This is a genomic window from Streptomyces sp. A1136 (genome assembly GCF_004795055.1).
Classification (GTDB): Bacteria; Actinomycetota; Actinomycetes; order Streptomycetales; family Streptomycetaceae; genus Streptomyces.
Window position 1 is genome coordinate 1 of sequence record NZ_SSBJ01000036.1, and the last position, 57,671, is coordinate 57,671.

Sequence of the window (57,671 nt, forward strand, 5' to 3'; positions counted from 1 at the left end):
CGCCTATGACGCCGCCACCCCGATCCGGTCCAGCGCGGCCTCCGCCCCGTACGGCTCCAGGTACGGCATCCAGCGGGGATCGCGGTGGCCCGTTCCGATGATGCGCCAGGCCAGGCCGGACGGCGGGGCCGGCTGGTGGCGCAGCCGCCAACCGAGTTCCAGCAGGTGCCGGTCGGCCTTGACGTGGTTGCAGCGCCGGCAGGCGGCGACCACGTTGTCCCAGGCGTGCTGGCCGCCCCGGCTGCGCGGGACGACGTGGTCGACGCTCGTCGCGACGGCCCCGCAGTACATGCAGCGGCCGCCGTCACGGGCGAAGAGCGCGCGACGGGTGAGTGGAACGGGCCCCCGGTAGGGGACCCGCACGAAGCGCTTGAGCCTGACCACGCTGGGCGCGGGGACGGCTCTGGTCGCGCTGTGCAGAAAGGCGCCGGATTCCTCCAGGGAGACCGCTTTGTTCTCCAGGACGAGGACGAGCGCGCGGCGGAGCGGTACGACGCCGAGGGGCTCGTACGACGCGTTGAGGACCAGGACGTGCGGCACGGACTGCCTCCTTGTACGCCGGCGGCGCGTGGCTCGCGCCGGGACGATCTGCTCTCCAGTCTCCCCTTACGGCTGGTCGAAGCGCCACCACGCGCTCGTAACGGGTCGGAGGTGTTTTCCGCCACACCCGCTCCGTCCCCACGTGAGTCCGGTCTCTCCCCCCAACGTGGCAACGGGGTCCGGGCGGCTCCCCCGTTAGTGTGGTCGGGTCGCCCGTATTTCCCTTTCGGGCGGACCGCTATGCCTGGAGGTTCCCCGCCGTGCCCTCGCCCGCCACTCTGCTACCGCTGGCAGCGACAACCGACGACGCAACCGAGAGCGTGACGAACGCAGCGGACTTCATCGAGAAGAACTGGGCCGATTGGCTGGCGATGGGCCTGCGGATCCTGCTGATCCTGATCATCGCCTTCGCCATGCGCTCCGTCATCCGCAAGTCGCTGACGAAGCTGATCAGCCGGATGAACCGGGGCGCGGAGGCCGTCGAGGGGACGGCGCTGGGCGGGCTGCTCGTCAACGCGGAGCGGCGACGCCAGCGCTCCGAGGCGATCGGCTCGGTGCTGCGCTCCGTGGCGTCGTTCCTGATCCTCGGCACGGCCGTGTTGATGGTGCTCGCGCAGCTCCGGATCGACCTGGCGCCGCTGCTGGCGAGTGCGGGTGTGGCCGGTGTGGCGATCGGTTTCGGTGCCCGGAACCTCGTGACGGACTTCCTGTCCGGCGTCTTCATGATCCTTGAGGACCAGTACGGCGTCGGCGACAAGATCGACGCCGGGGTGGCCTCGGGCGAGGTCGTCGAGGTCGGGCTGCGCGTGACGAAGCTGCGCGGGGACAACGGCGAGATCTGGTACGTGCGCAACGGCGAGATCAAGCGCATCGGCAACCTCAGTCAGGGCTGGGCCACGGCGGCCGTCGACATCCAGGTCAAGCCGACGGAGAGCCTCTCGCGCCTGCGTGAGGTGGTCCAACAGGTCGCGGACGCCATGGCGAAGGAGTCGCCATGGGACGAGCGGCTGTGGGGTCCGGTCGAAGTGCTGGGTCTGGACGAGGTGCTGCTGGCCTCGATGACGGTGAAGGTGTCGGCCAAGACGATGCCCGGCAAGCAGTTCGCGGTGGAGCGGGAGCTGCGTTGGCGGATCAAGGAGGCCTTCGACGCCGCAGGCATCGGCATCATCGGCGGTCCGCCGGCCCCCGACGACGCCGAGGAGACCGCCGCCGACCCGGCGGCCGCCGTCGCGCCGCCTTCGGCGCTCGCCAACCCCTCCTCCGTCCAGTCCCTGGCGACCAACCCGATACCGCCCCAAACGGCTCAGGGCAACCCCCGCATCACCAAGTAGCCCCTCGTCCCCATCCGCTGCCCCGCAGGTCCCACCCTGCGGGGCAGCGGCATTGACACGACTCGGAGAGCAATAGGAAACTTACCTAACAGTTCGCTTCGGTGAGGGAGAGACCAGCCCCATGCCCGCCGCCACCCCCGGAACGCCCAGCCTGCTGCGCGCCATGAACGATCGCGCCGCGCTGGAGCTCCTGCTGACGCACGGGCCGCTGTCCCGGACCCGGATCGGGCACCTGACCGGGCTGTCCAAGCCCACCGCCTCCCAGCTCCTGGCCCGGCTGGAGGCCTGCGGACTGGTCGTCGCCACTGGCACCGACGGCGGCCGGCCCGGCCCCAACGCCCAGCTCTACGCCCTCAACACCCGCGCCGCCCACGTGGCCGGACTCGACGTGACGCCCGAACGGGTCACCGCGGCCGTCGCGGACATCACCGGTGAGGTGGTCGGCGGCTTCGAACTCCCCTACGCCGAAGGCAGCGACGCCGTCCGGCAGGTCACCGAGGCGCTCGACGAGGCGGTCAAGGACGCCCGACTGCGGCATTCGGACGTGCACCGGCTGGTCATCGCCACGCCGGGCGCCTTCGACCCGCAGACCGGCCGGCTCCGCTACGCAAGCCACCTGCCCGGCTGGCACTCCCCCACCCTCCTCGACGAGCTGGCGGCGGCCCTGCCGATGCCGGTCGAGTACGAGAACGACGTGAACCTCGCCGCGATCGCCGAGCAGCGGCTCGGCGCGGCGCGCGGCCACGAGGACTTCGTCCTGCTGTGGAACGAGGAGGGGCTGGGCGCCGCGCTCGTGCTGGGTGGCCGGCTGCACCGGGGGTGGACCGGCGGCGCGGGCGAGGTCGGCTTCCTGCCCGTGCCCGGCCACCCGCTCGTCCGGCAGGTCACCCGCGCCAACACCGGCGGCTACCAGGAGCTGGCGGGCGTGCAGGTGCTCCCCCGCCTGGCCCGGGAACTGGGGATCGAGGACCCCGACGGGAGCGGGGCCCCGGACGCGGTGCTGGGCCCGGACGGGCTCGCCGGCTCGCAGGTCGCCGTCGGGGTCGCGCTGCTTGAGCGGGCCGCCGCCCGGCCCGAGGGGCCGCACCTGCGCTTCCTCCAGTCGTACGCCACCGTCCTGGCGACCGGTCTGGCCTCCCTGGTCTCCGTACTCGACCCCGAGATCGTGGTGCTGTCCGGGGCCGCGATCGGCGCGGGCGGCGAACCCCTGCGCGCGCTGCTGGAGTCCGAGCTCGCCGAACTGGCGCCTTCCCGGCCGCGCCTGGTCCCCGGCGAGGTTCGCGAACGGCCCGTCCTGCGCGGCGCGCTGGAGAGCGCCCTGATCACCACCCGCGACGAGGTCTTCGACACCTCCCGCCGACGCTGACCACCGGACGCGATCCCGCACGCCCCCACTTCCCCGAGCCGTCACCTGCCCGCCCCCCACCTCCCCGGACCCCACGCCCGCACCGTCCACGGCACCCCCCACGGAAGTTCCTCACCCAGAGAGCGAGCCCCGCCATGCCCAGATCCGGACGACCGACCACCGCCCTCGCCCTCCTCGCGGCCACGGCCGCCCTCGCCACGGCCTGTACGGGCCAGAGCGGCGCCTTCGCCCACGACGACCCGAAGGCGCCGGTCACGCTCACCTTCTGGCACGGCTGGTCCGCGCCCGGAGAGGTCAAGGCGATCGAGGAGAACATCGCCCGGTTCGAGAAGGCCCACCCGAACATCACGGTCCGGATCACCGCCAACATGACCGACGACAAGATCAACCAGGCGTTGCGCGCGGGCGGCGACAAGGCCCCCGACGTGGTCTCCTCCTTCACCACCGACAGCGTCGGCAAGTTCTGCAACTCCGGCGCTTTCGCCGACCTCAACCCCTTCTTGAAGAAGTCCGGCGTCGACAAGGCGAAGGTGTTCCCCGGGACGCTGCTGGAGTACACGCAGTTCCACGGCGACCAGTGCACCCTGCCGCTGCTGAGCGACGCCTACGGCCTCGTCTACAACAAGACCGCCTTCGCGGAGGCCGGGATCACCGAACCGCCCAAGACGTGGAGCCAGTTCACCGAAGACGCCCAGAAGCTCACGGTGGCGCGCGGTGACTCCTACGACCGGCTCGGGGTGATGCCCACCTTCCACGGCTACGAGACGAAACCGACCCGGCTGGCCGCCCAGTGGGGCGGGACCTACTTCGACGCCCAGGGCAAGTCGAACCTGGCGAAAGACCCCGCCTTCGCGGACATGCTGGCCGCGCAGAAGGACCTCGTCGGAAAGCTCGGCGGCTACGAGAAGCTGGAGAGGTTCCGCACCACCTTCGGCGACGAGTGGAGCGCCGAACACCCCTTCCACACCGGCAAGGTCGCCATGCAGATCGACGGCGAGTGGCGGCCCGCGATGGCCAAGGAGGCCGGCGTCGCGTTCGAGATCGGCACGGCCCCGCTGCCCGTGCCGGACGCGCAGGTGGCCGACTACGGCAAGGGCTACGTCTCCGGCACGATCATGGGCATCTCCTCGGCGAGCCGCAAGCAGAACGCCGCCTGGGAGCTGGTGAAGTACATGACCACCGACACCGACGCGGTGGTGGCCTTCGCCAACGCCATCCACAACGTCCCCTCCACGCTGGAGGCGCTGGCATCGCCGCGGCTCCAGGTCACCCCGGAGTTCAAGACGTTCATCGACATCGCCCGGCACCCGAAGTCCGCCACCACGCCGGCCCAAGCGGACGGCGGCACCTACCAGCTGACCTTCGAGGACTTCGCCTACGGGGTCGAGAAGGGCGACGTGGCCGACATACCGGCCGGGCTCGCCCGCACCGCCCGGCAGATCGACACCGACATCGCGAAAGCCGAGTAGCCGCGATGACCGCCCCGTACACCGCGCGGGCGAAGCGGCGCCGTTCGGCGCTGCGCACCGCCGCCTTCATGTCACCCTGGCTGATCGGGTTCGGCCTCTTCTTCGCCTACCCGCTGCTGTCCACCGTGTATTTCTCCTTCACCAGGTACGACGGCTTCCGTCCGCCCGTCTTCAACGGCCTGCACAACTGGACGTACCTGTTCACCGACTATCCGCTGTTCTGGCCGGCGATGCGCAACACGCTGTGGCTGGTCGTGGTGATGGTCGGCTGCCGGGTCGTCTTCGGTCTGGGCACCGGGCTGCTCATCACGAGGATCAAGACGGCGCCCGGCCTCTTCCGGACCCTCTTCTACCTGCCCTACCTGGCCCCTCCGGTGGCCGCGACGCTGGCGTTCGTATTCCTGCTCAATCCGGGCACGGGACCGGTCGGGGTGCTGCTGGAGGGCGTGGGGCTGCGTTCGCCCGGCTGGTTCACGGACGCCGACTGGTCCAAGCCGGCGCTGACCGTGCTCGCGGTGTGGGGGGTGGGCGACCTGATGGTCATCTTCATGGCCGCGCTGCTGGACGTACCCAAGGAGCAGTACGAGGCCGCCGAGCTGGACGGGGCCGGGGCCTGGGCGCGGCTGCGGCACATCACCCTCCCGAACATCTCCCCGATCATCCTGTTCGCGGTGGTCACCGGGGTCATCCAGGCCATGCAGTACTACACGCAGCCCCTGGTCGCCGGGAAGGTGGCGGCCGGGGTGATCGGCGGCTCGGGCGAGCAGTTCGAGCCGGGCTATCCGGACAAGTCCACGCTGACCCTGCCGCAGGTCGTCTACAACCTGGGCTTCCAGCGCTTCGACTACGGCACCGCGTGCGCGGTCGCCCTCGTCCTCTTCGCCCTCTCCATGGCCTTCACCGCGCTGCTGATGCGGCGCCGAGGCGGACTGATCGGATCAGGTGACTGACATGACCGTGACCACGACGGCGTCGGGCGCCGCGGGCGCGCGGACCGCGCGCCCGCCGGCGGCCTCCGGGACGGGCTCACCGCGCCGGCGCGGCCGCGGGGGCCTTGTGCGCTGGGTGGCCGTGCACAGCCTGGGGGTGGCCGTCGCCCTGTTCTTCGTCCTGCCCTTCGTCTTCCTCTTCCTGACCTCCCTGATGGACGACCGGCAGGCGCTGACCCGCGACCTGTGGCCGCACACCTGGCAGTGGGGCAACTACGCCAGGGTGTGGCACACCCCCGGTTTCCTGACCTGGTGGCGCAACACGCTGCTGTACGCCGGACTCGGCACACTGCTGACCGTGGTCTCCTCGGTGCCCGTCGCCTACGCGCTCGCCAGGTTCCGCTTCCGCGGGCGACGGCTGTCGCTGCTGCTGGTGATCGCGATGATGCTGCTGCCGCCGCAGGTCGTGGTCATCCCCATGTACCTGTTCTGGGCCAAGCAACTGGACCTGTCCGGGACGCTGTGGCCGCTGATCGTCCCCATGGCGTTCGGCGACTCGTTCTCCATCTTCCTGCTCCGCCAGTTCCTCCTGACCATCCCCGGCGAGTACCTGGACGCGGCCCGCGTCGACGGCTGCGGCGAAGTCCGCACCCTCCTGCGGGTCGTGCTGCCGATGGCCAGGCCCGGGATCGCCGCCGTCGCGCTGTTCCAGTTCTTCTACGCCTGGAACGACTACTTCGGCCCGCAGATCTACGCCTCGGACAACCCGGCAGCCTGGACGCTCAGTTACGGGCTTGAGTCCTTCAAAGGGGCGCACCACACCAACTGGAACCTGACCATGGCGGCGACCGTGCTGGTCATGGCGCCCGTGATCGTCCTCTTCTTCTTCGCCCAGAAGGCGTTCGTCGAGGGAGTCACCCTGACCGGAGTGAAAGGCTAGCGACGATGAAACTCGCAGTGGTGGGCGGCGGTTCCACCTACACCCCCGAGCTGATCGACGGTTTCGCGCGGCTGCGCGACACCCTGCCCGTCGGCGAGCTGGTGCTGATCGATCCGGCCGCCGAGCGGCTGGAGCTGGTCGGCGGCCTGGCCCGGCGGATCTTCGCCAGGCAGGACCACCCCGGCAAGATCACCACGACCGCCGATCTGGACGCGGGCGTCGCCGGCGCCGACGCCGTCCTCCTCCAGTTGCGGATCGGCGGGCAGGCCGCCCGGCTCCAGGACGAGACGTGGCCGCTGGAGTGCGGCTGCGTCGGCCAGGAGACCACCGGGGCGGGCGGGCTCGCCAAGGCCCTGCGCACGGTCCCGGTCGTCCTGGACATCGCCGAACGGGTCCGCCGGGTGAGCCCCGACGCCTGGATCATCGACTTCACCAACCCCGTCGGGATCGTCACCCGGGCGCTGCTGGCGGCCGGACACAAGGCGGTCGGGCTGTGCAACGTCGCCATCGGCCTCCAGCGGAAGTTCGCGGCCCTGCTGGAAGTGGCCCCGTCCGGGATCCACCTCGACCACGTCGGCCTCAACCACCTGACATGGGAGCTGGGCGTGCGCGAGGGCGGCCCCGACGGCGCGGACCTGCTGCCCGGACTGCTCGCGGCGCACGGCGGGGCCGTCGCCGACGACCTCAGGCTGCCGCGGGCGGTGCTGGACCGGCTCGGCGTGGTGCCGTCGTACTACCTGCGCTACTTCTACGCGCACGACGAGGTGGTCCGGGAGCTCGGCGGGAAACCGGCGCGGGCCGCCGAAGTCGCCGCCATGGAGCGCGAGCTGCTCGCCCTGTACGCGGACCCCGCGCTGGACGAGAAGCCCGCCCTGCTGGCCGGGCGGGGCGGTGCCTTCTACTCGGAGGCGGCCGTGGACCTGGCGGCGGCCCTGCTGGGCGACGGCTCCGGCGCCTCCCCGGTCCAGGTGGTCAACACCCGCAACGCCGGGACCCTGCCGTTCCTCCCCGACGACGCCGTCATCGAGGTGCAGGCCCGCGTGCGGGACACCGGCGGCTCGGGTCCGGTGCCGCTGGCCGTCCCCCGGCTGGACCCCCTGTACGCCGGGTTGATCTCGCACGTGAGCGCCTACGAGGAACTCGCCCTGGACGCCGCGCTGCGCGGGGGCCGCGAACGGGTGTTCCGGGCGCTGCTGGCGCACCCGCTGGTCGGGCAGTTCGATCTCGCCGACGGGCTGACGGACCGGCTGCTCGCGCACAACAAGGAGCACCTGGCATGGGCCTGAACCGGGGGGCCGAGGCGCGCGCCACCCCGTTCCCCGCCGCCGTGCTCGCCGTCGACGCCGGGAACAGCAAGACGGACGCGGCGTTGATCGGCGCGGACGGCACCGTGCTCGGCACCGGCCGGTCCGGGGGCTTCCAGCCGCCGCGCAGCGGGGTCGAGGCCGCCGTGGACGTACTCGGGCGGGCCGTCGCCGAGGCGGCCCGGGCCGCCGGGCCGCCCGGGGCGCCCCCCGGCGGCCCGTACGCGGCGCACGTGTCGGCCTGCCTGGCCAACGCCGACCTGCCGGTGGAGGAGAGCCGGCTCGCGGACGCGATCGGCGCCCGCGGCTGGGGTGGGACGACCGAGGTGCGCAACGACACCTTCGCCGTCCTGCGGGCCGGATTGGCGGACACCGGGACACCGTACGGCGTCGCCGTGGTGTGCGGGGCCGGGATCAATTGCGTGGGGGTGGCTCCCGACGGGCGGACGGCGCGGTTCCCGGCGCTCGGGCGGATCTCGGGCGACTGGGGCGGCGGTTCCGGCCTGGCCGGGGAGGCCCTGTGGTGGGCGGCCCGGGCCGAGGACGGGCGCGGCGGCCCGACGGAGCTGGCGTCGGCGGTGCCCGGTCACTTCGGCTTCGCCTCGATGGCCGCCTTGATCGAGGCACTGCACCTGGGCTCGGTGGCGTACGAGCGCACGCACGAGCTGGTGCCCCTGTTGTTCGCGGTGGCCGCGGCCGGCGATCCGGTGGCGTCGGCGATCGTGGAGCGGCAGGCCGGGGAGGTGGTGGCCATGGCGTCGGTGGCGCTGCGGCGGCTCGGGCTGCTGGGCGAGGACGTGCCCGTCCTGTTGGGCGGCGGGGTGCTCGCCGCCGGGCACGCACAGCTGAACGGGGCGATCGCGGCGGGGCTGGCGGAAGTGGCGCCGCGGGCACGGGTGTCGGTGGTGGCCGCCCCGCCGGTGCTGGGCGCGGGGCTGGCGGGGCTCGACGCGGTGGGCGTTTCGCCCGAGGCGTACGGCAAACTCCGTGCCCATTTCGGGTGAACCTGCCCGCGGGGGCGGCCGGTCTGGAACCGTGGCGGGCGTGCGGACGTATTGACGGTGAAGGGGAGAAGGAAGCGACCGCGGCGCCGGACCGGGGGAAGGATCGTCCAAGATCCGGTACCGGGTGCTGTGGTTGACCGCCGATGCGGCCATACTGCTGCGACGGGCACTCCCCCGGTGACAGCCGGGGGCGGTCCCGCCCGGCAGCCGGGGGGAAAAGCACGACCGAGGGGGAGGTCACGGTGGCCATCACATCACGCGCGCCCGCGCACGGCGGCGGTGTCTCCACGACGCCGTCCGCCGGACCGCCCGCGCCCGAACCGGCCCCGCCCGGGCGGGGCACCGCCTGGGCCGAGGGCGTCGAGCGGCTGCGCGCCGCCGCGACCACCGAACCGGGCCGGCTGCGCATCATCGGGGCGGTCCTCGCCGCCTTGGTGCTGTTGTTCGGTACGGCGGCGGTGTGGGAGGTCTCCGACCGGGTGAGCGCCGCCGAGGACGTGGTGGACCACAGCCAGCCGCTGAGCGCCGACGCGGCGAGCATCTACCGCTCCCTCGCGGACGCCGACACGGCCTCCTCCAGCGGTTTCCTCGCGGGTGCCCAGGAGCCCCGCGAGGTCCGCGAGCGGTACGAGAAGGACATCGCGAACGCCTCCCGACTGCTGGTGAACGCGGCCGCCAACACCGACGCCGGCGGTGACTCCCGCAAGGAGATCGCGCTCCTCGGGGAGCGGTTGCCGCGCTACACGGGCCTGATCGAGCAGGCGAGGGCCACCAACCGGCAGGGCCTGCCGCTCGGTGGCGCGTACCTGCGCTACGCCAACGAGCAGATGAGCACGGTGCTGTTGCCGGCCGCGCAGCGGCTCTACGAGGCGGAGACCGGACGGCTCTACAAGGACTACGACGACGCCCGCTCCTGGCCGCCGGCCGCGACGGTCACCGGCCTGCTGGCGCTCGGCGCCCTGGTGTGGGCGCAGCGGCGCAACTACCTTCGGACCAATCGCGTCTTCAATCACGGTCTGGTCGCGGCGACGGCCGCCGCGGTGGTCGTGCTGCTGTGGCTGACCGTCGGGCAGACTCTGGCGCGTTCGGACCTGAGTGAGGCCCGCTCGGGCGGGCAGGAGTCGCTGAAGGTGCTGAACGACGCTCGGATCGCCTCGCTCCAGGCGCGGGCCGGGGAGAACCTGACACTGATCGCGCGCGGCGCCGTACTGGCCGAGGACAAGACGTCCGACAAGTACGACGTGGAGTTCACGAAGAACATGAAGGAGCTGGACGCGGGACTGGCGACGGCGCTGCGGCTGGCCGACGACGGCAGTGGCCGCCGGCCCGTCCAGCAGGCCATCGCCGGCGTGGCGCAGTGGAAGCAGCGGCACGCGGCGGCCCGGGAGACCGACCTGCGCGGCGATTACGAGCTGGCGCTGCCGCAGGTCATCGGCGACAAGGACCACAAGGACAGCAGCGGGGCCTCGTTCGACACGGTGGACGCGTCACTGGAGCAGGCCGTGACCCACGAGCAGAAGCAGTTCACTCAGGCGGCCCGGGGCGGACTCGGGGCGCTGGGCGGTCTGGTGACGGGCTCGGCGGCCCTGGCGGTCGTCGGCGCGGCGGCGGCACTGCTCGGCATCGGTCGCAGGCTTTCGGAGTACAGGTGAGATCGATGCGGATACGCGCGGGACGGCACCAGGGGTACGGCTCCGACGGGAGGCCCGACGCCGAGGCCGGTCGCACCGGGGACCCCGCGGCGCGGCGGTCCGCGGGCCGGCTGCGCGGCTGGGGCGGCGTCGCCGCGATGGCGGCGGCCTGCGCGCTGACCGCGGCGGCCGTGCTGCTGCCGTTGGCCCAGGCGGCGCCGGACACCGTCCGTCCCGGCGCGATCCGCCCGCCCGCCACGATGGCGCTGGCCCCGGCGGTCCCCGCCGACACCTGCCAGGACCCGGAGGCCGGCCTGCGTCCCTCCGGGGTGGACGGGCCGACCGTCGAACGCATCCGCAAGGCGGGCAAGCTCGTCGCGGGCGTCGACCAGAACAGCTTCAAGTGGGGCTACCGCAAGCCGGACGGCCACCTCGACGGTTTCGACATCGCGCTCGTCAAGGCCATCGCGAAAGACATCCTGGGCGATGAGAACGCCGTCATCTACCGGGCGATCCCGACCAGTCAGCGCATCCCCGCGCTCAAGGAGAACCGCGTCGACATCGTGGTGCGGGCCATGACGATCAACTGCAAGCGGCTGGAGGACGTCGCCTTCTCCACCGCGTACTTCGAGGCCGGCCAGCAGGTCCTGGCGCCCAAGGGTTCCCCGATCACCGGGTACGACACGTCGCTGAACGGCCGCAGGATCTGCACCGCCACGGGCTCCACCGCGGAGGCGGCCCTGAAGTCCCAGCCGTACGGCGCGGTCCCCGTCTCCGTGGCCAACCAGCTGGACTGCCTGGTCCGGCTCCAGTTGGGCGAGGTCGACGGCATCATCACCGACAACGCCCTCGCGGCGGGCCAGGCGGCGCAGGACCCGTCCGTGCAGTTGGTCGGCTCGCCGTTCACCCGGGAGTTCTACGGGGTCGCGATGAACAAGGACGCGAGCGACCTGGTGCGCCGCGTCAACAAGGTGCTGGAGGACTACCGCGCGGGCGGCAACGACAGCCCCTGGATGCAGGCCTACCGCACCCACCTGGCGGCCGTGCTGCCGAACATCACCGCACCGCCCGCGCCCAAGTACCGGGACGGCTGAGGCCGTGGGCGGATCGGCGTCGGGATCGGCATCGGGTTCGGGATCGGTACCCGGACCGTACGTGAGCGGGGAGAGCGGGGAGAGCCGGATGGGCCGTCCGCAGACGGGATCGGCAGTGATGGACCGGGACGAGGTCGACCGCGCGCTTGCCCGCCTGGGCGCGGAGCACGAGGCCGTGGAGACCTCCCTGCTCGCGCTCCAGGACCACGCCGGGCGGCGGTTGCTGGAGGGCGCGGGACTGACCGGGGTCACCAAGGAACGGTGGACGGCCGCCGACGCCGCGATCACCCGGCTCTGGACGTACTTCGACGCCTACAGCGGCGCGCTGGCCGCCGCCCGGCAGATCCGTGAGCGTCGGCGCTGGCCGAGCCGCGAGGACCTCGTCGAGCTGACGGACCGGCTGCGCGGGCCCGGTGTGGTGATCGCCGGCGCCGGGGCCGAGGGCGCCGGGCTCGCGGAGCGGTTCTCGCTCGCCGAGCTGGTGGTGCGGATGAACGAGCTGTACGCGAGCTCCCTGGACGTGGTGGTCGCCGCGGACGCGGTCTGGTCGGCGCTGCCCGCGCGGATCGACCTGCTCGCCGCCGAGCTGCACCGGACGCGTTCGCTGGCGCGCTCGGTGGGCGTCCGTCCCGGGGAGCACCCTTCCGGGGACGACCTGGAGGACATCACCGCCGAGCTGGCGCAGTTGCGGGAGCAGGTGATCGCGGACCCGTTGGCGTTCTGGGTGGCGGTGGCGGGGAGTTCCGCCCCGGGGGGCGGCCGGCCGGACACCGCCCGCTACGACCGGGCGGCGCGCGCGCTGGACGACGTACGTCGCGAGATCGAGGCGGTCCTCGCGGTACGGCAGGACGCCGAACAGCGGCTGATCGGCGTACGGGACGTGCTCTCGCGGGCCGACCGGACCCTCGCGGAGGCCCGGACGGCCCGCGTCGAGGTGCTGGCGAAGATCGCCGCTTCGGAGGTGCCGGCGGTCAGCGGTCCGCCGACGGCCTTGCAGGAGCAGCTCGCGGCTGCGGCCGAGTACCGCCGTCAGGCCCAGTGGCACCGGCTGTCCCCGCTGCTGGACTCCCTGGAGGACCGGGCCGAGGACGAACTACGGCGTGCCCGGGAGTCCTTGACCGCGGTGACGGCGCCACTCGCGGTACGGGCGGAGCTGCGCGGGCGGCTCGACGCCTACCGGGCGAAGGTCGCCCGGCACGGCATGGCGGAGGACCCGCTGCTGATGGAGCGCTACGACACGGCCCGGCGGATGCTGTGGAGCGCGCCCTGCGACCTGAGGGCCGCCGAGCAGGCCGTACTGCGCTACCAGTGGGCGGCGGCCGAGTCGCCGGCACCACAACCGCGCACGCAGCCGCAGGCACAGTCGCAGTCGCAGTCGCAGTCGCAGGAGACGTCCCCCGCCGCGGACGGGGCGGAGAGGGAAGACGGATGAGCCTGATCGGAACCGCGTGCGTGCGCCCCGGCTGTCCCGGGGCGTACGAGGACATGGGGGGCGGCGAGGTCTACTGCGACACCTGCGGGCTGGCGCCGATCGGGGCCGTCTCCGCCGGCGCCGAGGAACTGGTGTCACCGCCCACGGGCATGACCAGCGCCGCGCGGCACGGTGACTCCCGGGGCTCCGGGCGCTCTTCGTCGTCGTCGGCCCGCTCCTCCCGCTCCTCCCGCTCGTCCTCGTCGCGGCGCTCGGTGTCCGGGCGGCTGTCGCGCTCCCTGCCGGGTACGGCCTCCAGCCGGTCGGTGTCGGTCCGCAGTTCGGGCTCGGCCGGCTCGACTTCGGGACGCGGCCGACTGGGTGCCGGGCTGGTCAGGGTGCCGGAGGTGCCGCGTCCGGACCCCTCGGCGGCGGTGCTGGAGAACCCGGAGGTCCCCGAGCGCAAGCGGTTCTGCTCCCGCTCGGACTGCGGGGCACCGGTGGGGCGGGCGCGGGGCGACCGGCCGGGCCGGACGGAAGGGTTCTGCACCAAGTGCGGGCACCCCTACTCCTTCGTGCCCAAGCTGAACCCCGGCGACGTGGTGCGCGGCCAGTACGAAGTCGCGGGCTGCCTCGCTCACGGCGGCCTCGGCTGGGTGTACCTGGCCGTGGACAAGGCGGTGTCCGACCGGTGGGTGGTGCTCAAGGGCCTGCTGGACACCGGGGACCAGGACGCGATGGAGGCGGCGATATCGGAGAGACGCTTCCTCGCGGAGATCGAGCACTCCAACATCGTGCGGATCTACAACTTCGTGGAGCACCTGGACCAGCGGACGGGTTCGCTGGACGGGTACATCGTCATGGAGTACGTCGGCGGCAAGTCGCTCAAGGAGATCGCCAACGAGCGGCGGCGGCCGGACGGGCGGCGCGACCCGCTGCCGGTGGAGCAGGCGTGCGCGTACGGCATCGAGGCACTGGAGGCGCTCGGCCACCTGCACAGCAGGAACCTCCTGTACTGCGACTTCAAGGTCGACAACGCGATCCAGCAGCAGGACCAGCTGAAGCTGATCGACATGGGCGCGGTGCGGCGGATGGACGACGAGGAGTCGGCCATCTACGGCACGGTGGGCTACCAGGCGCCGGAGGTCGCGGAGCTGGGCCCCTCGGTGGCGTCGGACCTGTACACGGTGGCGCGCACGCTGGCGGTGCTGACCTTCGACTTCCAGGGCTACACGAACGTCTTCGTGGACTCGCTGCCGGAACCGGAACACATCGAGGTGTTCCGGCGGTACGAGTCCTTCTACCGGTTGCTGGTCCGGGCGACGGACCCCGATCCGGGGCGGAGGTTCGCGTCCGCGCAGGAGATGGCGGACCAGCTGACGGGCGTGCTGCGGGAGGTCGTGGCGCTCCAGACGGGCCGGCCGCACCCCCAGTTGTCGACGCTGTTCGGACCGGAGCTCCGGGTGCCGGACACCCGGTTGTACGCGGACGAGCCGGGGACGGAGGTGTCCGGACTGGGCGTGCGCGTCAGTGCCGGGGCGGGATGGCCGCGGCTGCCCGGCCGGATCGGGCCGGGCGGTCGGCGCGCGCTCACGGTGGCCGCGGGCCCGGTGAGCGGCGTCGGGGCGAGTGGCATCGCGGCCGGCGGCGTCGCGGCGGTGGTGCCGGCGCCCAGGCGGGGCGGGGCGGTGACGGGGGCCGCCCCCGCACCGCCGGCCGGGGCGCCGGAGCCGCACGGCGGAAGCGGGCTCGCGGTACTGGACCCCCGGGACACGGCACTGGCACTGCCCGTCCCCCTCGTGGACGCGGCCGACCCCAACGCCGGCTTCCTGGCCGGGCTGCTCACCGCCGCCCCCGCCGACCTCCTCGGGGCGCTGGGCTCGGCCCCCGCCGACTCCGCCGAACTGCGGCTGCGGGAGCTGCGGGCCCGACTGGAGCTCGGCGAACTCGCCGTGGCCGGGCGGGCGCTGAGCGAGCTGGAGATCCGCCACCCCGACGACTGGCGGGTGGTGTGGGCGCGCGGCATCGCCTCCCTGGCAACCGGGGACGACGAGGTGGCCGCGCTGTCCTTCGACGCCGTGTACGACGCCTTCCCGGGCGAACCGGCGCCGAAGCTGGCGCTGGGCCTGTGCGCGGAGATCCTCGGGCAGTTGGACAACGCCGCCGAGTACTACCGACTCGTCTGGATCACCGATCCCGGCTTCGTGAGCGCCGCGTTCGGGCTCGCCCGGGTGCAACTGGCCGCCGGTGACCGGGACGCGGCGGTGCTGACGCTGGAGTCGGTGCCGGAGGTGTCGATCCACTACACCGCCGCCCGGGTGGCGGCCGTACGGGCACGCCTGCGCGACCGGTCCCCGGAGGAGTCCCTGCTGCCCGACCTGGTGGCGGCTGCCGCCCAGGTGGAGGCGCTGGGGCGGTTCGGCCTTGACTCGGTGCGGCGGGAACGGCTTTCGGTGGAGGTTCTGGGCTCGGCCCTGGACTGGGTACTGTCGGGTAGCCGGGGTGCCGACCCCGGTCGGACCTCGCTGCTCGGCAGTCAACTGGACGAGCGGGGGCTGCGCTTCGGCCTGGAGCGCTCGTACCGCGTCCTCGCTCGGCTGGCGCAGCGGGGCGAGGAGAGGATCGAACTGGTGGAGCGGGCAAACCGTTTCCGTCCCCGGACGTGGGTGTGATTGATGTCGATGCATCGGCTGTCGGGCTGCCCGAGCTGCGCGGAGCCCCTGGAAGAGGGTGACCGTTTCTGCGGAGTCTGCGGTTACGCGGTCTCCGCCGCCCGCGACGACTCCGCCGCGCCGGCCGCGCCCGGCCCGAACCGGGGCGGCCACCTCGCGGCCGAAGTCCCGGCCGGGGGCGTCCCCTTCGGGGCGACGGCGAGCGAGCAAGGCTCGGCCGGGGCGAACCCCGGCGAGGGGGGCCACCCGGCACCGGTCGGCTCCCCCGGGCCGAACGGGCCCTCCCCGACCGGCCCCGGCAGGACGGCGCCCCGGGGTGCGGTCGCTCCCGACGGGCCGACCGTGGCCGCCTCCGGCGGGTACGACGCCCCCCTCCGCGGCCTCGCCGACCGGCCCGAGGCCGCCGAGGGCGGCCACCCAGGAGTCGACCCGGGGCAGCGGGGGCCGGCCGGGGAGCACCCCGCGCAACCGGTCCAGGCCTCCGCGTCCGGCATGGGCCGGCCGTACCCCGATCACCCCGAGGCGACAGCGCCCGCGGGCGGCTCCGGCTCGGCTGTGCCCGCGCCCGGGTGGGGCAGTGTGACCAGCGCCGCCCCGACGCTGGTCGATGACGCGGGCGACTGGTGCGCCGCCCCGGCCGAGCAGGGCGGGGCCGCCTCCTGGCAGTCGACGCCCGCCCAGGGGCCCGCGTACGACGACCCGGGAGGCTCCGACCCCGCCCACGAGCCCCAGTACGAGGCCGCCCACGCGCCCGCTTACGAGCCCGCGCTGGGTGACGGGCCGGCCCGGGAATCCGCCTACGACCCCCCGCAGGGCGACGACAAGACGTGCGTCGCCTGCCGCGCCGGGCGGGTCGACACCGACGGGTACTGCGAGCACTGCGGCCACGCGCAACCCCGGGAGCGGGACCACCTCGAAGAAGAGCTCGGCAGCGTCGCCGCCGTCAGCGACCGGGGGCTGCGCCACCACCGCAACGAGGACTCCTTCGCCGTGGCCGCCACCGCCCTCCCCGACGGCTCCGCCGCCACCGTGGCCATCGTCTGTGACGGCGTGTCCTCCGCCAGCCGCCCCGACGAGGCCTCGGCCGCCGCCGCCGGCGCCGCCAACGAGGCACTGCTCGAAGCCCTCCCCCGCGGCGCCCATCCCCAGGAGGCCATGCACGAGGCGATCCTGGCCGCGGCCGCCGCCGTCAACGCCCTGGCGCCGGAGGTCCCCGGCGCCCAGAACGCCCCCGCCTGCACCCTCGTCGGCGCCGTCGTCAGCGGTGGCGTACTCACCATCGGCTGGGTCGGCGACAGCCGCGCCTACTGGGTCCCCGACGACCGCGCCGCCCTCCCGCGCCGCCTCACCGAGGACGACTCCTGGGCCGCCCAGATGGTCGCGGCCGGGCTGATGGGCGAGGCCGAGGCCTACGCGGACGTCCGCGCGCACGCCATCACCGGATGGCTCGGCGCCGACGCGTACGACCTCGAACCGCACACCGCCAGCTTCAAGCCGGACCACCCCGGCGTGGTCGTCGTCTGCACCGACGGCCTCTGGAACTATGCCGAGTCCGCGCGGGAGATGGCCCAGGTCCTGCCGCCCGACGCGGCGTCCCGGCCCCTGCACAGCGCGCAGGTCCTGGTGGGTCACGCCCTCGACGGGGGCGGCCACGACAACGTCACCGTGGCGGTCGTCCCCTTCGCCTCCGACGGGCCGCAGCCCGTGGCCCACGCGCAACCGGAACCCGAAGCGGAACCCCGCCCGCAGGCCTGACGCCGCCCCTCGACCGACTTCCTAGGAGTCCCACCGATGGCGAACTTCGCCAAGCCGAGCGCCCCGCGCTTCAGCGTGGAGGTGTACCAGAACGAGTTCCTGCCCGAAGGCGGGCGCGACGTCCACGCCATCGTCACGGTCACCTCCACCGGCGGTGCCACCGCCACCCGCTCGGCGGCCCTCGCTCCCGGCGGCGCCGCCGTCGTGATCATGGTCGACTGCTCCGGCTCGATGGAGTACCCGCCGGCCAAGATGCGCGGCGCCCGCGAGGCGACCGCCGCCGCCATCGACACCCTGCGCGACGGCACCTCGTTCGCCGTGATCGCCGGTACGCACGTGGCCCGCGAGGTCTACCCCGGCCAGGGCCGGCTCGCCACCGCCGACCCCGCCACCCGCGCCCAGGCCAAGGAGGCCCTGCGCGGCCTCGACTCCGGCGGCGGAACCGCCATCGGCACCTGGCTGCGCCTCGCCGACGGCCTGCTGCGCGGGTCCGCCGCCACCATCCGGCACGGAATCCTCCTCACCGACGGCCGCAACGAGCACGAGGAACCGGCCGCGCTGCGCGCCACCCTCGACGCCTGCGCCGGCCGTTTCACCTGCGACGCGCGCGGCGTCGGCACCGACTGGGAGGTGAAGGAGGTCACGGGCATCGCGAGCGCGCTGCTCGGCACCGCCGACATCGTGGCCGATCCGGCCCACCTCCGCGAGGACTTCACCCGCATGATGGAGAAGGTCATGGGCAAGGAGGTGGCGGACGTCTCGCTGCGCCTGTGGACCCCGGTCGGCGCGGAGATCCAGTACGTCAAGCAGGTCGCGCCCTCCGTCCAGGACCTCACCGACCGCCGCTCCGAGGCCGGGCCGCGCGCGGGCGACTACCCGACGGGCTCCTGGGGGGACGAGTCCCGCGAGTACCACGTGTGCGTACGGGTGCCGGGTGCGGCGGTGGGCCAGGAGATGCTGGCGGCGCGCGCCATGCTCGTGATGCCGGGGGCCCCCGGGGAGCCGCCGACCACGCTCGCCCAGGGCCTGGTCCGGGCGGTGTGGACGGACGACCTGGCCGCTTCCACCGCCATCAGCCCGCAGGTGGCGCACTACTCGGGTCAGGCGGAGCTGGCACTGGCTATCCAGGAGGGGTTGGAAGCCCGCAAACTGGGCGATGTCGGCGGCGCCACCGCCAAGCTGGGGCGTGCCGTGCAACTGGCGAGTGCCTCCGGGAACGCCGACACCGCCAGACTTCTGGCGAAGGTGGTGGATGTCGTGGATGCGGCGGCGGGTACTGTGCGGCTGAAAGCGAAGGTCGCCGATGCCGACGAGATGACCCTTGAAACGCGTTCGACGCAGACCGTCCGAGTGAAGAAGACCTGAGAAGAACCTGACGCGATGACGCAGGGAGAAGGGGGAAGCGTCGCCATGCCGACCTGCCCGAACGGACACCAGTCCGCCTCCGACGACTGGTGCGAGGTCTGCGGCCACCGCATGGCCGCCGCTGCGAGCGCTCCCGCGGCGCCCTCCTACGGCTACGGCTACCCTCCCACGGCCGGTGAGCCGACCGCGCAGGCCGAGCTGTGCCCGCAGTGCCGCACTCCCCGCGAGGCGATGGCGCCGTTCTGCGAGGAGTGCCGGTTCAACTTCCTGACGCGCACGCCGACGCCGGCCTCCTTCTCGCCCGAGGCGCCGGGCGGCCCGGGCCACGCGCCCGTGCCCCCGCCCCCGGTTCCGGCTCCGCCGACCTTCTCCCAGGACCACTTCGACTACCAGGGCTCGCGCCCGTCGCGGGTCAACCGCCCGGCCGAGCCGCTCCAGCGCGAGGACGACTGGCTGCTCCCGCCCCCGGCGCACGAGCAGCAGCCGCTGCGGCAGGAGTACGCCCCGCAGCAGCCGCAGTACCAGCAGCAGGCGCCGCAGGAGTACCGGCAGCAGGAGTACGCACCCGCGCAGCAGCCGCAGCCGCAACACGAACCGCGGCAACAGCCGTTCCCGTCCCAGGGCGGCGGCGGGTCGTGGAGCGCGACGATCGGCCCGGACCGTTCGTACTTCATGGCGATGATGCAGCGCAGCGGCCCCGAGGCGGCGGCCCTCAACCTGCCGGCCTACTCCCCGGAGCAGCACCTGCCGCTCTCCGGCGGCCAGATCACCATCGGCCGCCGTCGCGCCTCCACGGGCGAGTCCCCCGACATCGACCTCTCGGTGCCCCCGGAGGACCCGGGCGTCTCCCACCAGCACGCGGTCCTCGTCCAGCAGCCCGACGGCAACTGGGCGGTGGTGGACCAGAACTCCACCAACGGCACCACCATCAACGGCGGCGAGGACCCGATCCAGCCGTACGTCCCCGTCCCCCTCGCCGACGGCGACCGCGTCCACGTCGGCGCCTGGACGACCATCACCGTCCGGCGCGGCTAGGACGCCGACCGCGCGGTTTCCCCCAGGGGCCATACGTACGGGCCCCGGGGGTCGTCCAACCAGGACCACTGGCCCTGCGGGGTGACCGTCACGCCGAACCGCTCGCGACCCGGGCGGCCTTCGCCGCGCCAGAGGTCCAGCGCCTCCCGGGGGTGCAGCGCGCCACCGCTGAGGATCAGCATGAACTGGAAGCGCTCGTTCTCCACCAACTCGTAGGGGAGCCCGTCCTGCGCCGCGGCGGAGCCGGGGGTGGCCGCGGTGGCCCCGCGCAGGGGGACGAAGTAGGCCGGGGTGTGCAGGAAGCGGCCTTCGGCGAAGGCGGCGTCGCGGACGGTGAGGGCGATCAGGCCCGTCGACAGGGGCGCCAGGACGCGGGCGCCCGGGCGGCACTGCCCGAGCCAGGCGGGTGGGATCAGCGGGAGCATGCAGGTCACCAGAATCCGGTCGAAGGGGGCGCGGGACGGGCAGCCGCGCGCCCCGTCGCCGGTGACCACGGTCGGCCGGTAGCCGAGCCGGGCCAGGTGGGCCCGGGCGGACTCGGTGATCTCCTCGTCGAGGTCCACGGTGGTGACGTGTTCGTCGCCGAGCCGGTGACAGAGCAGTGCCGCGTTGTAGCCCGTGCCCGCGCCGATCTCCAGGACGTCGTCGCCGTCCCGCACCGCCAGCGCCTCCAGCATCCTGGCCATCAGGGAGGGCTGGCTGCTGGAGGACAGCAGCTCGCCGTCGCGCAGCCGGGTCGCGAGGGGTGTGTCCGTGTACACCCCGCGCAGCCAGCGGGCCCGCCGCTCGGGGTCCGGGTCCTCGCCCCACAGCCGCTCGTGCCCGGCGCCGCGGCCGGTCCAGAAGTACGGCACGAAGACGTGCCGGGGCACGGCGGCGAAGGCCGCCCGCCAGGCCGGATCCTGCAGGACCCCCGCGGCGGTCAGCTCGCGCACCTGGGCGGCGTGCGCGGCCTCGCGCAGATCCCGTCCAGCGGTGTGTGCTCCCATGTCTCCACTGTCCGACCGGGGCGCCGCGAAGGCGAGCGGTGGTCGTCGGCCGGGGTACCGGCCGGTACCCGCCGGCGTGGTCCTAGGACCCCCGTCCTCCGTCCGGGTGTCTGAGACGATGGTCGGGTGAATGACAATCCGCAGGGCACGGTCCAGGAGCAGACTTTCTACGAGCTGGTGGGCGGCGAGGCCACCTTCCGCCGGCTCGTCCACCGCTTCTACCAGGGCGTCGCCGAAGACCCGCTGCTGCGCCCGATGTACCCGGAGGGCGATCTCGGCCCGGCCGAGGAGCGGTTCGCGCTGTTCTTGATGCAGTACTGGGGCGGCCCGTCCACGTACAGCGAGAACCGCGGGCACCCGCGCCTGCGCATGCGGCACGCGCCGTTCCGGGTGGACGCCGCCGCGCACGACGCGTGGCTGGGACACATGCGGGAGGCCGTGGAGGAGCTGGGGCTGGCGCCGGAGCACGAGGCGCAGCTGTGGCGGTACCTGACCTACGCGGCCGCCTCGATGATCAACACGGCGTGACCGGCACGGCGTGACCGACACGACCTGCCGCGCACCGCGTGAAACGCCCGGTAAGGCCCACCCCGCGCGCATCGTCCGGTGCGGCTCACCCGACGGTCGGTGCGGCCGGGCCAACGGCCTACGGCCTCACACGGGCCGGACGAGCAGGGCGCCGAGCCCCTCGGTCCGTCCGGGGCGCCGCACCGCGACCGACCCGTACGGGGTGCTCAGCCGCAGCCAGCCCCCGGAGGTGAACAGCGCCACCGGCTCGGGCCGCTCGTGGCCCGCCGGGGCCGGGACGGTGGTACGGACCGGCCGCAGGAAGCCGAGGGACTGCGCCGCGTGGACGGCGCGCAACGGCAGCTCGGTGTCACCGAGGGTCCGGGACCAGATGTCGCGGCCGATCCGGTCGCGTTCGGACCGGGTCCGGTGCTGCGGGGGCAACGCCTCGTCACGGGAGCGGAACTCCGCGACGGCCCCGGCCACGGCGGCCCGCATCGTCTCGGCGCCGGGCAGTCCGGGCACCTGCTCCCAGCCGCCGCGCGGCGGCAGCACGCCGGCCCACGGCGGCCCGGTGACGGGCCGGGGCACGACGGCGCCGGCGGCGGCCTCGTCCACGGTCTCCAGCAGCTCGCCGGCGGACACCGTCAGGTCCAGCGGCCTGCCGACGGGGACGGCGAGCCGCACCGTGCGCACGGCCAGGACGTCGAAGGACGGCGGCCGCCCGAAGACGGCCAGCGCGCCGCCGTCCGTCCTGGCCTGCAGCCGGACGGCGGCGGCGCGGTCATAGTGCACCAGCCGGCCCAGGAAGGCGGCGAGGTCCGCCGCCTCCCCGGAATCGGCGAGGCGCAACTGCTCGCTCATGCCGCGACGCGTCCTTCACGGTGCTTCGGGGCGCGGGCCGGCACGGGCTCGTCGAGGTACTCCTCCAGGAAGCGCCTCTCCTCGGCCGTGATGCGGCGGGGCCGCCCCTCGGCGAGGTTGAAGGGCACGACCACGGTCTCGGCGCGCACGTAGACCGTCTCGGGCGCGTCCTCGGTCGCCTCGTCCTTGACCTCGTAGCGGATGGTCAGGGACGCGGCGCCGATCCGGGTCACCCAGCTCTCGATGAGGACCGGCTCGTGCCGGTGCACGAGGGGCAGCTTGTAGTCGATCTCGTGCCGGGCGACGACGGAGCCGCCCGTGAAGGACTCACTGCCCTCCCCCGGCGCCAAGCGGAACATGAAGTCGATGCGCGCCTCCTCCAGGTAGCGGAGGAAGACGACGTTGTTGACGTGCCCGAAGGCATCCATGTCCGCCCAGCGCAGTGGGCACCGGTAGTGGTGTCTGGCCATGACCTAGGACCTCAGCCTCGGGTCAGCTTCTTGTAGGTGGCACGGTGCGGGCGCGTGGCGTCCGGGCCGAGCCGCTCGACCTTGTTCTTCTCGTACGACTCGAAGTTGCCCTCGAACCAGAACCACTTGGATTCGCCCTCGTACGCCAGGATGTGCGTGGCGACCCGGTCCAGGAACCAACGGTCGTGGGAGACGACCACGGCCGCACCGGGGAACTCCAGCAGCGCGTTCTCCAGCGAGCCCAGGGTCTCGACGTCGAGGTCGTTGGTGGGCTCGTCGAGGAGCAGCAGGTTCCCGCCCTGCTTGAGGGTGAGCGCCAGGTTCAGGCGGTTGCGCTCACCACCGGAGAGCACACCGGCGGGCTTCTGCTGGTCCGGGCCCTTGAAGCCGAAGGCGCTGACGTAGGCGCGGGACGGCATCTCGACGTTGCCGACGTTGATGTAGTCCAGCTCGTCCGACACGACCGCCCAGAGGGTCTTCTTGGGGTCGATGTTGGAGCGGCCCTGGTCCACGTACGAGATCTTGACGGTCTCGCCGACCTTGATCTCGCCGGAGTCCGGCGCCTCCAGGCCCTGGATCATCTTGAAGAGCGTGGTCTTGCCAGCGCCGTTCGGGCCGATGATGCCGACGATGCCGTTGCGCGGCAGCGTGAAGGACAGGTCGTCGATGAGGACCTTGTCGCCGAACGCCTTGGAGAGGTTGTTGACCTCGACCACGATCGAGCCCAGGCGGGGGCCCGGCGGGATCTGGATCTCCTCGAAGTCGAGCTTGCGCATCTTGTCGGCCTCGGCCGCCATCTCCTCGTAGCGAGCGAGACGGGCCTTGGACTTCGCCTGGCGGCCCTTGGCGTTGGAGCGGACCCACTCCAGCTCTTCCTTGAGGCGCTTGGCGCGCTTCTCGTCCTTCTTGCCCTCGACCTTGAGGCGCTCGGCCTTCTTCTCCAGGTAGGTGGAGTAGTTGCCCTCGTAGGGGTGGGCGCGGCCGCGGTCGAGCTCCAGGATCCACTCGGCGACGTTGTCGAGGAAGTAACGGTCGTGGGTGACGGCCACGACGGCGCCCTTGTACTGGGCGAGGTGCTGCTCCAGCCAGTTCACGGACTCGGCGTCGAGGTGGTTGGTGGGCTCGTCGAGGAGCAGCAGGTCGGGGGCCTCCAGCAGCAGCTTGCAGAGGGCCACGCGGCGCTTCTCACCACCGGAGAGGTTGGTGACCGGCCAGTCGCCGGGCGGGCAGCCCAGCGCGTCCATGGCCTGCTCCAGCTGGGCGTCGAGGTCCCACGCGTTGGCGTGGTCCAGGTCGTCCTGGAGCTTGCCCATCTCCTCCATCAGCTCGTCGGTGTAGTTCGTCGCCATTTCCTCGGCGATCGCGTTGAACCGGTTGAGCTTGCCCTTGATCTCGGCGACGCCGTCCTCGACGTTCTCCAGGACGGTCTTGGACTCGTCGAGCTTGGGCTCCTGCATGAGGATGCCGACGCTGTAACCGGGCGAGAGGTAGGCGTCGCCGTTGGACGGCTGCTCGATGCCCGCCATGATCTTCAGGACGGTGGACTTACCGGCGCCGTTCGGGCCGACCACGCCGATCTTCGCCCCCGGCAGGAAGTTCAGGAAGACGTCGTCGAGGATCACCTTGTCGCCGTGCGCCTTGCGCGTCTTGCGCATGGTGTAGATGAACTCAGCCAAGAGAAACCGTCCGGCAGATCGATGGTGGGCAGATACACCCCATCTTGCCAGTCGTCCACAGCCCGGGGCGAATGGGTAGGTTCAGACGCCCCTGAGCTGGGGTGGAGGAGGAAACGTGGACAACGCCTGGCAGGCCCTCGCCGGCACGTCGATCGCGGTGGCGGGCACCCTGATCGCGCCCGTCCTGTCCCAGCGGCTCGTCGCACGCGCCGAGTCCCACCGCTTGGAACGTCAGGAACGCGCGGCGGCCGCCCAGTGGACCCGCGAGCAGCGGGCAGCGGAGTCGGACAAACGGCGTGCGTGCTACGTGACCTCGAACTCCGGCTACCGCCGCTACCGCATCGAACTCATGAAGTACCTGTGGCTGGTGCACAAGGGGGAAGCCACCGACGAGGCGCGCACGGCGCTGGAGGACGCGCGCCACGCGATGCACGCTTCGTTCGCCGAGGCGCAGATGATCGCCTCCGACGCGGTGCTGGCGGAGCTGGACTCCATGTCGCAGACCCTCGCGCACATGTACGACCGGGTGATGCGCCTGGAGGAGGGCGGTCCCGACCCCGGTGGGTCGTTCGAGGAGATACGGGCCGGTCTCCTGCGGGCCAACGAACAGTGGGTGGTCATGCGCGGAGCCATGCGGTCCGACCTGGGAGTGGCCGATGCGGGAGCGGCCGCGCCGCCGGCGGCCCCGGCCGGCTGACCGGGGGCGGGGCCGGGGCCGGGGACTCAGTGTGGGCGGTAGACGGTGAGGGCGTGGGGCAGCGCGTCGAGGACGAGGGCGGAGGGGGCGTGGGCGTACTCGCCGTCGTAGGCCAGGGGCGTTCCCTCGGGGATGTCCCCGACGCGCAGGCTGCGCAGCTTCGTCGCGGCGTGGACGGGGGAACGGGTGAGGGGGCCGGCGAAGGCGGCGGCGAGGAGGCGGGGGCCGGGGCGGCCGCCGCCGTAGACCATCCGTACGTCGAGCAGTCCCTCGCCGAGGCTGTCACGGCGTCGGGGGGTGGGGCCGGTGCCGTGGTAGGTGCCGTTGCCCGCGAAGAGCAGCCAGACCTTACGGGGCCGGCCGGCCAGGCGGAGCGCCACGGGGTGCTCGGCGCGCAGCACCCGCCAGGCCGCGAGCAGGGCGGCGGGGCCGCCGCCGATCCGGGGCGCCCAGCGCAGCCGGTGCCGTAGCAGTTCGGGGTAGGCGCCGATGCTGAAGGTGTTCAGGAAGTAGCCGGATTCGGCGGGGCCGTCGGCGGGGCCGTCCTCGACACGGTCGGGCCGGGGTGCGGGGTGCGGGCCCGGGGTGAAGCGGCCGACGCCGACGCGGACCGCGTGCCCGGCGGCCAGGGCGCGGCAGGTGTCCTCGGCCCCGGCGAGCCCGAGGTCGAGGACGAAGTGGTTGAGGGTGCCACCGGGGAACACCGCCAGGGGTTTGCCGGCGCGCAGGGCGGCCGTCGCGGCGGCGTTGATCGTGCCGTCGCCGCCGCAGATTCCGAGCACCGTGGCGCGGGAGGCCGCCGCGGCCAGTTCCGCCGGCAGTTCGGAGGCCGCGCACTCGATCAGTTCGGCCTTGGGCAGCCGGTCCAGTACGGAGTCCAGCCCGGCGCGCGCGGCCGTGCCCGAGTCGGTGTTCACCACGACGGTGAGCCCCTCCCCGTCGGGCAGGGCGGGGGCGCCGACCACCTTCCGTTCGTCGCCCGGCACGACCCGGGCCTCCTCCACGTCCCGCGCGAGCCGGCGGACGACCAGTCCGGCGGCGACACCGAGTGCGGCGCCCGCGACCACGTCGGAGGGGTAGTGCACCCCGGTGTACACCCGGGAGAACGCCACGGAGGCGGCCACCGGTGCGAGGAGCGCGCCCCACCCCGGGGCGTCCAGGGCGAGCCCGGTGGTGAAGGCGAAGGCGGAGGCGGAATGGCCGGACGGGAACGAGGTGGTCCAGGGCTGGGTGTTCAGTCGGCGTACGGCGGGAACGCCGTCCAACAGTGGCCGGGCGCGGCGCACCGACCACTTGCCGACGGTGTTGATGGTCGCCGAGGCCAGCGCGAGCGAGGCCGCGCCGCGCACCGCGGCCTTCCTGGACCGGGTCGAGCCGAACACGGCGATCGCCGCCGCGGCCCCGCCCCACAGCACACCGTGGTTCGCGGCCCGCCCGAGGCGGGGCAGCACCTTGTCGGCCCCGGGCCAGTGCCTTTGGGCCACCGCGTCGAACAGCCGCCGGTCCCACCGCGCGAGCGCGCCTTGCCAGGTCAGCTCCTGATCAGCCATTGCCACCGCCTACCCCGAGAGCGTGATCCGAATCAACCATCCCGGTGCCCGGACCACGCGCGTCCACGCCGCCCGGCGCCGGACGCGGTACCCGCATGGCCGCCCGGTGACAGGCCGCCGACGCGGCGGCTCCCGGGGCGCCCCCGGGGGCTCGCCGCCCGGCGGCGCGGGGCCGCCCCGAACGGCACCGGCGGCGCGGGGCCGACCCGGACCACACCGGCGGGGCGGGCCGATCCGTCCGCTACAGGTCTTCCTCCGCGCCCGGCTCGTCCTCCAGCGGGCGCTTGCGCAGCAGCAGGACCACCATGCCGCCCAACACCACCAGGCCGACCGCGAGCGCGGCGATCACCGGGGTCGCCGCCGAACTGCCGCTGGTGGCGAGGCGTTCCGGGTCGGCGGGGTCGTCCGGGGAGGACAGCGGCACCGCCGCCACCCCGCCCATCGGCGCGGTCCCGGGCGCGGGCCAGACGGCCGTCCCGGCGGCGGTCGTCGCGACTGCGCTGGAGCCGGCCACGATCTGCGTCTGCTCCGGGATGCCGTTGGCGAAGGCCCGTCCGACCGGGACCCTGGTGGAGCCCTGGACGACGACCGAGGCGTGCCCGTCCGGGGTGCCCGGGGGCACCTCGAAGTAGAGCCGGGTCCCATTGCCGGCGGTGGTCAGCGGCCGCCCTTCGGCGTCCACCACCCGCACACCCATGGCCACGGCTGCCGCGTCCGGGGCGACCGTCACGCTCTGCGCGCCCGTCCGCACCGTGATCGGCCCCAGCCGGGCGCCCGTCGGACCCGATACCGGACCGGACACCTCCGCGGGCTCCAGCCCTAGCGACGCGGGCGGCTCCGGCAGCCGGGCCGCCTCCCGCTGGAGGTAGTCGGCCAGTTTCTCCGCCTCCGGGTCCGCCGCCTCGACCTGCGCGCCGTCGGCCAGCCGCCAGATCGCCACCTGGGTGCCCGCCGCCGCGCTCTCGGCGGTGAGGGAACCGGCCCCGGCCGCCTTGGCGAGCCCGGCCAGATCGTTGAGCTGCGGGTAGGAGTGCTCCAGCACCCAGCGGATGCGGCCCGCGTCCTGGTTGGCGGCGAGCAGGGTCCCACCCCACCCGCTCTCGGTGTACCGGGCCTCGGGCTGCGCGTAGCCCGCCGCCCCGACCCCGTACGTCTGGAGCATGCCGCCGCCGTCGACGCGCATCTCGCACAGCCCGGCCGGGATCCGCCGGACCGTGCCGTCCCCGCTGTGCAGGACCGCCTGCCCGTACGTCTTCAGCCCGTCCAGCACGGCGCTCGCGCCCCCCGGCGTCGCCCGGTCCGACGCCGAACCGGAGTCGGCCGCGGCCTGCGCTCCGGGCGCGGCGGCGAGGGCCGCGGCCAGCAGGGCCACCGCCAGCGGGCGCCGCCCGGAGACCCGCGGGGAAGGACGCCCGGCGACCGGAACCGGAACCCGCTCCGGCGGACCGTCAGGGCTCGGCAGACCGTCAGCCAGAGCCGGAACGCCGCCGGGCAGAGCCGGAAGGCCGCCGGGCGGGAGCGGGACACCGTCGGCCCCCGGGACGGGCGGGACCGGCGGTGGGCCGGGAGCGGGAACGGCGGCGGGAGCAGGTACGGAGGATGCGGGAACAGCGATCGACACAGTCTTCCCCTTCGGGCCGGAGGCCCAGGTGCCCGTGAGTACCGGGTGATCTTAGCCGCCTCGAACACTCAGCCCACCGCCGCGTTCTGAGGGGGCATCAGCGGCACGTCCGTTCTGACGACCCGACGGAAGGCCGCAGTCCCGCGGTTGAGGTCGTGCCCGATGGTGACGGCGTCGATGTCCGCCGAGAACCAGCGGACGCCCTCCCCGTCGGGCGGCCCCTCACGGACCCGCAAACGCCCGTGCACCACCAGCGGTTCCCCGACCGAAACGGAACTCGCCAGGTGGACCGCCAGCGCCCGCCGCGCCCACACCGTGTAGAAGCTGGTGGACCCGTCGGCCCACACCTCTTTGCGTCGGTCGAAGTACCGCGGTGTCACCGCGAACCGGAACCTCGCCGACGGACCCGCCGGCGTCTCCTTGAAGTCGATCCGGGTCGCCACATGGCCCACCAGCGTCACCAGGGTGTCGTTCATCCCCGTTTCCCCTCCCCGCGTCGCACCCCCGCCCGGACCGTCCGCACGGGGTACGACCCATGCTGGCCCGCCGCTCCCCGTCCCGCCCGGGCCTGTGGATTACTGGCGGGTTGTGGACAACCTCGCCACCGTCGCGTACTGCTCGCGCACCTCCCGGTACCGCAGCAGCTCCGCCGCGACCGGCTCCAGCACCCGGGCCCGGCCGCATCCCGCCGCAGCCTGCCGCAGCCGTCGCTCCGCGTCCTGCCCGTAGCGGCGCGCCGGTCCGCGCGCCGCCATCGAGCAGGCCCATTCGACGAGCGGACCGCCGACGATGCCCGCGATCATCAGTAGCACCGGGGGCATCAGGCGCGGCTCCAGGACACCGATGATCTGCCCGGTCAGCCACAGTCCGCCGAAGATCTGGAGCAGTGTCATGGCGGCCTGCGCCAGTACCGCCGCCGGCCACCACTTGGGCCGCGGCGGCTTGGCCTTGGGCACGGCGACGGCCGCGCCCAGGGTCACCGCGATCTCGTCCAGCGCCTCGGGCAGTCGCTCGGCCCCGCGCACCGCCGTCTCGCGTACCGCCTGGGCCCACGGCTCGGGCAGCCCGACGACCGCCTCGTCCGCGACGATCCGTACCGCCTGCTCCACCCGCTGCCGGGCCGTGACCTCCTCCTCGGCCGGCGCCGACAGGGCTCCCGGGGAGCGCCCGATCGCCGCGAGGGCGGCCAGCCCTGACAGGGAGCGCGGGGCGCGCCTGCTCTCGTACCAGCGCCACAGCCGCAGCCACGGCGTCCCGCACGCCTTGCCGGCGTTGCGTCGCCAGGCCCGCTCGGCGGCGAGCCCCGCGGCGTACGCCCCGACCGCCTCCGCGAGCCGGTCTTCGAAGGCGGCGCGCGCCGCCTCCCCGATCTCGGGCCCCGCGTGACCGTCGGCGACGTACAGCGGATGCAGGCGCGCCGCGGCCCTGTCGACATCGGCGGAGATCCGCCGGGTCGCCGCGCCCTTCTCCTGGGTGAACTGGCCCAGTAGTTCGCGCAGTTCCCCGACCCCCTCCCCGGTCAGCGCGGACAGCCCGAGGACGGTGGCGCCGGGCTCGCCGTGCTCGCCGAGCGCCATGCCGTCCTCGTCAAGCAGCCGCCGCAGGTCGTCCAGGACCAGGTCGGCGGCCTCCCCGGGCAGCCGGTCCACCTGGTTCAGTACGACGAAGGTCACCTCCGCGTGCCCGGCCAGCGGTCGCAGGTACCGCTCGTGCAACACGGCGTCGGCGTACTTCTCCGGGTCCACCACCCACACGACCGCGTCGACGAGTGCCAGTACCCGGTCCACGTGTTCGCGGTGCGCGACGACCGCCGAGTCCAGGTCCGGCAGGTCCACGAGGACCATCCCGCGCAGCGCCTCGGCCTCCGGGGTCTCCCGGGGCCGGCGCCGTAGCCGTCCCGGGATCTCCAGCCGGTCGAGGAGCCCGGCGGCCCCGTCGGACCAACTGCACGCGATCGGCGCGGCGGTGGTCGGGCGGCGCAGCCCCGTCTCGGAGATCTGCACTCCCGCGAGGGCGTTGAAGAGCGTGGACTTGCCGCTTCCGGTGGCTCCGGCGATCGCGACGACCGTGTGCTGGGGGGACAACCCGCGCCGCGCCGCCGCCTCGTCGAGCACCCGACCGGCCTCGGCGAGGCTCGTACCGTCGAGGATGCGGGTGCGGGAGAGGCCGACCAGTTGGCGCAGCGCGTCCAGACGGGTCCGCAGGGCCTGCGCCTCGGGGCTGACCGGGGGCGCTGGTACCTTGCCGCCGTCGCCGCCGGCTCCCGAGACGGCCCGCACGAGCGCCTCGTCGCTGTCGTCGCCTTCCGGGCCTTCGCCGGTGGGCTTGGGGCGCGAGCGTGCGATGAAGCCGTCGTCCCAACGTTCCTCGCTGCGGTCGGTCAAGGCGCTCACCGTGTCACCTCTCCTTCTGCAGTACGGACAACGCGGCGATCAGCTCGGCCTGTGGTTCGGGGTTCACTTCCAGGGCCTCCAACGGGGCGAGCCGGCGGTCCCGTTCGGCGCGCAGCACCTGGTCGAGGTGTTCGGCGACGAGTTCCCCGCCCCGGTCGCGCAGGCGCAGGGCGGCCTGCGCGCCGATCCGCTCGGCGAGCTTCTCCCCGGCCGGGCGGGCCCGTTTGCCGCCCAGCAGGGCGGAGACGAGGAGGGCCGCGACGCCGTCGGGGTCCGGCGGCGGCTGCCGGTCGAGCTGCGCGACCTCTTCCTCGGCGAGTTCCTCCAGGACCCGCCGCCAGCGGCGTACGGCCATGCCGATACGTTCCGCCGCCTCGCGGTCGGGGGCCGGCACGGGCAGGGCCGCGGCGGCCGGTTCGCGTCGCCAGGCGCCGGCGATCCGCTCGTCCGCGGCGGCGACCGCGCACTGCAACAGCGCGGCGAGGGATTCGGCCAGCGAGTCGAGCAGTTCGTCGGCGCTCGTGTCCAGGGGGTAGCCGCGCCAGCGGGTCAGCGCGTCACCCGCGAGTACGGCCCCTCGGTCGAGCCGGTTGCGCACCCGCCTGCCCTCGCGCTTGTACGCGTCCTCCACGGCCGCGGTCAGCCGTACGGCGGCGGCGTGCTGGGCGGCTACGGCGGAGGCGAGTTCGGGCATGCGGCGGCCGAGGGAGTCGAGCGCGCCGAGGGCCGTGCGCCCCACGGCGTACTGGCGGGCGGCCGGGTCCGTGGCGTGGTGGCTGAGCCACTCGAACAGCGGCGCGACGGCGCTGGCCGGCAGCAGCCCGCCCCCGCCGGCCGACTCCGGCAGCTCGGGGACGGTGAAACGCGGGACGTCGCCCAGCCCGGCCCGGTTGAGCAGGGCCCCGTACTGCCGTGAGACGTCGGCGAGCACCTGGTGCGGGACCCGGTCGAGGACGGTGACGAGGGTGGCCTTGTACTGCTTGGCGGTGCGCAGGAGGTGCCAGGGGACGGCATCGGCGTACCGGGAGGCGGTGGTGACCATGACCCAGACATCGGCGGCGCAGATGAGTTCGGCGGCGAGCGTCCGGTTCTCGACGACGAGGGAGTCGATGTCGGGGGCGTCGAGGAGGGCGAGGCCCCGCGGCAGGGTGGAGACGGTCTCGATCCTCAGTTCGCGGGTGACGTGAAGAGGTCCGCGCGGATGCGTCCTTCTGGGTGTGGGGCGTACGTCCTCCTCGTCCTGGGGCGCCCATACGCGGGTCAGGTCGGGCAGGACCCGCATGCCGGCGAACCAGTGGTGGTCGTCGGGGTGGCAGACGAGCACGGGGATGCGGGTCGTGGGGCGCAGGACACCGGCTTCACTCACCTGGCGGCCTACGAGAGAGTTGACGAGAGTGGATTTACCGGCCCCGGTGGACCCGCCGACGACGGCGAGGAGCGGCGCCTCGGGCGCCTTGAGCCGGGGTACGAGGTAGTCGTCGAGCTGCGCGAGCAACTCGGCTCTCGTCTGACGGGCGCGCGGGGCGCCGGGTAGGGGCAGCGGCAGACGCACGGACGCGACCCGGTCGCGCAGGGCGGACAGGGCATCGAGCAGCTGAGGCCGAACATCCAAGGTCACCACATGCGAAGAATGCCCAATTTAAGGCCATTTTTGAAGCTTATACGCCCTCTGCGCGCCGACCGCGACTCCAGCGGGACATCATGGACACGGCGGACGAGTGGGACGCAGGCATAACGAGTGCACAACACCCAGGGGCGCCGCGGCGCAAAAGCGATGCGAGAATCGCACCTGCCTGCGATTATCGGACCGCTTCACCGAACCTCCACATCGTGGCACGCGGGTGAAGCAACCGGGACAAGGCGACCGGAGCCCTATCCTTGACCCGGCACGGACCACAGTCCCACCCCCACCCAGGGGCTCCAGGCCACCACGGCCACCTTCCGGCCCCCGTAGCTCAGTGGATAGAGCAGGTGCCTTCTAAGCACTTGGCCGCAGGTTCGAGTCCTGCCGGGGGCACTCTCTCCACACGACCCGCGACCCTCCCCCCGGGGAGGGCTCCGCGCCCGGCACCCCGGCGCCCCGGACGCGGGCCGGATCGCCCCGGTCGGCCGCGCCGAAACCCGGTGCGCGGATCGCCGATGGCGCGTTTCCTCGCCCATGAGGTCGACCGGTGATCACATCCCCCTCACACGTCCGTGGGGAAGGGCCGCCGTGGGGCGCGCGATACCCTGGGGCGCTGCCGAGCCCTGGAAGACCGCGCCCCGAGCCGGTCGGAGCACCGGCGGCCGCCCCCATCGACTCAGTGGAGATCAGGTGCATCCGGTCCAGATCGTGGACTTGTTCGCAGGCCCCGGCGGACTCGACGTGGCCGCCACGAAGCTCGGCGTGGCCGCGGCGGGCGTGGAATGGGACTCTGCGGCCTGCACGACACGCCGGGCCGCGGGCCTGGTCACCGTGGAAGGGGACGTACGGCGCTACGGCCCCTCCCATTTCCCGGACGCCGACGTACTGGCCGGTGGGCCTCCCTGCCAGACCTTCACCGTGGCGGGCGGCGGGGCGGGCCGCAGGGCGCTGGACGACGTGCTCGCTTTCGTCGCCCGCATGGTCGCCCGCGAGGGGCGCGAGGAGATCGCGAAAGACCTCTCGAAGATGGAGGACGAGCGAACCGGCCTGGTCCTGGAGCCTCTCCGGTGGGTGCTCGAAGCGATCGACGTCCACGACGCGCCCTACCGCGCGATCGTCCTGGAGCAGGTTCCCGCGGTGCTGCCGGTCTGGGAGGCGTACGCGCAGGCCCTTCGGGGCGAGGGCTACTCCGTCGATTGCGGCCTTTTGCGGACGGAGGCGTACGGCGTTCCCCAGACACGCAGGAGAGCCGTCCTCATCGCCCGGATGGGCGGTGAGGACGTGCGGCTGCCCGCGCCGACGCACCGTACCTACCGCAAGGGCCTCCCGCGCGACGCCGGCGACAGCACCTTGCAGCCGTGGCGGACGATGGGAGAGGTGCTGCCGGAGCGCGAGTCACCCTTCCACGTGGTGTCCAACTACGGGACGGGGGGGGACCCCAAGGCCCGTGGGCGGCGCAGCTCTTCGGAGCCGTCGGCCACCGTCACGGGCAAGATCTCGCGCAACCGCGTGCTGGCGCCCGACGGCGGCGAGGACCGCTTCTCCCCCTCCGAAGCCGGCCGGCTGCAGACCTTCCCCAAGGACTACCCGTGGCTGGGGCGTGACGTGGGCCAGCAGATCGGCAACGCCGTCCCGCCCCGCCTGGCCATGCACGTCCTCTGCGCCGCCTTCGGTTGGGCTCCCCCGTCCGACGCGATGCTGCGGTCGCTCGAAACGTGGGAGACGCAACCGGCGTTCGTGCCGGACGCCCGCGTCCGAGAGCCCGAGGTCGCGAGCGTGGCGCAGTACGTCTGAGCGACACGGGGGCGGGAGCGGACCCCCGGGTCACCGGGGCGGGAAGCGGGGACCTGGGCGCCTTCCGGGCGCGGCACGCGCTTCAGGTCGTCGACCCGGCCGGTTCGGGGATCGGGGCCAGGCGGTTGACGGCGAATTCGCGGTTGACGAGCGTCTGCTCGCGATGGGCCTCGGGGAGGTCCGGCAGGGCGAGCAGACGGTCGCAGGCTTCGAGCGAAGCGGCGTGGTCACCCACCCAGTAGGCGGTGATCGAGTACTCGAACAGCAGCCCCCAGCGGTACACCCACGGCTGCGTGAAGAGGAGGTCGTCCGGGCGCGGCCGGTCGAGCGCGGGTCGGACGAACGCGTGCGCCGAGTGGTAGCGACCCATCCGGCGCAGGCGGGTCACCAGTTCGTAGCAGGCTTCGAGGCGCTGCGGGCGGGTCTCCCAGGCGCGTGAGAGGGCGTCCATGGCGGACGGCCAGTCGCCGGAGTCGGCCCGCAGGATGCCGGATTGGAGCAGGGCGAAGTACACCTCTTCGGCCCAGCCGCCGAGCCGCGCGCGCCGCTCGTAGAGGGCGATCGCCTCGTCCGTGCGGCCCATGTCGCGCAGGGTCTGGGCCAGGTAGAAGACGGTGCGGGCGTTGTCGGGGTCGCGTGCGAGCTCGGCGCTCAGCAGCCGCTCGTCGCGCTCGAACTTGTCGTGCTTGGAGCCGCCGTCGCCAAAGTCCTCGATGACGAGGGCGTCCAGGTTCTCCTGGGAGTGGTGCTGGTCGGCGGTCAGGTACTCGTGGGTGACGCCCTGGTAGCGCCAGGGGAGGTCGCCGCGGACCAGGCGCTTGATGCGGTACTCGGTCGGGCCCTCGTGGCGGAGCATGTAGGCGTCGGCCGTCAGCGGCGGGAGGGGGCCGTCGCGCCGGATGACCAGGTCGGCGTCCATGAGGAGCAGGTAGTCCGCGCGGCCGCGGGCGTGGGCGATGTTCAGGCTCCGGTTGTGGCCGAAGTCGCGGAAGGGTTCCTCGTGGAGTTCGCCCGGGACGCCGTGGAGCGCCGAGCGGATCAGCTCCTGGGTTCCGTCGGTCGAGCCGGTGTCCGAGATGACCCAGGTGTCGACGAGGTCGCGGACGGAGGCAAGGCATCGTCCGATGACCTTCGACTCGTTCTTGACGATCATGCAGAGGCAGATGGACGGCTTCACGGCATCACCGTTTCGTGCGGTTCGGGCCGGGCGAGCTGGCGACATGCGACCTTATGGACCGCTTCGAGGGGGCGGCCGGCGGCACGCCGACGCACGCGGCCGGGTCCGCCTGGGGCACGCGTCCGTTGGGGCTCGTCTTGTAGGCCAATCCGTTAATACGCAGGCAAAAACCTCAAGCCGCCCCACCCCGGCTCCGATGACGGCAGGGGAAGCGTGAAATCCGCTTCCGGGCATCCCCCCTGATCCTGCTCGACAAGGAGCACACGAATGAGTTCTGGGCCCACGAACCGGTCCTACCTCGGACCGCTTCCCCAACGCGGCAGCCGGCTGAAAGGCGGCGTCGTCGCGTCGCTCGCCCTGCTGCTCACGGGAATCGCGAGTCCCGCGATCGCCATGGCGCCGCACGCCGTGACCACATCCGACATCCGTCTGTCGGGTCCGATGATCGGTGGCGACGACGACCACTGCCAGGGAAGGCCCCACCACCACGACGGGCGGCCGGAGGACGGCGGGCAGGAAGAGGAGAACGGGCAGGCCCGACTCGGGCAGCCGGGCCCGGAGAAGGTGGTACCGGGTATGCAGCCGGCCAAGAGCCCGGCTCACGGGGACAAGTGCGAAGGTCCGACCGGCCCGACCGGCCCGACCGGCCCGACCGGCCCCGAGGGCCCTCCCGGACCGACGGGTGACACCGGGCCGACGGGTGACACCGGGCCTGCCGGACCTGCGGGACCCGCGGGACCCGCGGGACCGGCCGGCGAGCCTGGTGCGGCGGGACCGGCCGGGCCCGCGGGCGTGGCGGGACCGGCAGGCCCTGCGGGTGCGGCCGGACCGGCGGGACCGGCCGGGCCCGCGGGCGCGGCGGGACCGGCAGGCCCTGCGGGACCCGCGGGACCGGTCGGTCCGGCGGGCCCGTGCTCCGACATCGACGCCTTCGCCCCTTCGCTCGGCGAGGACTTCCAGGCCGTGCTCACCGGCGGCAAGACGTTCGTCGGCAAGGCCACCTCGCTGGGCGGGACGATCGTCTGGCAGGACCTCACCAACACCACGGCCACCGCGACCGACCCGGCGAACCCGAACTACCCCTCCGGTGTCTGTGGCATCGCCATCGAGGCACGGGGCAACAACGCCTACGTGAAGGCCGTGACGGTGAGCGGGACCGTGTGGCAGACGCACGGCGACATCGAGGGCAACACGTTCGTCTGGGACGAGGGTTGGTTCCAGACGACGACCCCGGCGCCGGTGGTGCTCCGGGGCAAGAAGTCCGCGACGGCCATGAGGCCCGCCGCCGGCCCCAAGGGGGTGGCGAGCCCCAAGGTCGCCCCGCAGGGCGTGAAGCGCCCCTGACCCCGCGGGTCTTGGCGTACGGAAGTACCGAGGCAGTGCGGTGACGTGTGCTGTGTCCGCCGGTTCGCGGGGCACGGCACACTGTCGCGTCCGGGGTGGTTCAAGGGGCGGACTGGGAGGCGGTGGCAAGGGCCGCGCCGGTGGGAGCGGTGGTCGGGGTCGGGGCCGCGGCGCCCGGGGCGGCGGTGGTCGGGCCGACGCCGAATGTCTTGACGGCCTGGTAGTACGTCCAGGCGGTGCTGAGACAGGAGGCCCTGCGGGCCCCCGCGTAGTGGGCGCACACGCGCTTCAAGTCGGCGTGGAAGGCGTCGTCCAGGCGCGGCTTGTAGGCGCGGAAGAGACCCGCCGCCCCGTAGTTGCGGTAGCCGAAGTCGTGGCGCGCGCAGGCCATCCGGAAGGGGAAGCCGAACGGGTTGTCCGGGGAGGTGGTGCAGTAGTCCGTGGTCCAGTCGAAGTCGTACGCCGCCCAGTCGCGCCGGTGGGCGCGCGCGTCGGCCCAGGCGTCGTAGCTCGCGACGCCGGTCTGGGTCCAGTCGCCCAGTACCCGTGGCTTGTCCGACGGAGGCACGACCGCGAGCAAACCGGCTGCCGCGGAGGCGAGGAGCGGGGCGAAGAGGCGCAAGGCGATCCTCCGAGGGACGACGCCGGTGGTTACGGCTCCTCTAACGCGGCGCGAGCCCGCAGGTGTCGGGGGCCCACGGGGTGCGTACGCCTCAGGTATGACGCCGGAACGCCCACCGGGGGAAACGCGTCCCGGCTGTGGGGGTTTGGGGCGAGGCCGGGCACCAGGGCCTCGACCGGGTCGGTTCGCGTGGCGCGGGTGTAGAGGACGCGCCGCCGAGCGGCGCGTGACGGGCGCTCCACGCACGGCCGGAAGCCGCCCGGCGGACGCGCACCGCTCTCAGGTATGAGTCCTGTCAGACTTGCGGCAGATTTTTGATTCGTTCTGCGGAGGGACGCGCGAGCGGGCCCCCAGGCGAACACTTGTCGTCATGAACCGCCGTCCGCTCGTCATCGTCGCCGCCGCAGCCGGAGTCCTGACCACCGCCGCCCTCGCCCTGCCCCACCTCCCGCCGAACCCTCTTTCCGAATCCTTCAACGCGAGCGTGTTCAAGGAGCAGGGGAAGCACTTCGCGACCGCCGCAGATGCGCCCGCGCGCGGGGACGCGCCGGTGCGCGGGAACCGGGCGTTCGCGCTGCCGAGCTGGGTGCCCAAGGACGCCACCGACATACGGGTGCGGGTACGCACTGACGGCCGGGCCCGGCTCATCCGGTTCACCCTCGGCGCGACCCCGCTGGACGGCCCGCAGTGCGCCACCGGGACGCCTCACAAGGTGCGGGGCCCCGGACTGAACGCCCGGTGGTGGCCCGGTGACGCCCGGGACGGTGCGCGGCCCGAGTGCCGGGACCACTACCAGTACCAGGTCGCGGTGCGCGGCAAGCGGGTCTACGCCTGGACCGATGGGACGCCCTCGCCGGGCGGCCTCATACCGCAGAAGTCTGCGCCGGTGGTGCGGGCGTCCGCCCAGCGGTAGGCCGGTCCGTCGGGGAGTGCGCGGCAGCGGTGCCCCCTCAGGCCGGCGGGCACGGGCACCGATCCGTCAGGCGACGCGCAGGGCCTCGGCGGTGGCCCGGGCGAAGCCGTCGGGGTTGTCCAGCATGATGTTGTGCCCGCAGTCGGCGATCGGGACGACCGTGACACCGGCGGCCCTGAGCACGTCTGCCCCGGGCAGGGGCCCGTCCGCCTCGGGGACCAGACAGGCACGCGGAATCTCCAGGGCGGACAGGAGCTCACGGATGCCGGGGGTGGTGCCGGCGGCCAGGTGGACGGCGGAGCGGTAGAGGGCGGTGCGACCGGTCAGCCGCATGGTGGACCACCAGTGGGGGCCCACCCGGTCGGCGATCCGGGCCCAGCCGTCGGCAAGGAACTCCTCCTCGGTGTAGGAGGCGATGCCGCCGCTGCCGGCCGTGCGCCGGTCCGGCCGCAACGCGTCCAGGTTGGCGTCGACCAGGACGAGGCGGGAGACCAGCGCGGGGTGGCGTACGGCCAGCACGACGGCCACGGCGCCGCCCATGCTGTGGGCGATCACCTCGGCGCCTTCGGCGCCGGCTTGGTGGAGGGCGCTCGCGAGGGCGTCGGCGTGCGCCTCAAAGGTGTAGGGGAAATCCTCGGGGCGGTCGCTGTGCCCGTGGCCGAGCAGATCGACGAGCAGCGAGCGCCGACCCGCCAGGAGCGGGTGCACGGCTACGGCCGCGAAGTAGGCGGGCGAGGTGGCGCCCAGCCCGTGGAGGTAGACCCGCGAGGGCTGCTCCCCGGGCAGTTCTACCCAGCGGATGCGGTCGTCCCGCGGCGTAACTACGGCGCTGTGCACGGCGTTTCCCCTGGAATGGTGGTGCGGTGAACCTGGCAGGAGCGTAACCGGGCCGTAGAGGGCGATGATCGCCTCGTCTACCCTCGTCAGGTGACGGTGTACCTGAACCAACTCGGCGGTGACCGCCCACGCGTCGGCCCGCCGCCCGAGGGCGAGGCCGTGATCGTGTGGACCTTGGACACGGGTCGGAGCGTGGTGGCCGAGCACGCGGTCGAGGAGGCCGCGGCGGTACTCGACGCGGCGGAGCGGGAGCGCGCGGGACGGTTGGTGCGGCCTGCCGACCGGCATGTCTACCTGGCCTCCCACCTGGGGCTGCGCGCGTTGCTCGGCGGATACCTCGGGATGGCTCCCGAGGACGTCGCGCTGATCCGCGAGGAGTGCCCGTGCTGCGGTGGTCCGCACGGACGCCCGGCGGTCGCGGGCGGCGGGGTGCACTTCTCGCTGTCGCACACCGCGGGAGTGGCGTACCTGGCGTTCGCCGCGCTGCCGGTCGGGGTGGACGTCGAGGCCACTCCGGACGCGGCGGTGGTCAGGGACCTGCTCGGCACCCTGCATCCGGCGGAGACGGAGGAACTCACCGCGCTCGCGGAGGCGGACCGCCCTGTGGCGCTGGGCCGTCTGTGGGCACGCAAGGAGGCCGTCCTCAAGGCGACGGGTGCGGGGCTCGCGCAGGGCGTGGCCGAGCCGTACGTCGGTTCGGGCCCGACCCCCGCCCAGGTGGCGGGATGGACCCTGCGGGACCTCACGGCCCCGCCGGGCTACGCGGCGGCCGTGGCCCTGCCCGGCGGGTGACCACCCCCGCCGCAGCCCTGGCCGGGCGCTGAAGGCACCCCCACCCCGCCCCCGCGATGAACGGGGGGGGACCGCCGCCGAGCGCCGGGTCGTTCCTGCCCCGGTTGGGCGGTGAAGGGAACCGCCCTGCCCCTCGATGAACGGGGGGCCGCCGCCAACGCCCAGGCCGAGACCGCCCCGGTTAGGCGGTGAAGGGAACCGCCGTACCCCCACTGGGCGGTGCGGAAGCCCTCCCCACCCCGCCCCCGCGATGAACGGGGGACCGCCGCCGGACGCCCGGGCCGAGACCGCCCCGGTTCGTCCGGGGCGCTCGGCGGCGGAGCGTTGCGGGGCAGGGTCACCGGCCGCGCCGGCTGCGGTGTCCGGCCGTACCGAGCCGCCGCGCCCCCGGACCGGTTCGGGGTCGAAGCCTCGATCGGGCCGACGGACCGCGTGCGAGGCGGACTCGGGACACGTACCCGGCTGGGTCGGGCGCCGGGGTCGCGAGCCGCCGGGCGCCCGGCGCCCTGTCATCACAGCCGAGGAGATCCCTCGGTGGCGCCCGTGCCGTTGCCCGAATCGGCGCCGCGAAGCCGCTCTCCGACGGGCCCGTCCGGGACGAGTGGGCCACCCGGTTCCCGACCGCGTCCCGCCACCCGATGGCCACCGCAGCCGGCGCCGCCACACGGGTGTCTTCCCGATACACGACCGGCCGGCCCTCCGGCGTCCGGCGCGCCTGACGCCCCGTAACCCGTGCGTCGGCGTGTCGGGGGCCACTCGGCGCACCCCCCGCGCGGGCGCCCCCCACCCGGCCCAACATCGCCGCATGACCGCACTCACCGCGTTGCTCCCGGCCGCCGCCCTCCTGGCGACGGCCGCCCTGTCCACGGCCCCGGCCGCCGAAGCTCCCACCGCCCCATACGTCGTGGTCCTCAAGGACGGCGCCGGCCGCGCCCTGGCCGCGGGTCGCGCCTTGGCCGCGGAGGCGGCGGAGGCGGGCGACGAGGTCACGGCCGTGTACGACACCGCCCTCAACGGCTTCGCCGTCCGCACCACCGCGGCCCGCGCCTCCGCGCTCGCCGCCGACCCGCGGGTGGCGTCCGTCGAGCCGGACACGGAGTTCCGGATCAATGACACCACCCAGCCGCTGGCTCCCTGGTCCCTGGACCGGATCGACCAGCGCGACCTCCCCCTCGACGGTTCGTACACCTACGCGACCAAGGGCGAGGGTGTCACCGCCTACGTCATCGACACCGGGATCAACACCGCGCACCAGGAGTTCGGGGGCCGCGCGCGGGCCGGTGTCAACACCGTGTGGCTGGAGGGCTCCGAGGACTGCAACGGCCACGGCACGCATGTGGCGGGGACGATCGGCGGTGCGACGTACGGGGTGGCGAAGGGAGTCTCGCTCGTCTCGGTGAAGGTGGCGAACTGCCGGGGCAGCGGACGCCTGTCGTCCCTCGTCAACGGCATCGACTGGATGGTGAAGGACGCCGTCAAGGCGGCCAGGGCGGCCGCGGCGAAAGCCTCGGCCGCCAAAGGCACGGCCACGGAACCCGCCCCCGCCACCCCCGTACCCACCCCCGCCGGCACGCCGGCCACCCCGACCGCCGCCGCGACCCCCACACCCGCGCCCGCCGCCAAGGACCCCGCCCCCGAATCCACACCCCTCACCGCCACCGCCACCACCGCCACCACCGCCACCGCCGCCGCGCCCGCCGTCGCCAACATGAGCATGGGCGGCACCCGCAGCCGCGCCCTCGACGCGGCCGTCACCCGGGCCGTCGCAGCCGGGATCACCTTCACCGTGGCCGCCGGCAACTCCGGCAAGGACGCCTGCACCGGCTCCCCCGCCCGCGTCCCCGACGCCGTCACCGTCGGCGCCACCGACACCGCCGACCGCCGCGCCCCCTTCTCCGCCTACGGACGGTGCGTCGACGTCTCCGCCCCCGGGGTCGGAATCACCTCGGCCTGGAAGGGCTCCACCACCGCCCTCGCCCGGGCCACCGGCACCTCCATGGCCGCCCCGCACGCGGCCGGCGTCGCCGCGCTGATCCTGGCGGACGGCGCCCCGATGACCCCCGCCCAAGTCACCCGTAGCCTCCTGCTCAGCGCCGTCCCCGACCGGATCACCGGCCTTCCCGCCGGCACCCCCAACCTCCTCCTCCACACCCCGACCACCCCCTGAGGACCAGCCGAATCCACCGGTCCTCACCCGGTCTGATGGGACATCAATGTCTGTGCGCTTCGGCCCGAGGCAAGTCATTGACTTCTCATCACCGCGACGCGTCAATGTCGGCCTCCGCACCGGCTCGGCCCCCCCCTCACAGCGAGCGGGGGTTCGTCTGACGAAGGAGTCGCGACCCAGTGAGTACAACGTTCCGACGAAGAGTGCTGGCCGGGGCGGGCGCGTTGTCCCTGGCCCTGATGGGCGGCGTCGTGGCCATGACGGGGACGGCCCAGGCCGCGACCAAGACCACCCCGGTGCCGGTGAAGTGCGTCGCCCCCGCTCCCCAGCCGGGTGCCAACGGCACCCAGGACTACACGATCACGGTGCCCGACACGGCGAAGGCCGGTCAGAGCGTGCCCATCACCATCGACCCGGGCGAGACCCCGGTGGTCCCGATGTTCACCATCGACACGGTCAACACCATCAAGGCGAAGCTCCTCGTCGGCGGGGTCGCCCAGACGGTCACCGGGCCGGCCGTCCCCAGCCACCAGGAGGCCGGCAAGAAGTCCGACCCGCCCGCCTTCAGCGGGGCCGTCACCATCCCGGACGGCAGCGAGGGCAAGACGCTGCAGATCACCATCGACCAGGTGGTCACGGACGCCGACCTCGGCGGCACCGTCTACACCACGACCTGTACGCCGGACCCCCGCCCCAGTGCCTCCGTCGGCTCGATCGCCGTCGAGGCGCTGCCCAAGGACCCGGTGACGACCAAGATCACGCCGAACAGCGGCAAGGCGGGCACGGCCGTCGCCGTGACGGGTGCCAACTTCCCGGCCGGTCCGGTCACCTGCTCGGCGCTCCTCGCGGGCGCTGCCACGGGTGACACCGGCAGCGGCACGGCGGACGCCTCCGGGGCCGCGACCTGCGACCTGACGGTCACCAAGAAGGCCGACGCGATCAGGATCGACGGCTCGGTCTCCCCGTACAAGTCGTTCGTGTTCGTCGAGGACCAGGCGGGCGTCAAGAACCCCGTCGACGTCGAGGTACTGCCCGGGTCGCTGGCCCTCGGGCCGAAGGACGGTCAGCCGGCGGTCAGTTTCGGCGCGGTCACCATCAACGGCAAGGCGCAGTCGGTGTTCGGCGCGTTCAACGCGGCCACCGTGCAGGACTTCCGGGGCGGTTCGCTCGGTTGGGACGTCACGGCGACCCGTACGCCGTTCCTGAACGCGGCCACGGGCCACTCCCTGGCCAAGGCGCAGCTCGGCATCCAGCCGTCCTGCACGGTGACCAACCCGGACAGCCCGAGCACCTGCACCGCCGGTGCGCCCGGGGCGATCACGGACACCCCGATGAAGATCGCCTCGCAGGCTGCCGGCGGTGACGAGCTGACCGGCGGCGAGTTCGCGGTGGGCGGCGCGGCGATGCTCCAGCTCCCGCCGTTCATGTTCGCCGACACCTACGAGTCGGTCGTGACCTTCTCGATCGCCTGATCCACCACCGGGAGGGTGACGCGGCCGAGCGCCGTGCCGCCCTCCCGGTGCCCCGCCCCTCGTCGTGGCGTGACTGGAGATCCGACATGCGCCCCCGCACCGAGACACACCCCCGCACCCCTTCCCCCTGCGGCCTGTTCCTCGCCCTGGCGCTGTCCGTCGCGGCCCTCCTGTTCGGCGCGCCCAGCGCCGGAGCCGCCGACAACGGCACGTGGAGCGTCTTCCCGACGCCGCCGCCCGGGGCGGCGGCGTCGGAGCGGGCGTACTTCTTCCACCAGGGCGCCGCCGGGGCCACCGTCACCGACAGCGTGACGATCCTGAACTCCTCCGACGGGGAACTGACCTTCCGGGTCTTCGCCACCGACGCCGTGAACACCCCGGTCGGCGGCGCCTTCGCGTTGCTGCCGGTGGAGGCGAAGCCCGAGGGGGTCGGCGCGTGGACCACCCTGGCGCCCGGGACCGCGCCCACGGTCACCGTCCCGCCCAAGGGCCGCAAGGACGTCCCCTTCACCCTGAAGGTCCCCGAGGACGCGTCCCCGGGTGACCACGTCGGCGGGATCGTGGCGTTGAACACCGCGGTGGAGGGAGTGCGGCAGGACGGCAAGGTACGGGTCGGCGTGAAGCGTTCGGTGGGCGCGCGCCTCTACGTGCGGGTGCCGGGGCCGGTGGTCCCGGGGTTGTCCGTGGAAGACGTCGGGGTCGAGCGGCACGCGCCGCCGCTGCCCTGGGTCCGGAGCGCCTCCGCGACGATCTCGTACAGCCTGGTCAACCGGGGCAACGTGGTGGTCGAGCCCCGGGTGAGGGTCTCCGCCCAGGGCCTGTTCGGGCGTACGGTGCTGCACCGGCCGGCCCGGGACCTCAAGCTGGTGCTGCTCCCGGGTCAGCGGATCGAGCTGACCGAACCCTGGCCGGACGCCCCGCAGTCCGACCGGGTGCACGTACAGGTCGAGGCCGAGGCGTCCGCCTACCCGGACCTGCGCGCGCGGGCCGGTACGGACTTCCTCGCCGTCCCCTGGCCGGCCGCCGGCGCCGTCCTCCTCCTCGCCGGCGCCGCCCTCGCCCTCCGCGTCGTGCGCCGGCGCCGTCACCGGGACGAGCCCCGACCCGCCGAAGCGGCGGCCGAACCGGCGGCGGACCCGGCCGGGGCCCGCTGACGGTGAGGGCGCGGTGAAACGGGGCTCGCCCCCCGCGTGAGGGTCGCGGGGGGCGAGCGGTCCGACGGAACGAGCGGTCCGACGGAAGACGGCGGTGTCGCCGCGGGGACGAGGTCAGTGGTTGCGCGGGAAGCCGAGGTCGACGCCCGCCGGGGCCTCGGACGGGTCCGGCCAGCGCGTGGTGACGACCTTGCCGCGGGTGTAGAAGTGGATGCCGTCGTTGCCGTAGATGTGGTGGTCCCCGAAGAGGGAGTCCTTCCAGCCGCCGAAGGAGTGGTAGCCCACCGGCACGGGGATCGGCACGTTCACGCCGACCATGCCCGCCTCGATCTCCAGCTGGAAGCGGCGGGCGGCGCCGCCGTCGCGGGTGAAGATCGCGGTGCCGTTGCCGAACGGCGAGGCGTTGATGAGCGCCACGCCCTCCTCGTAGGTCTCGGTGCGCAGCACGCACAGCACCGGCCCGAAGATCTCGTCGCGGTAGGCGTCGGAGTCGGTCTTGACGTTGTCGAGGAGGGAGAGGCCGATCCAGTGGCCGTTCTCGTTGCCCTCGACGGTGTATCCGGTGCCGTCCAGGACGACGTCCGCGCCCTGGTCGGCGGCGCCCTTCACGTAGGAGGCGACCTTGTCGCGGTGGGCGGCGGTGATCAGCGGGCCCATCTCGGAGGTCGGGTCGTTGCCGGGACCGATCTTGATCTTCTCGGCGCGCTCGCGGATCTTCTCCACCAGTTCGTCGGCGATCGAGCCGACCGCGACGACCGCCGAGATCGCCATGCAGCGCTCGCCCGCCGAACCGTAGGCGGCCGAGACGGCGGCGTCGGCGGCGGCGTCGAGGTCGGCGTCCGGCAGCACCAGCATGTGGTTCTTGGCGCCGCCCAGCGCCTGGACCCGCTTGCCGTTGGCGGAGGCGGTGGTGTGGATGTGGCGGGCGATGGGGGTGGAGCCGACGAAGGAGACGGCCGCGATGCCGGGGTGGGCGAGCAGCGCGTCGACGGCGACCTTGTCGCCGTGGACGACGTTCAGGACGCCGGCCGGGAGGCCTGCCTCCGTCATCAGCTCGGCGAGCTTGTTGGCGGCCGACGGGTCCTTCTCGCTCGGCTTGAGGATGAAGGTGTTGCCGCAGGCGACGGCCAGCGGGAACATCCACATCGGGACCATCGCCGGGAAGTTGAACGGGGTGATGCCCGCGACCACGCCCAGCGGCTGGCGGATGGAGGAGACGTCGACGCGGTTGGAGACCGAGGTCGACAGTTCGCCCTTGAGCTGCGTGGTGATCCCGCAGGCCAGTTCGACGATCTCCAGGCCGCGGGCGACCTCGCCCAGCGCGTCCGAGTGCACCTTGCCGTGCTCGGCGACGATCAGCTCGGCGATCGCGTCGCGGTTGGCGTCCAGCAGCGCGCGGTAGGCGAACAGCACCTTCGTGCGGGCGGCGAGCGAGGACTGGCCCCAGCTGCGGAACGCCTCGGCGGCCACCTGTACGGCCGCGTCGACCTCCTCGGCGGAGGCGAGGGCGACCCGCGTGGTGACCTCGCCGGTGGCCGGGTCGGTGACCGGGCCGTAGTTGCCCGACGCGCCCTCGACGGTCTTGCCACCGATCCAGTGGTTGACGGTCTTCATGTGCCTTGCTCCTTCACAGATGGCGACGTCGCTGCGCGGCTTGCCGGTCGTACTCTTCGCGGGCCGAGGCCGCCGCCGCGCGGGTCGCGGTCTCGGCCACGGGAACATCCCACCACGCCTGTGCCGGGGGTGGGCCCGACACAGTGTCGGGTGTTCGGGTCTGCGTGTAGACACATGTGGGACGGTCCGACGCCCGTGCTTCCACCAGGGCTTTTCGCAGGTCACGGATGGTCTCGGCACGGATGACCGCCATCCCGAGGGAGGCCGCGTTGGCCGCGTGATCGACCGGGAGCGGCGGGCCGGTGTACGCGCCGTCGGTCGCCCGGAAGCGGTAGGCCGTCCCGAAGCCCTCGCCGCCCACCGCTCCGGACAGGCCGCCGATCGAGGCGTAGCCGTGGTTGTCGAGGATGACCACCTTGATCGGGACGCCCTCCTGCACGGCGGTGACGATCTCGGTCGGGTTCATCAGGTACGTCCCGTCCCCGACGAGCGCCCACACGGGCCGTCCGGGCGCGGCCAGCGCCGCCCCGATCGCGGCCGGGATCTCGTAGCCCATGCAGGAGTAGCCGTATTCGACGTGGTACTGGTCGCCGGAGCGGGGGCGCCACAGCTTGTGCAGGTCCCCGGGGAGCGATCCGGCCGCGTTGATCAGGATGTCGGAGGCGTCGACCACGCCGTCGAGCAGACCGAGCACCTGTGCCTGCGTCGGGGCGGCGTCCTCGTCGCCGCTCGCGAAGGCCCGCTCGACCAGCCGCTCCCAGTCGCGTTTGCCCTCCTTGTACGTCGCCTCGTACCGGGGGTCCACGCGGTACCCGCCGACCGCGACGCGGAGTTCATCCAGGCATTCCCGCGCGTCGCCGACCAGCGGCCGGGCGGCGAGCTTGTGGGCGTCGTACGGGTCGAGGTTCAGGCCGACGAAACGGACGGCGGGGTTCTGGAACAGGGTCGCGGAGGCGGTGGTGAAGTCGGTCAGCCGGGTGCCCGCCGCGATCACGAGGTCGGCTTCGCGGGCGAGGGCGTCGGCGGTGGCCGTGCCGGTGTGCCCGACGCCTCCCACCTCGGCGGGATGGTCGAAGGGAAGGGCGCCCTTGCCCGCCTGGGTGGCCGCGACGGGGATGCCGGTGGCCCGGGCGAACCCGGCGAGGGCGGCCTGGGCGGCGCTGTGCCGGATGCCGCCGCCGGCGATGATCAGGGGGCGCGCGGAGCCCCGTACCGCCTCGGCGGCTGCCGCCAGCTCGTCCCGGTCGGGCCGGGGCCGGCGCACCCGCCAGACCCGTTCGGCGAAGAACTCCTCGGGCCAGTCGTGGGCCTGCGCCTGCACGTCCTGCGGCAGCGCGAGGGTCACGGCGCCGGTCTGGACGGGGTCGGTGAGCACCCGTACCGCCTGGAGGGCGGCGGGGATCAGCGCCTCCGGGCGGGTGACCCGGTCGAAGTGGCGGGACACGGGCCGCAGGGTGTCGTTGACGGAGACGTCACCGGCGTACGGCACCTCAAGCTGCTGGAGCACCGGGTCGGCGGGTCGGGTCGCGAAGGTGTCCCCCGGCAGCAACAGCACCGGCAGCCGGTTGACGGTCGCGAGGGCGGCCCCGGTGACGAGGTTGGTCGCGCCGGGCCCGATGGAGGTCGTCACGGCGTGCGTGGACAGCCGCCCCGACTGGCGGGCGTACCCGACGGCCGCGTGCACCATGGCCTGCTCGTTGCGTCCCTGGAAGAAGGGCATCTCCTCCCGGCCGCCTTCCAGCAGCGCCTGCCCGATCCCGGCGACGTTGCCGTGCCCGAAGATCCCCCAGGTGGCGGCGACCAGCCGGCTGCGGGTCCCGTCGCGCTCGGTGTACTGGCGGGACAGGAACCGTACGAGGGCCTGCGCCACGGTGAGCCTCGTCGTGGTCATGGGCGGCGCTCCTCCGATCGGTAGAAGGGCAGGCGGGGGTCGACCTGGCCGTCGACCCAGGTGGACCGGATCCAGCCGTGGTCGGGGTGGTCGCGGATCAGCCACTCCCGGGGGCCGTCCGGTCCGGCCATCACGTTGAGGTAGTACATGTCGTGGCCGGGCGTCGCGATGGACGGCCCGTGCCAGCCGTCCGGGATGAGCACCGCGTCCCCGCTCCCCACCTCCGTGAGGATGTCGGTCTTCCCCGCCGGGGAGGGGATGACACGCTGGTATCCGCGTCCGGGCGTGCCGTCGTGGGGGGCGATCTCGAAGTAGTAGATCTCCTCCAGCCGGGACTCCTCGCCGGGGCGGTGCTCGTCGTGCTTGTGGGGCGGGTACGAGGACCAGTTGCCGCCGGGGGTGAGCACCTCGACCGCGATGAGCCGGTCGCAGGCGAACGCGTCGGCGGCGGCGAAGTTGTTGACCTGGCGGGAGCACTGCCCGGCGCCGCGCAGCTCGACCGGTACCCGGCCCGCCGGCCCGTACCGGGCGGGCAACGCCCGCTCGCAGCGCGCCCCGACGAGCGCGAACCGGCCGCCGGCCCGGGAGCCGATGTCGGCGCGGCCGTCGCGCGGGAGGTAGGCGAAGTCCGTCACCGACGTGAACACGTCGGCGCGGCCGGTCAGTTCGATCACCTGGGGGTCGGGCGCGCGGCAGTCGACGACACAGGCTCCGGCCAGGGGCAGGACGATCCACTCGTGGTCGCCGCAGGTGTGCGCGTACGACTCGCCCGGGGCGAGTTCCAGCACCCGCAGGGCGGTCGAGGCCATCGCGTGGGAGGCGGTCACCGTCACTGTTCCAGCACCTCCTCGACCTCCTTCGGGTAGGGCATCGCCGTCGAGCAGGCCAGCCGGGAGGCGACGATGGCGCCCGCCGCGTTGGCGAAGCGCAGCACGCGCGCCGTGTCCCAGCCCGCGAGCAGCCCGTGGCACAGCGCGCCCCCGAAGGCGTCGCCCGCCCCGAGCCCGTTGACGACCTCCACCGCTACCGGCGGCACCTCCACGGCCGTCCCGTCGCGGTGGACGGCGAGGACACCGGCCGGACCGCGTTTGACGACGGCCAACTCCACCCCGGCCGCCAACAGCGCCCGGGCCGCCGCGTACGGCTCCCGCTCGCCCGTGGCGATCGCGCACTCCTCGGCGTTGCCGACGGCCACCGTGGCGCCGGCGAGCGCCCGCTCGTACCAGGGTCCCGGCTCGTCGTCCCACAGCATCGGCCGCCAGTCGAGGTCGAAGACGGTGGTCCCCGATTTCGAGCGGGCTTCGAGCGCGGCGAGGGTGGCGCCGCGGCTGGGCTCCGCGCTCAGGCCCGTGCCCGTCATCCAGAACACCCGGGCGGACCGTACCGCGTCGGCATCGATCTCATCGGCGGTGATCTCCAGGTCGGGTGCCTTCGGGAAGCGGTAGAAGTACAGCGGGAAGTCGTCCGGCGGGAAGATCTCGCAGAAGGTGACGGGCGTCGGGTAGGCGGCCACCTCGCGCACCCAGCGGTCGTCGACGCCGAAGGCCCGCAGTTCCGCGCGCAGGTACGCGCCGAAGGGGTCGGCCCCGGTCCGGGTGATCACGGCCACCCGGCGGCCCAGGCGGGCCGCCGCCACCGCGACGTTCGTCGGGGAACCGCCCAGGAACTTGCCGAAGGTCTCCGCTTCGGCGAGCGGTACGCCGGTCCTCAGCGGGTAGAGATCCACCCCGATGCGCCCCATCGTGATCAGGTCGAACGCGTCCCCGTCCCCGCTGGTCCGCCCCGGGTCGAACGCGTCCCCGTCCCCGCTGGTCGGTGCCACTGCTCCCACTTCCTCTCCCACTGCGCTTCCCCGTCCCCTTTCGAGCCTCGCACCCTAAGGTGGCCGCCATGACGTCCTCGCCGTCCTCCACTCCCCCGCCCTCCACTCCCTCGTCCTCCCCAGCCACGCTGACCCGTATCCGCGTCGGTTCCGCCCCGGACTCGTGGGGGGTGTGGTTTCCGGACGATCCCCTCCAGACGCCGTGGGAGCGTTTCCTGGACGAGGTCGCGGAGGCCGGGTACGAGTGGATCGAACTCGGCCCGTACGGCTACCTGCCCACCGATCCGGCCCGCCTCGCCGACGAGACCGCCCGGCGCGGCCTGCGCGTCTGCGCGGGCACCGTCTTCACCGGACTCCATCACGGGCCGGGCGTGTGGGAGCAGACCTGGGAGCACGTGTCGCGGATCGCGGAACTCACCCGGGCCATGGGCGCGGCGCACCTCGTGGTCATCCCGTCGTTCTGGCGCGACGACAAGACCGGCGAGGTGCTGGAGGACGCGACCCTCACGGCCTCGGGCTGGCGCGAACTGACCACGCAGACCGAGCGCCTGGGCCGGGAGGTGCGCGAGCGGTACGGGCTGCGGATCGTGGTCCACCCCCATGCGGACACCCACATCGACACCCCGGAGAACGTCGCCCGGTTCCTCGACGCCACCGACCCGGAGCTGGTGTCGCTCTGCCTGGACACCGGGCACTACGCCTACTGCGGCGGGGACAGCGTCCGGGCCGTCGAGACCTTCGGCGAGCGGATCGGCTACCTGCACCTCAAGCAGGTGGACCCGCGCGTCCTGGCCGAAGTGGTCGCCGGGCAGGTGCCGTTCGGACCGGCCGTGGCGCGCGGGGTGATGTGCGAGCCGCCGTCCGGGGTGCCCGCGCTGGAACCCGTGCTGGCCGCCGCCCAGGCGCTCGGGGTGGACCTGTTCGCCATCGTCGAGCAGGACATGTACCCCTGCCCGCCGGACCGGCCGCTGCCGATCGCCCGCCGGACCCGGTCCTACCTGCGCTCCTGCGGCGCCCGCTGACCACCCGGAACCCGGGGCCCGCCACCTCGGACCCCGCACCTCACGTCCGCCGCCCCAAGCCCGCCACCCCAAGGGGGACTTCCACATGACCAGCACGCTCGGCATCGCCGTCATCGGCACCGGGAGGATGGGCACCGACCACGTCCGCCGGATCGGCCGAACGGTCGGCGGGGCGCGGGTGGTGGCCGTGGCCGATCCGGACGGCGACCGCGTCAAGGAGGCAGTGGCGGGCCTGGAGGGCGTCAGCGCGCACACCGACGCCGCGGCGGCGATGGCCGCGCCGGGGGTGGGCGCCGTACTGATCGCCTCGCCCGGGCCCGCCCACGAGGAAGCGCTCCTGCACGCCTTGGCGCTGGAGCTGCCCGTGTTGTGCGAGAAGCCGCTGACCCCCGATCCGGCGGGCGCCCTGCGGGTGTTGGAGGCGGAGCTGAGGCTGGGTCGCAAGCTGGTCCAGGTGGGGTTCATGCGGCGGTTCGACGCCGAGTACGAGGGGCTGAGAGGACTGCTGGACGCGGGCGGGATCGGTCGGCCGCTGTTCCTGCACTGCCGACACCGCAACGCCGCCTCCCCCTCCTTCTTCACCAACGACATGCTGATCAGCGACTCCGTGGTGCACGAGGTGGACGCGGCGCGCTGGCTGCTGGGGCAGGAGATCACCGCGGTGACCGTCCTTTCGCCGGCCCCGTCCGCCGCCGCGCCGCAGGGGCTGAGCGATCCCCGCTTCGTGCTCCTGGAGACCTCGGGCGGGGCGATCGTCGACGTCGAGATCTTCGTCAACTGCGGCTTCGGCTACCAGGTGCAGTGCGAGGCGGTCGGCGAGGCGGGCAGCGCCCGGATCGGGGACGGCCACGCGATGGTCGTACAGACGCGGGGCCGGTGGGGCGGGGAGATCGCCCAGGACTTCCTCACCCGGTTCGCCGACGCCTACGACCGCCAGGTGCGGCGGTGGGTGGCGGCAGCCGCGCGGGGACGGATCGACGGGCCCGACGTGTGGGACGGCTACGCGGCCGCCGCCGTCTCCGAGGCCGGACTCGCCGCCGCGCGCAGTGGCACCCGGACCCCCGTGGAGCTGGTGGAACGGCCCGCGCTCTACCACTGAGCCACCGCCGCTTACACCGGCACCGCCGGCACCACCGGACCCCCGCCACCGGTGTGCCGCATCCGTCACGGAAGTCGCCGCCGTGTCACGCATGTCCGCGTTACGCGGGTTTTCCGTCACAGCCGGTCGACAGGCCCTCCCCTGCCCTCACCGTGCGTCGTTCCCCGGGCACAACCCCGAGTGATCGTCCGTCCACGCGCCGGCTCCCCCGACGGCCTCCCGGCCGACCCCTGCGCCGTGGACAAGGAGGTGTCGTGCATGAGCGACCGACAGCTGTGGTCGTACAAGGAGATCGCCGCCCACATCCGGGTCCAGCCGGACACCGTGCGCTCCTACCGCAAGCACGGACTGCTGCCGGCCCCCGACCATGTGGAGCACGGCAAGCCCTACTGGTACGACGATACGATCCGCGCCTGGGTGGCCCGCAGGCCGGGCAATCGGGGCCGCCGCGACGGCTGAAGGACGTGGCCCGCACCACGCCGCGCCACGCTTCCCCGAATACCCCCTGGGGGTACACTGGAGGGAAGTCGGGGAGGATGGGGTGCAGCGCGCCTCCCCGCGACCGACACGCCCTCGAAGAGGAGAACGACATGAGCGCCGAGACGGACACCCAGACCACCGCCGTCTACCGGGTGACCGGCATGACCTGCGGACACTGCGAGGGCGCGGTGACCGCCGAGATCTCGGCGCTGCCGGGTGTGAGTTCGGTCAAGGCCGTCGCCGCGACGGGTGAGGTCACCGTGGTCTCCGCCGCCCCGCTCCAGGACGAGGCCGTGCGCGCCGCCGTGGACGAGGCCGGGTACGAGTTGGCGGGCCGGGCCTGAGGCCGGGTAGAACTGCGAAGGACCCCGCCGGGTCGTACGGGACCGCTCATACTGGTCCCGTACGACCCGGCCTTCCCGTTTGGAGCCGGAGATGAGCGGCAGCGCAGTGCACGAGGGACCGGTATCGGTGGCCGGCGCCGGGGAGGTCGAACTGACCATCGGCGGGATGACGTGCGCCTCCTGCGCGGCCCGCGTCGAGAAGAAGCTGAACCGGATGGACGGGGTCAGCGCCACGGTGAACTACGCCACCGAGAAGGCCAAGGTGTCCTACTCGGGTGACGTGCGGGTGGCCGACCTGATCGCGACCGTCGTCAAGACCGGCTACACCGCCGAGGAGCCCCCGCCGCCGCCCGTGCCCGAGCCCCCGGCCCGCGACGTCGCCCCGCCGGGCATCCCCGCGCCGGACGCGGTCCCGGACGACCCGGCGCTCGACGCGCTGCGCGGGCGGCTGCTGGTCAGCGCCGCCCTGGCGCTGCCGGTCGTGGTCCTGTCCATGGTCCCGGCCCTCCAGTTCGACAACTGGCAGTGGCTCTCGCTGACCCTGGCCGCGCCGGTCGTCGTGTGGGGCGCCCTGCCGTTCCACCGGGCCGCCTGGACGAACGCGACACACGGCGCGGCCACCATGGACACCCTCGTCTCGCTCGGCACCCTCGCCGCGTTCGGCTGGTCACTGTGGGCGCTGTTCTTCGGTGACGCCGGCATGACCGGGATGCGGCACGACTTCGCCCTCACCGCATCCGGGACGGCGGGGGACTCCCTCTACCTGGAGGTGGCGTCCGGCGTCGTCACCTTCATCCTGCTGGGCCGCTACCTGGAGGCCCGCTCCAAGCGGAAGGCGGGCGCCGCCCTCAAGGCGCTGCTGGAGCTGGGCGCCAAGGACGTGGCCGTCCTGCGCGCCGGCCGCGAGGTGCGGGTGCCCGTGGGCGCGCTCGTCGTGGGCGACCGGTTCGTGGTCCGCCCCGGCGAGAAGATCGCCACCGACGGCACGGTGGTCGAGGGCGGCTCCGCCGTGGACGTCTCCTTGCTTACCGGGGAGTCCGTGCCCGTGGACGTGGGCGTCGGCGATCCGGTCACCGGCGCCACCGTCAACACGTCCGGCCGGCTGGTCGTCGAGGCGACCCGGGTGGGCGCGGACACCCGCCTGGCCCGGATCGCGCGGCTGGTCGAGGAGGCGCAGAACGGCAAGGCCGAGGTCCAGCGCCTGGCGGACCGGATCTCGGCGGTGTTCGTGCCGGTCGTCCTGCTGCTCTCCCTCGGGACGTGGGTGACCTGGCTGCTGATCGCCGACGACGCGACGGCCGCGTTCACCGCCGCCGTGGCCGTCCTGATCATCGCCTGCCCGTGCGCCCTGGGGCTGGCCACCCCGACCGCCCTGATGGTCGGCACCGGCCGGGGCGCCCAACTCGGCATCCTGATCAAGGGGCCGGAGGTGTTGGAGTCGACCCACCGGGTGGACACCGTCGTCCTGGACAAGACCGGCACCGTCACGACCGGGCGGATGACCCTGACCGGGGTGCACCCCGCGCCGGGCGTGGACGGGCTGGAGCTGCTGCGCACGGCCGGCTCCCTGGAACACGCCTCCGAGCACCCCATCGCCCGGGCGATCGCGGTGGCCGCCGCCGAGCGGGCGGGGGCCCTGCCGGTCCCCGAGGGCTTCGAGAACCTGGCCGGGCTCGGCGTACGGGGCGTGGTGGACGGGCGCTCCGTGTCGGTGGGCCGGGAGGGCTTCCTGGCGGAGCGCGGCGTCTCCGCCCTGCCGGCCGCCCTGGCCGGCGCCAAGGCGGCCGCCGAGGCCGCGGGCGCCACGGCGGTGCTGGTTGCTTGGGACGGGGAGGTGCGCGGGGTGCTCGCGGTCGCCGACGCGGTGAAGGCGACCAGCGCCGAGGCGGTGGCGCGGCTGCGGGCGCTGGGCCTCACCCCGATGCTGCTGACCGGCGACAACCGGGCCGTGGCCGAGGCGGTGGCCGCCGAGGTGGGCATCGACGAGGTGATCGCCGAGGTGCTCCCGCGGGACAAGGTGGAGGTCGTACGCCACTTGCAGGCCGAGGGCCGCACGGTGGCCATGGTCGGGGACGGCGTCAACGACGCGGCCGCCCTCGCCCAGGCCGACCTGGGCCTGGCCATGGGGACCGGCACGGACGCGGCCATCGAGGCCGGCGATCTGACCCTCGTACGGGGCGACCTGCGGGTGGCGGCGGACGCGATCCGCCTCTCCCGCCGGACCCTGGCCACCATCAAGGGCAACCTCTTCTGGGCCTTCGGCTACAACCTGGCCGCGCTCCCGTTGGCGGCCTCCGGGCTGCTCAACCCGATGATCGCCGGGGCGGCCATGGCCTTTTCTTCGGTCTTCGTGGTGACCAACAGCCTGCGGTTGCGGTCCTTCCGCTAGAGGATTCCCTTCGCACCGCACACACAGATCCTTCACAGGAGACGCAGATCACAGTGATTCGAACGTAACCATCCGGCGGATGCGCGGGTCTAATGGGGTGATGCCAGGAACGTCTTGGGGGACGTTCGCGGGAGGTCTTGGGGGACGTCCCGGGCATCAGCCGGCCGGGACACGTGCGCCCCGGGGAGCTTTGAGCGGCCCTCCCGACCCGTACGGGTCCCGGCAAGAACCCCATCGGAGTGCTTCACGACCGCACTCCTCGCCGACACCCCGGTTCGGGTCCCGTGGGGGGAATCCGTTCCGGGGAAAGGAAAGCGCCCCGACCGTCGACCCGTGGGGGGATCGACGGCGGGGCGCTTTTCGTGTGCGCGCGGGCCCTGGCGGGTCCGGGAAGCCTCGGGTCAGCGGGCCTCGACCGGGACGAAGTCGCGCAGGACCTCGCCGGTGTAGATCTGGCGCGGGCGACCGATGCGGGAGCCGGGCTCCTTGATCATCTCGTGCCACTGGGCGATCCAGCCGGGGAGCCGGCCGAGCGCGAAGAGCACGGTGAACATCTCGGTCGGGAAGCCCATGGCCCGGTAGATGAGACCGGTGTAGAAGTCCACGTTCGGGTAGAGGTTGCGCGCGACGAAGTACTCGTCGGCCAGCGCGTGCTCCTCCAGCTTGAGCGCGATGTCGAGCAGCTCGTCGCTCTTGCCCAGCGCCGAGAGGACGTCGTGCGCCGCCGCCTTGATGATCTTCGCCCGGGGGTCGAAGCTCTTGTAGACGCGGTGCCCGAAGCCCATGAGGCGGACGCCGTCTTCCTTGTTCTTCACCTTGCGGATGAAGGCGTCGACGTCGCCGCCGTCGTTCTTGATGCCTTCCAGCATCTCCAGCACCGACTGGTTGGCGCCGCCGTGCAGGGGGCCCCACAGGGCCGAGATGCCGGCGGAGATCGAGGCGAACATGTTCGCCTGCGAGGAACCGACCAGACGCACGGTGGAGGTCGAGCAGTTCTGCTCGTGGTCCGCGTGCAGGATCAGCAGCTTGTCCAGCGCCGAGACGACGACCGGGTCCAGGTCGTACTCCTGGGCCGGCACGGAGAAGGTCATGCGCAGGAAGTTCTCGACGTAGCCGAGGTCGTTGCGCGGGTAGACCACCGGGTGACCGACGGACTTCTTGTACGCGTACGCGGCGATCGTCGGCAGCTTGGCCAGCAGCCGGATCGTCGAGAGGTGGCGCTGCTTCTCGTCGAACGGGTTGTGGCTGTCCTGGTAGAACGTCGACAGCGCGCTGACCACGGAGGAGAGCATCGCCATCGGGTGCGCGTCGCGCGGGAAGCCGTCGTAGAACCGCTTGACGTCCTCGTGCAGCAGCGTGTGCTGGGTGATCTCGTTGCGGAACGACGCGAGCTGGTCGACGGTCGGCAGCTCCCCGTTGATCAGCAGGTAGGCGACCTCGATGAAGGTCGAACGCTCGGCCAGCTGCTCGATCGGGTAGCCGCGGTAGCGCAGGATGCCCTGCTCGCCGTCGAGGTAGGTAATCGCGGACTTGTAGGCGGCGGTGTTGCCGTAGCCACTGTCCAAGGTGACGAGCCCGGTCTGGGCCCGCAGCTTCGAGATGTCGAAGCCCTGGTCACCGACGGTGCTCTCGACCACCGGGTAGGTGTATTCACCGTCCGCGTACCGGAGTACTACAGAGTTGTCGCTCACGTCATCCCTCACCGACGTAGTGCCTCTTCTTCGAGGTGCCCTGACTGCCTCTACCTTCCCCCATTTGGCGCAGGAGAGTGCACTCGGGGTCGGCCTTTGGTGCTTATGACGGCACTGAGTGCCTTCAATCTGAACATCCTGCCCCTTGTGCGCACTGCCGGGAACCCCAAATGATCGATCATTTAGGTGATGTTTCCCACCGGTATCCGGCCGGACAGTCTGGGGGCGACAGCCGTGTACCTCCTGCCTGCGGAAACGGTACGCACCGCCTGGCCGAGCGCCTTGCGTGACCCGACCAGAACGACCAGTTTCTTCGCCCTGGTCACCGCCGTGTAGAGCAGATTCCGCTGGAGCATCATCCAAGCCCCGGTGGTGACCGGGATCACGACCGCCGGATACTCGCTGCCCTGGGAGCGGTGGATGGTGACGGCGTACGCGTGGGCCAGCTCATCGAGCTCGGAGAACTCGTAGCCGACCTCCTCGTCCTCTTCCGTCCGCACCGTCAGACGCTGTTCGTCCAGGTCAAGGCCGGTGACGACGCCGACCGTGCCGTTGAAGACGCCGTTGGCGCCCTTCTCGTAGTTGTTCCGGATCTGGGTGACCTTGTCACCCACCCGGAAGACCCGGCCGCCGAACCGCTTCTCGGGCAGGCCGGGACGGGCGGGCGTCACCGCCTGTTGGAGCAGGCCGTTGAGGTTGCCCGCCCCGGCAGGCCCCCGGTGCATCGGCGCGAGCACCTGGATGTCACGGCGCGGATCCAGGCCGAATCTGGCCGGAATGCGCCGTGCGGCCACGTCCACGGCGAGCCGG

General features: G+C 73.2%; 47 protein-coding genes and 1 tRNA gene (1 of these 48 running past the window's edge). 29 read left to right on the top strand and 19 right to left on the bottom strand.

The window, feature by feature from the left end; translation table 11 throughout:
- Positions 1–3 precede the first annotated feature (3 nt).
- Positions 4–540: an HNH endonuclease gene (locus tag E6R62_RS28825; protein ID WP_136216423.1), complete on the bottom strand. Its 537-nt coding sequence runs from the start codon at positions 538–540 to the stop codon at positions 4–6.
- A gap of 260 nt (positions 541–800) precedes the next feature.
- Here E6R62_RS28825 and E6R62_RS28830 point away from each other — a divergent pair, with 260 nt between their 5' ends.
- The 14 genes from E6R62_RS28830 to E6R62_RS28895 all read left to right on the top strand — a co-directional run bounded on the left by E6R62_RS28830 (position 801) and on the right by E6R62_RS28895 (position 19,846).
- The gene (locus E6R62_RS28830; RefSeq protein ID WP_136216424.1) at positions 801–1,871 is read left to right on the top strand and encodes a mechanosensitive ion channel family protein; all 1,071 of its coding nucleotides are present in this window, start codon (positions 801–803) and stop codon (positions 1,869–1,871) included.
- 121 nt (positions 1,872–1,992) lie between these two features.
- Positions 1,993–3,237 carry an ROK family transcriptional regulator gene (locus E6R62_RS28835; RefSeq protein WP_136216425.1) on the top strand — a complete coding sequence of 415 codons (1,245 nt, stop codon included), beginning with the start codon at positions 1,993–1,995 and terminating at the stop codon, positions 3,235–3,237.
- A gap of 134 nt (positions 3,238–3,371) precedes the next feature.
- A complete protein-coding gene (locus E6R62_RS28840) occupies positions 3,372–4,706 on the top strand; it encodes an ABC transporter substrate-binding protein (RefSeq protein WP_136216426.1) in 1,335 nt (444 codons plus the stop codon).
- A gap of 5 nt (positions 4,707–4,711) precedes the next feature.
- Positions 4,712–5,656 (top strand): carbohydrate ABC transporter permease, encoded by a 945-nt coding sequence (locus E6R62_RS28845; RefSeq protein WP_136216427.1) that lies wholly within the window; start codon positions 4,712–4,714, stop codon positions 5,654–5,656.
- A gap of 1 nt (position 5,657) precedes the next feature.
- Positions 5,658–6,575 (top strand): carbohydrate ABC transporter permease, encoded by a 918-nt coding sequence (locus E6R62_RS28850; RefSeq protein ID WP_136216428.1) that lies wholly within the window; start codon positions 5,658–5,660, stop codon positions 6,573–6,575.
- A 5-nt stretch (positions 6,576–6,580) separates the two neighbouring features.
- Positions 6,581–7,861, top strand: coding sequence for a 6-phospho-beta-glucosidase (locus E6R62_RS28855; protein WP_136216429.1), 1,281 nt, complete (start codon positions 6,581–6,583; stop codon positions 7,859–7,861).
- A complete protein-coding gene (locus E6R62_RS28860; protein WP_136216430.1) occupies positions 7,852–8,883 on the top strand; it encodes an N-acetylglucosamine kinase in 1,032 nt (343 codons plus the stop codon). Before E6R62_RS28855 ends, E6R62_RS28860 begins: the two co-directional genes overlap by 10 nt.
- A gap of 242 nt (positions 8,884–9,125) precedes the next feature.
- Entirely contained in the window at positions 9,126–10,535 is a 1,410-nt protein-coding gene (locus E6R62_RS28865; protein ID WP_136216431.1) for a hypothetical protein, read from the top strand.
- Positions 10,536–10,672: 137 nt separating this feature from the next.
- Positions 10,673–11,608, top strand: a complete 936-nt coding sequence (locus E6R62_RS28870; protein WP_240801975.1) for a glutamate ABC transporter substrate-binding protein — start codon at positions 10,673–10,675, stop codon at positions 11,606–11,608.
- 88 nt (positions 11,609–11,696) lie between these two features.
- Positions 11,697–13,040: a hypothetical protein gene (locus E6R62_RS28875; RefSeq protein ID WP_240801967.1), complete on the top strand. Its 1,344-nt coding sequence runs from the start codon at positions 11,697–11,699 to the stop codon at positions 13,038–13,040.
- Entirely contained in the window at positions 13,037–15,691 is a 2,655-nt protein-coding gene (locus E6R62_RS28880) for a serine/threonine-protein kinase (protein ID WP_136216433.1), read from the top strand. Before E6R62_RS28875 ends, E6R62_RS28880 begins: the two co-directional genes overlap by 4 nt.
- A 3-nt stretch (positions 15,692–15,694) precedes the next feature.
- Positions 15,695–17,446 (top strand): protein phosphatase 2C domain-containing protein, encoded by a 1,752-nt coding sequence (locus tag E6R62_RS28885; RefSeq protein WP_136216434.1) that lies wholly within the window; start codon positions 15,695–15,697, stop codon positions 17,444–17,446.
- A gap of 36 nt (positions 17,447–17,482) precedes the next feature.
- Entirely contained in the window at positions 17,483–18,811 is a 1,329-nt protein-coding gene (locus E6R62_RS28890) for a VWA domain-containing protein (protein ID WP_136216435.1), read from the top strand.
- Positions 18,812–18,856: 45 nt separating this feature from the next.
- A complete protein-coding gene (locus E6R62_RS28895) occupies positions 18,857–19,846 on the top strand; it encodes an FHA domain-containing protein (RefSeq protein ID WP_136216471.1) in 990 nt (329 codons plus the stop codon).
- Here E6R62_RS28895 and E6R62_RS28900 read toward each other — a convergent pair.
- On the bottom strand, positions 19,843–20,835 hold the full coding sequence (locus E6R62_RS28900) for a methyltransferase domain-containing protein (protein WP_136216436.1): 993 nt from the start codon (positions 20,833–20,835) through the stop codon (positions 19,843–19,845). The two genes, E6R62_RS28895 and E6R62_RS28900, sit on opposite strands and share 4 nt — an antisense overlap.
- Positions 20,836–20,961: 126 nt before the next feature.
- On the opposite strand from E6R62_RS28900, the gene E6R62_RS28905 reads away from it, so the two are divergent.
- A complete protein-coding gene (locus tag E6R62_RS28905; RefSeq protein WP_136216437.1) occupies positions 20,962–21,363 on the top strand; it encodes a globin in 402 nt (133 codons plus the stop codon).
- A gap of 126 nt (positions 21,364–21,489) precedes the next feature.
- Here the strand turns inward: E6R62_RS28905 and E6R62_RS28910 are convergent, their stop codons facing one another.
- Genes E6R62_RS28910 through ettA form a run of 3 tightly spaced genes read right to left on the bottom strand, consistent with a single transcriptional unit; the run spans position 21,490 to position 24,352 of the window.
- The gene (locus E6R62_RS28910; protein ID WP_136216438.1) at positions 21,490–22,206 is read right to left on the bottom strand and encodes a hypothetical protein; all 717 of its coding nucleotides are present in this window, start codon (positions 22,204–22,206) and stop codon (positions 21,490–21,492) included.
- Positions 22,203–22,676, bottom strand: coding sequence for a thioesterase family protein (locus tag E6R62_RS28915; RefSeq protein WP_136216439.1), 474 nt, complete (start codon positions 22,674–22,676; stop codon positions 22,203–22,205). The genes E6R62_RS28910 and E6R62_RS28915 overlap by 4 nt, the downstream gene beginning before the upstream one ends.
- Positions 22,677–22,687: 11 nt before the next feature.
- Positions 22,688–24,352 carry an energy-dependent translational throttle protein EttA gene (ettA, locus tag E6R62_RS28920; protein WP_136216440.1) on the bottom strand — a complete coding sequence of 555 codons (1,665 nt, stop codon included), beginning with the start codon at positions 24,350–24,352 and terminating at the stop codon, positions 22,688–22,690.
- 115 nt (positions 24,353–24,467) lie between these two features.
- Between ettA and E6R62_RS28925 the strand changes: the two genes are divergently transcribed.
- Positions 24,468–25,049: a hypothetical protein gene (locus E6R62_RS28925; RefSeq protein ID WP_136216441.1), complete on the top strand. Its 582-nt coding sequence runs from the start codon at positions 24,468–24,470 to the stop codon at positions 25,047–25,049.
- A gap of 26 nt (positions 25,050–25,075) precedes the next feature.
- Here E6R62_RS28925 and E6R62_RS28930 read toward each other — a convergent pair whose 3' ends face one another.
- From E6R62_RS28930 to E6R62_RS28950, 5 genes are all read right to left on the bottom strand, one after another.
- Entirely contained in the window at positions 25,076–26,599 is a 1,524-nt protein-coding gene (locus E6R62_RS28930) for a bifunctional phosphatase PAP2/diacylglycerol kinase family protein (RefSeq protein WP_136216442.1), read from the bottom strand.
- A 241-nt stretch (positions 26,600–26,840) separates the two neighbouring features.
- Positions 26,841–27,971: a thioester domain-containing protein gene (locus E6R62_RS28935; RefSeq protein WP_240801968.1), complete on the bottom strand. Its 1,131-nt coding sequence runs from the start codon at positions 27,969–27,971 to the stop codon at positions 26,841–26,843.
- A 317-nt stretch (positions 27,972–28,288) separates the two neighbouring features.
- Positions 28,289–28,696 carry a single-stranded DNA-binding protein gene (locus tag E6R62_RS28940; protein WP_136216443.1) on the bottom strand — a complete coding sequence of 136 codons (408 nt, stop codon included), beginning with the start codon at positions 28,694–28,696 and terminating at the stop codon, positions 28,289–28,291.
- 99 nt (positions 28,697–28,795) lie between these two features.
- Positions 28,796–30,613 carry a YfjP family GTPase gene (locus E6R62_RS28945; protein WP_136216444.1) on the bottom strand — a complete coding sequence of 606 codons (1,818 nt, stop codon included), beginning with the start codon at positions 30,611–30,613 and terminating at the stop codon, positions 28,796–28,798.
- Between the two features lie 4 nt (positions 30,614–30,617).
- Entirely contained in the window at positions 30,618–32,225 is a 1,608-nt protein-coding gene (locus tag E6R62_RS28950) for a dynamin family protein (RefSeq protein WP_136216445.1), read from the bottom strand.
- Between the two features lie 332 nt (positions 32,226–32,557).
- Here E6R62_RS28950 and E6R62_RS28955 point away from each other — a divergent pair.
- Together E6R62_RS28955 and E6R62_RS28960 are read left to right on the top strand one after the other, a co-directional pair.
- Positions 32,558–32,630, top strand: a tRNA-Arg gene (locus E6R62_RS28955).
- Positions 32,631–32,945: 315 nt separating this feature from the next.
- A complete protein-coding gene (locus E6R62_RS28960) occupies positions 32,946–34,031 on the top strand; it encodes a DNA cytosine methyltransferase (protein ID WP_240801969.1) in 1,086 nt (361 codons plus the stop codon).
- 82 nt (positions 34,032–34,113) lie between these two features.
- On the opposite strand, the gene E6R62_RS28965 is transcribed toward E6R62_RS28960, so the two are convergent.
- The gene (locus E6R62_RS28965) at positions 34,114–35,208 is read right to left on the bottom strand and encodes a glycosyltransferase (protein ID WP_240801970.1); all 1,095 of its coding nucleotides are present in this window, start codon (positions 35,206–35,208) and stop codon (positions 34,114–34,116) included.
- Positions 35,209–35,475: 267 nt separating this feature from the next.
- On the opposite strand from E6R62_RS28965, the gene E6R62_RS40345 reads away from it, so the two are divergent.
- Positions 35,476–36,552, top strand: coding sequence for a hypothetical protein (locus tag E6R62_RS40345; protein WP_206308875.1), 1,077 nt, complete (start codon positions 35,476–35,478; stop codon positions 36,550–36,552).
- 100 nt (positions 36,553–36,652) lie between these two features.
- Here E6R62_RS40345 and E6R62_RS28975 read toward each other — a convergent pair whose 3' ends face one another.
- Complete coding sequence (locus tag E6R62_RS28975; RefSeq protein WP_240801971.1) at positions 36,653–37,174, bottom strand: phospholipase; 522 nt, start codon at positions 37,172–37,174, stop codon at positions 36,653–36,655.
- Between the two features lie 370 nt (positions 37,175–37,544).
- On the opposite strand from E6R62_RS28975, the gene E6R62_RS28980 reads away from it, so the two are divergent.
- Entirely contained in the window at positions 37,545–38,087 is a 543-nt protein-coding gene (locus E6R62_RS28980; RefSeq protein ID WP_136216447.1) for a hypothetical protein, read from the top strand.
- Positions 38,088–38,153: 66 nt separating this feature from the next.
- Here E6R62_RS28980 and E6R62_RS28985 read toward each other — a convergent pair whose 3' ends face one another.
- Positions 38,154–38,924, bottom strand: a complete 771-nt coding sequence (locus E6R62_RS28985; protein ID WP_136216448.1) for an alpha/beta fold hydrolase — start codon at positions 38,922–38,924, stop codon at positions 38,154–38,156.
- Between the two features lie 90 nt (positions 38,925–39,014).
- On the opposite strand from E6R62_RS28985, the gene E6R62_RS28990 reads away from it, so the two are divergent.
- The 4 genes from E6R62_RS28990 (at position 39,015) to E6R62_RS29005 (ending at position 44,509) form a co-directional block, all read left to right on the top strand.
- On the top strand, positions 39,015–39,716 hold the full coding sequence (locus tag E6R62_RS28990; protein WP_136216449.1) for a 4'-phosphopantetheinyl transferase superfamily protein: 702 nt from the start codon (positions 39,015–39,017) through the stop codon (positions 39,714–39,716).
- Between the two features lie 805 nt (positions 39,717–40,521).
- Positions 40,522–41,883, top strand: a complete 1,362-nt coding sequence (locus tag E6R62_RS28995; protein WP_136216450.1) for a S8 family peptidase — start codon at positions 40,522–40,524, stop codon at positions 41,881–41,883.
- Between the two features lie 179 nt (positions 41,884–42,062).
- Complete coding sequence (locus E6R62_RS29000; protein ID WP_240801972.1) at positions 42,063–43,355, top strand: hypothetical protein; 1,293 nt, start codon at positions 42,063–42,065, stop codon at positions 43,353–43,355.
- Between the two features lie 86 nt (positions 43,356–43,441).
- Complete coding sequence (locus tag E6R62_RS29005; protein ID WP_136216451.1) at positions 43,442–44,509, top strand: DUF916 domain-containing protein; 1,068 nt, start codon at positions 43,442–43,444, stop codon at positions 44,507–44,509.
- A gap of 114 nt (positions 44,510–44,623) precedes the next feature.
- Here the strand turns inward: E6R62_RS29005 and E6R62_RS29010 are convergent, their stop codons facing one another.
- From E6R62_RS29010 to iolC, 4 genes are read right to left on the bottom strand one after another with little or no spacing between them, the layout of a single operon-like run.
- On the bottom strand, positions 44,624–46,123 hold the full coding sequence (locus tag E6R62_RS29010; protein WP_136216452.1) for a CoA-acylating methylmalonate-semialdehyde dehydrogenase: 1,500 nt from the start codon (positions 46,121–46,123) through the stop codon (positions 44,624–44,626).
- Positions 46,124–46,136: 13 nt separating this feature from the next.
- Positions 46,137–48,014: a 3D-(3,5/4)-trihydroxycyclohexane-1,2-dione acylhydrolase (decyclizing) gene (gene iolD / locus E6R62_RS29015; RefSeq protein WP_136216453.1), complete on the bottom strand. Its 1,878-nt coding sequence runs from the start codon at positions 48,012–48,014 to the stop codon at positions 46,137–46,139.
- Positions 48,011–48,823 carry a 5-deoxy-glucuronate isomerase gene (gene iolB / locus E6R62_RS29020; protein WP_240801976.1) on the bottom strand — a complete coding sequence of 271 codons (813 nt, stop codon included), beginning with the start codon at positions 48,821–48,823 and terminating at the stop codon, positions 48,011–48,013. The genes iolD and iolB overlap by 4 nt, the downstream gene beginning before the upstream one ends.
- Positions 48,824–48,843: 20 nt before the next feature.
- The gene (gene iolC / locus E6R62_RS29025) at positions 48,844–49,764 is read right to left on the bottom strand and encodes a 5-dehydro-2-deoxygluconokinase (RefSeq protein ID WP_276615667.1); all 921 of its coding nucleotides are present in this window, start codon (positions 49,762–49,764) and stop codon (positions 48,844–48,846) included.
- Between the two features lie 140 nt (positions 49,765–49,904).
- Between iolC and E6R62_RS29030 the strand changes: the two genes are divergently transcribed.
- From E6R62_RS29030 to E6R62_RS29050, 5 genes are all read left to right on the top strand, one after another.
- Positions 49,905–50,858 (top strand): sugar phosphate isomerase/epimerase, encoded by a 954-nt coding sequence (locus tag E6R62_RS29030; RefSeq protein ID WP_136216455.1) that lies wholly within the window; start codon positions 49,905–49,907, stop codon positions 50,856–50,858.
- Positions 50,859–50,943: 85 nt separating this feature from the next.
- A complete protein-coding gene (locus tag E6R62_RS29035; protein WP_136216456.1) occupies positions 50,944–51,957 on the top strand; it encodes a Gfo/Idh/MocA family protein in 1,014 nt (337 codons plus the stop codon).
- Between the two features lie 258 nt (positions 51,958–52,215).
- Complete coding sequence (locus E6R62_RS29040) at positions 52,216–52,416, top strand: AlpA family transcriptional regulator (protein WP_136216457.1); 201 nt, start codon at positions 52,216–52,218, stop codon at positions 52,414–52,416.
- A gap of 131 nt (positions 52,417–52,547) precedes the next feature.
- Entirely contained in the window at positions 52,548–52,781 is a 234-nt protein-coding gene (locus E6R62_RS29045) for a heavy-metal-associated domain-containing protein (protein WP_136216458.1), read from the top strand.
- A 91-nt stretch (positions 52,782–52,872) separates the two neighbouring features.
- Positions 52,873–55,170, top strand: a complete 2,298-nt coding sequence (locus tag E6R62_RS29050; RefSeq protein ID WP_136216459.1) for a cation-translocating P-type ATPase — start codon at positions 52,873–52,875, stop codon at positions 55,168–55,170.
- Between the two features lie 401 nt (positions 55,171–55,571).
- Here the strand turns inward: E6R62_RS29050 and E6R62_RS29055 are convergent, their stop codons facing one another.
- Positions 55,572–56,861 (bottom strand): citrate synthase, encoded by a 1,290-nt coding sequence (locus tag E6R62_RS29055; protein ID WP_136216460.1) that lies wholly within the window; start codon positions 56,859–56,861, stop codon positions 55,572–55,574.
- A gap of 182 nt (positions 56,862–57,043) precedes the next feature.
- Positions 57,044–57,671 carry the 3' end of an ATP-dependent RecD-like DNA helicase gene (locus E6R62_RS29060; protein WP_136216461.1) on the bottom strand. It continues 1,616 nt past the right edge of the window, so 628 of the gene's 2,244 nt are visible here — the last part of the coding sequence; its start codon lies beyond the right edge, outside the window — the gene reads right to left on this strand; it ends in the stop codon at positions 57,044–57,046.

What these genes read in the sequence shown, in the direction of transcription:
- E6R62_RS28835 (WP_136216425.1), top strand. Translation starts at nt 1,993, where the DNA reads ATGCCCGCCGCCACCCCCGGAACGCCCAGCCTGCTGCGCGCCATGAAC.
- E6R62_RS28840 (WP_136216426.1), top strand. Translation starts at nt 3,372, where the DNA reads ATGCCCAGATCCGGACGACCGACCACCGCCCTCGCCCTCCTCGCGGCC.
- E6R62_RS28845 (WP_136216427.1), top strand. Translation starts at nt 4,712, where the DNA reads ATGACCGCCCCGTACACCGCGCGGGCGAAGCGGCGCCGTTCGGCGCTG.
- E6R62_RS28850 (WP_136216428.1), top strand. Translation starts at nt 5,658, where the DNA reads ATGACCGTGACCACGACGGCGTCGGGCGCCGCGGGCGCGCGGACCGCG.
- E6R62_RS28855 (WP_136216429.1), top strand. Translation starts at nt 6,581, where the DNA reads ATGAAACTCGCAGTGGTGGGCGGCGGTTCCACCTACACCCCCGAGCTG.
- E6R62_RS28860 (WP_136216430.1), top strand. Translation starts at nt 7,852, where the DNA reads ATGGGCCTGAACCGGGGGGCCGAGGCGCGCGCCACCCCGTTCCCCGCC.
- E6R62_RS28870 (WP_240801975.1), top strand. Translation starts at nt 10,673, where the DNA reads ATGGCGGCGGCCTGCGCGCTGACCGCGGCGGCCGTGCTGCTGCCGTTG.
- E6R62_RS28875 (WP_240801967.1), top strand. Translation starts at nt 11,697, where the DNA reads ATGGGCCGTCCGCAGACGGGATCGGCAGTGATGGACCGGGACGAGGTC.
- E6R62_RS28880 (WP_136216433.1), top strand. Translation starts at nt 13,037, where the DNA reads ATGAGCCTGATCGGAACCGCGTGCGTGCGCCCCGGCTGTCCCGGGGCG.
- E6R62_RS28885 (WP_136216434.1), top strand. Translation starts at nt 15,695, where the DNA reads ATGTCGATGCATCGGCTGTCGGGCTGCCCGAGCTGCGCGGAGCCCCTG.
- E6R62_RS28890 (WP_136216435.1), top strand. Translation starts at nt 17,483, where the DNA reads ATGGCGAACTTCGCCAAGCCGAGCGCCCCGCGCTTCAGCGTGGAGGTG.
- E6R62_RS28895 (WP_136216471.1), top strand. Translation starts at nt 18,857, where the DNA reads ATGCCGACCTGCCCGAACGGACACCAGTCCGCCTCCGACGACTGGTGC.
- E6R62_RS28900 (WP_136216436.1), bottom strand. Translation starts at nt 20,835, where the DNA reads ATGGGAGCACACACCGCTGGACGGGATCTGCGCGAGGCCGCGCACGCC.
- E6R62_RS28910 (WP_136216438.1), bottom strand. Translation starts at nt 22,206, where the DNA reads ATGAGCGAGCAGTTGCGCCTCGCCGATTCCGGGGAGGCGGCGGACCTC.
- E6R62_RS28915 (WP_136216439.1), bottom strand. Translation starts at nt 22,676, where the DNA reads ATGGCCAGACACCACTACCGGTGCCCACTGCGCTGGGCGGACATGGAT.
- E6R62_RS28930 (WP_136216442.1), bottom strand. Translation starts at nt 26,599, where the DNA reads ATGGCTGATCAGGAGCTGACCTGGCAAGGCGCGCTCGCGCGGTGGGAC.
- E6R62_RS28940 (WP_136216443.1), bottom strand. Translation starts at nt 28,696, where the DNA reads ATGAACGACACCCTGGTGACGCTGGTGGGCCATGTGGCGACCCGGATC.
- E6R62_RS40345 (WP_206308875.1), top strand. Translation starts at nt 35,476, where the DNA reads ATGAGTTCTGGGCCCACGAACCGGTCCTACCTCGGACCGCTTCCCCAA.
- E6R62_RS28980 (WP_136216447.1), top strand. Translation starts at nt 37,545, where the DNA reads ATGAACCGCCGTCCGCTCGTCATCGTCGCCGCCGCAGCCGGAGTCCTG.
- E6R62_RS28995 (WP_136216450.1), top strand. Translation starts at nt 40,522, where the DNA reads ATGACCGCACTCACCGCGTTGCTCCCGGCCGCCGCCCTCCTGGCGACG.
- E6R62_RS29005 (WP_136216451.1), top strand. Translation starts at nt 43,442, where the DNA reads ATGCGCCCCCGCACCGAGACACACCCCCGCACCCCTTCCCCCTGCGGC.
- E6R62_RS29010 (WP_136216452.1), bottom strand. Translation starts at nt 46,123, where the DNA reads ATGAAGACCGTCAACCACTGGATCGGTGGCAAGACCGTCGAGGGCGCG.
- iolD (WP_136216453.1), bottom strand. Translation starts at nt 48,014, where the DNA reads ATGACCACGACGAGGCTCACCGTGGCGCAGGCCCTCGTACGGTTCCTG.
- iolB (WP_240801976.1), bottom strand. Translation starts at nt 48,823, where the DNA reads ATGGCCTCGACCGCCCTGCGGGTGCTGGAACTCGCCCCGGGCGAGTCG.
- E6R62_RS29030 (WP_136216455.1), top strand. Translation starts at nt 49,905, where the DNA reads ATGACGTCCTCGCCGTCCTCCACTCCCCCGCCCTCCACTCCCTCGTCC.
- E6R62_RS29035 (WP_136216456.1), top strand. Translation starts at nt 50,944, where the DNA reads ATGACCAGCACGCTCGGCATCGCCGTCATCGGCACCGGGAGGATGGGC.
- E6R62_RS29040 (WP_136216457.1), top strand. Translation starts at nt 52,216, where the DNA reads ATGAGCGACCGACAGCTGTGGTCGTACAAGGAGATCGCCGCCCACATC.
- E6R62_RS29045 (WP_136216458.1), top strand. Translation starts at nt 52,548, where the DNA reads ATGAGCGCCGAGACGGACACCCAGACCACCGCCGTCTACCGGGTGACC.
- E6R62_RS29050 (WP_136216459.1), top strand. Translation starts at nt 52,873, where the DNA reads ATGAGCGGCAGCGCAGTGCACGAGGGACCGGTATCGGTGGCCGGCGCC.